The 55,143-nt window shown below is 63.4% G+C and carries 55 protein-coding genes and 1 pseudogene (2 of these 56 only partly in view); 28 read left to right on the top strand and 28 right to left on the bottom strand.

All coding sequences use genetic code 11. The features are described from left to right. From NKI05_RS01360 to NKI05_RS01345, 4 genes are all read right to left on the bottom strand, one after another. Positions 1–983, bottom strand: the 5' portion of a protein-coding gene (locus NKI05_RS01360; protein ID WP_023669990.1) for a hypothetical protein. Its footprint begins 106 nt before the window's first position; 983 of the gene's 1,089 nt are visible here — the first part of the coding sequence; the start codon lies at positions 981–983; its stop codon lies off the left edge, out of view. 321 nt (positions 984–1,304) lie between these two features. Continuing rightward, the gene (locus NKI05_RS01355) at positions 1,305–1,688 is read right to left on the bottom strand and encodes a c-type cytochrome (RefSeq protein WP_023669991.1); all 384 of its coding nucleotides are present in this window, start codon (positions 1,686–1,688) and stop codon (positions 1,305–1,307) included. Positions 1,689–1,772: 84 nt separating this feature from the next. Next, positions 1,773–2,951: a glycosyltransferase gene (locus tag NKI05_RS01350; RefSeq protein WP_023691608.1), complete on the bottom strand. Its 1,179-nt coding sequence runs from the start codon at positions 2,949–2,951 to the stop codon at positions 1,773–1,775. Between the two features lie 14 nt (positions 2,952–2,965). Then, entirely contained in the window at positions 2,966–3,577 is a 612-nt protein-coding gene (locus NKI05_RS01345) for a thymidine kinase (RefSeq protein ID WP_023686158.1), read from the bottom strand. 237 nt (positions 3,578–3,814) lie between these two features. Here NKI05_RS01345 and NKI05_RS01340 point away from each other — a divergent pair, with 237 nt between their 5' ends. The 3 genes from NKI05_RS01340 to choV all read left to right on the top strand — a co-directional run bounded on the left by NKI05_RS01340 (position 3,815) and on the right by choV (position 6,919). Then, a complete protein-coding gene (locus tag NKI05_RS01340) occupies positions 3,815–4,750 on the top strand; it encodes a choline ABC transporter substrate-binding protein (protein ID WP_023686157.1) in 936 nt (311 codons plus the stop codon). Between the two features lie 136 nt (positions 4,751–4,886). Next, on the top strand, positions 4,887–5,741 hold the full coding sequence (gene choW, locus NKI05_RS01335; protein ID WP_023669995.1) for a choline ABC transporter permease subunit: 855 nt from the start codon (positions 4,887–4,889) through the stop codon (positions 5,739–5,741). Then, complete coding sequence (choV, locus tag NKI05_RS01330; RefSeq protein ID WP_023814979.1) at positions 5,738–6,919, top strand: choline ABC transporter ATP-binding protein; 1,182 nt, start codon at positions 5,738–5,740, stop codon at positions 6,917–6,919. Before choW ends, choV begins: the two co-directional genes overlap by 4 nt. Positions 6,920–7,016: 97 nt before the next feature. Here choV and NKI05_RS01325 read toward each other — a convergent pair whose 3' ends face one another. Further along, positions 7,017–9,047: a transcriptional regulator gene (locus NKI05_RS01325; RefSeq protein WP_050594070.1), complete on the bottom strand. Its 2,031-nt coding sequence runs from the start codon at positions 9,045–9,047 to the stop codon at positions 7,017–7,019. Between the two features lie 202 nt (positions 9,048–9,249). Here NKI05_RS01325 and NKI05_RS01320 point away from each other — a divergent pair, with 202 nt between their 5' ends. Further along, positions 9,250–10,335 carry a PLP-dependent cysteine synthase family protein gene (locus NKI05_RS01320; protein WP_023686154.1) on the top strand — a complete coding sequence of 362 codons (1,086 nt, stop codon included), beginning with the start codon at positions 9,250–9,252 and terminating at the stop codon, positions 10,333–10,335. A 19-nt stretch (positions 10,336–10,354) separates the two neighbouring features. After that, positions 10,355–11,830: a pyridoxal phosphate-dependent decarboxylase family protein gene (locus NKI05_RS01315; RefSeq protein ID WP_023814981.1), complete on the top strand. Its 1,476-nt coding sequence runs from the start codon at positions 10,355–10,357 to the stop codon at positions 11,828–11,830. Between the two features lie 27 nt (positions 11,831–11,857). Here the strand turns inward: NKI05_RS01315 and NKI05_RS01310 are convergent, their stop codons facing one another. The 3 genes from NKI05_RS01310 to NKI05_RS01300 form a co-directional block, all read right to left on the bottom strand. Next, complete coding sequence (locus tag NKI05_RS01310) at positions 11,858–12,262, bottom strand: YciI family protein (RefSeq protein WP_023751262.1); 405 nt, start codon at positions 12,260–12,262, stop codon at positions 11,858–11,860. A gap of 93 nt (positions 12,263–12,355) precedes the next feature. Next, the gene (locus NKI05_RS01305; RefSeq protein WP_023751261.1) at positions 12,356–13,765 is read right to left on the bottom strand and encodes an ATP-binding protein; all 1,410 of its coding nucleotides are present in this window, start codon (positions 13,763–13,765) and stop codon (positions 12,356–12,358) included. After that, positions 13,762–14,478, bottom strand: a complete 717-nt coding sequence (locus NKI05_RS01300) for a response regulator (protein ID WP_023670002.1) — start codon at positions 14,476–14,478, stop codon at positions 13,762–13,764. The genes NKI05_RS01305 and NKI05_RS01300 overlap by 4 nt, the downstream gene beginning before the upstream one ends. A 258-nt stretch (positions 14,479–14,736) precedes the next feature. Here NKI05_RS01300 and NKI05_RS01295 point away from each other — a divergent pair, with 258 nt between their 5' ends. The 4 genes from NKI05_RS01295 to clpS all read left to right on the top strand — a co-directional run bounded on the left by NKI05_RS01295 (position 14,737) and on the right by clpS (position 16,249). After that, entirely contained in the window at positions 14,737–15,039 is a 303-nt protein-coding gene (locus NKI05_RS01295) for a hypothetical protein (protein WP_023683677.1), read from the top strand. Between the two features lie 39 nt (positions 15,040–15,078). Further along, positions 15,079–15,309, top strand: coding sequence for a hypothetical protein (locus NKI05_RS01290; RefSeq protein ID WP_023670004.1), 231 nt, complete (start codon positions 15,079–15,081; stop codon positions 15,307–15,309). 153 nt (positions 15,310–15,462) lie between these two features. Further along, positions 15,463–15,810 (top strand): hypothetical protein, encoded by a 348-nt coding sequence (locus NKI05_RS01285; RefSeq protein WP_023713954.1) that lies wholly within the window; start codon positions 15,463–15,465, stop codon positions 15,808–15,810. Positions 15,811–15,943: 133 nt separating this feature from the next. Further along, positions 15,944–16,249, top strand: coding sequence for an ATP-dependent Clp protease adapter ClpS (clpS, locus tag NKI05_RS01280; RefSeq protein ID WP_023670006.1), 306 nt, complete (start codon positions 15,944–15,946; stop codon positions 16,247–16,249). Between the two features lie 44 nt (positions 16,250–16,293). Here clpS and NKI05_RS01275 read toward each other — a convergent pair whose 3' ends face one another. Genes NKI05_RS01275 through NKI05_RS01260 form a run of 4 tightly spaced genes read right to left on the bottom strand, consistent with a single transcriptional unit; the run spans position 16,294 to position 23,123 of the window. Beyond that, entirely contained in the window at positions 16,294–18,378 is a 2,085-nt protein-coding gene (locus NKI05_RS01275) for a membrane protein (protein WP_023814983.1), read from the bottom strand. A gap of 4 nt (positions 18,379–18,382) precedes the next feature. Next, entirely contained in the window at positions 18,383–21,208 is a 2,826-nt protein-coding gene (locus NKI05_RS01270) for a DUF4159 domain-containing protein (RefSeq protein ID WP_023734978.1), read from the bottom strand. Beyond that, positions 21,205–22,119, bottom strand: coding sequence for a DUF58 domain-containing protein (locus NKI05_RS01265; RefSeq protein ID WP_023701554.1), 915 nt, complete (start codon positions 22,117–22,119; stop codon positions 21,205–21,207). The genes NKI05_RS01270 and NKI05_RS01265 overlap by 4 nt, the downstream gene beginning before the upstream one ends. Then, on the bottom strand, positions 22,119–23,123 hold the full coding sequence (locus NKI05_RS01260; protein WP_023670009.1) for an AAA family ATPase: 1,005 nt from the start codon (positions 23,121–23,123) through the stop codon (positions 22,119–22,121). Before NKI05_RS01260 ends, NKI05_RS01265 begins: the two co-directional genes overlap by 1 nt. 144 nt (positions 23,124–23,267) lie before the next feature. Here NKI05_RS01260 and NKI05_RS01255 point away from each other — a divergent pair, with 144 nt between their 5' ends. From NKI05_RS01255 to NKI05_RS01245, 3 genes are read left to right on the top strand one after another with little or no spacing between them, the layout of a single operon-like run. Continuing rightward, positions 23,268–23,897, top strand: coding sequence for a DUF1285 domain-containing protein (locus tag NKI05_RS01255; RefSeq protein ID WP_023670010.1), 630 nt, complete (start codon positions 23,268–23,270; stop codon positions 23,895–23,897). Further along, positions 23,897–24,529 (top strand): CoA pyrophosphatase, encoded by a 633-nt coding sequence (locus tag NKI05_RS01250; protein WP_023724971.1) that lies wholly within the window; start codon positions 23,897–23,899, stop codon positions 24,527–24,529. The genes NKI05_RS01255 and NKI05_RS01250 overlap by 1 nt, the downstream gene beginning before the upstream one ends. Further along, positions 24,526–25,797 (top strand): CCA tRNA nucleotidyltransferase, encoded by a 1,272-nt coding sequence (locus NKI05_RS01245; protein ID WP_031203840.1) that lies wholly within the window; start codon positions 24,526–24,528, stop codon positions 25,795–25,797. Before NKI05_RS01250 ends, NKI05_RS01245 begins: the two co-directional genes overlap by 4 nt. A 6-nt stretch (positions 25,798–25,803) precedes the next feature. On the opposite strand, the gene NKI05_RS01240 is transcribed toward NKI05_RS01245, so the two are convergent. From NKI05_RS01240 to hemF, 3 genes are all read right to left on the bottom strand, one after another. Continuing rightward, positions 25,804–25,989 (bottom strand): DUF1059 domain-containing protein, encoded by a 186-nt coding sequence (locus tag NKI05_RS01240; RefSeq protein WP_023670013.1) that lies wholly within the window; start codon positions 25,987–25,989, stop codon positions 25,804–25,806. A 230-nt stretch (positions 25,990–26,219) separates the two neighbouring features. Continuing rightward, positions 26,220–26,480, bottom strand: a complete 261-nt coding sequence (locus tag NKI05_RS01235; protein WP_023705918.1) for a DUF1344 domain-containing protein — start codon at positions 26,478–26,480, stop codon at positions 26,220–26,222. Positions 26,481–26,718: 238 nt separating this feature from the next. Beyond that, positions 26,719–27,633 (bottom strand): oxygen-dependent coproporphyrinogen oxidase, encoded by a 915-nt coding sequence (gene hemF, locus NKI05_RS01230; RefSeq protein ID WP_023814985.1) that lies wholly within the window; start codon positions 27,631–27,633, stop codon positions 26,719–26,721. Between the two features lie 274 nt (positions 27,634–27,907). Here hemF and NKI05_RS01225 point away from each other — a divergent pair, with 274 nt between their 5' ends. Beyond that, positions 27,908–28,165 (top strand): hypothetical protein, encoded by a 258-nt coding sequence (locus tag NKI05_RS01225; RefSeq protein WP_023683688.1) that lies wholly within the window; start codon positions 27,908–27,910, stop codon positions 28,163–28,165. Here NKI05_RS01225 and soxR read toward each other — a convergent pair. Both soxR and NKI05_RS01215 read right to left on the bottom strand, forming a co-directional pair. Further along, a complete protein-coding gene (soxR, locus tag NKI05_RS01220) occupies positions 28,162–28,608 on the bottom strand; it encodes a redox-sensitive transcriptional activator SoxR (RefSeq protein WP_023683689.1) in 447 nt (148 codons plus the stop codon). The two genes, NKI05_RS01225 and soxR, sit on opposite strands and share 4 nt — an antisense overlap. A gap of 142 nt (positions 28,609–28,750) precedes the next feature. Next, the gene (locus NKI05_RS01215) at positions 28,751–29,209 is read right to left on the bottom strand and encodes a tRNA (cytidine(34)-2'-O)-methyltransferase (protein ID WP_023814986.1); all 459 of its coding nucleotides are present in this window, start codon (positions 29,207–29,209) and stop codon (positions 28,751–28,753) included. 445 nt (positions 29,210–29,654) lie between these two features. Between NKI05_RS01215 and NKI05_RS01210 the strand changes: the two genes are divergently transcribed. From NKI05_RS01210 to NKI05_RS01190, 5 genes are read left to right on the top strand one after another with little or no spacing between them, the layout of a single operon-like run. After that, entirely contained in the window at positions 29,655–30,062 is a 408-nt protein-coding gene (locus NKI05_RS01210) for a hypothetical protein (protein WP_023744285.1), read from the top strand. A gap of 27 nt (positions 30,063–30,089) precedes the next feature. Continuing rightward, positions 30,090–31,985 carry an ABC transporter ATP-binding protein gene (locus NKI05_RS01205; RefSeq protein WP_023686140.1) on the top strand — a complete coding sequence of 632 codons (1,896 nt, stop codon included), beginning with the start codon at positions 30,090–30,092 and terminating at the stop codon, positions 31,983–31,985. Between the two features lie 10 nt (positions 31,986–31,995). Then, the gene (locus NKI05_RS01200) at positions 31,996–33,879 is read left to right on the top strand and encodes an ABC transporter ATP-binding protein (RefSeq protein ID WP_023814987.1); all 1,884 of its coding nucleotides are present in this window, start codon (positions 31,996–31,998) and stop codon (positions 33,877–33,879) included. A 3-nt stretch (positions 33,880–33,882) separates the two neighbouring features. Then, positions 33,883–34,359, top strand: a complete 477-nt coding sequence (locus NKI05_RS01195; protein ID WP_352792146.1) for a GNAT family N-acetyltransferase — start codon at positions 33,883–33,885, stop codon at positions 34,357–34,359. 1 nt (position 34,360) lies between these two features. Continuing rightward, complete coding sequence (locus NKI05_RS01190; RefSeq protein WP_023683695.1) at positions 34,361–34,669, top strand: DUF6665 family protein; 309 nt, start codon at positions 34,361–34,363, stop codon at positions 34,667–34,669. A gap of 20 nt (positions 34,670–34,689) precedes the next feature. Here the strand turns inward: NKI05_RS01190 and NKI05_RS01185 are convergent. Next, positions 34,690–35,029: pseudogene (locus tag NKI05_RS01185) on the bottom strand (cupin domain-containing protein). Between the two features lie 314 nt (positions 35,030–35,343). On the opposite strand from NKI05_RS01185, the gene petA reads away from it, so the two are divergent. The 5 genes from petA (at position 35,344) to NKI05_RS01160 (ending at position 40,047) form a co-directional block, all read left to right on the top strand. Next, on the top strand, positions 35,344–35,904 hold the full coding sequence (gene petA, locus NKI05_RS01180) for a ubiquinol-cytochrome c reductase iron-sulfur subunit (protein WP_023670027.1): 561 nt from the start codon (positions 35,344–35,346) through the stop codon (positions 35,902–35,904). A gap of 16 nt (positions 35,905–35,920) precedes the next feature. Then, a complete protein-coding gene (locus NKI05_RS01175) occupies positions 35,921–37,264 on the top strand; it encodes a cytochrome b (protein WP_352792145.1) in 1,344 nt (447 codons plus the stop codon). Positions 37,265–37,287: 23 nt separating this feature from the next. Continuing rightward, on the top strand, positions 37,288–38,160 hold the full coding sequence (locus NKI05_RS01170; RefSeq protein WP_023670029.1) for a cytochrome c1: 873 nt from the start codon (positions 37,288–37,290) through the stop codon (positions 38,158–38,160). A gap of 186 nt (positions 38,161–38,346) precedes the next feature. Further along, on the top strand, positions 38,347–39,492 hold the full coding sequence (locus NKI05_RS01165; RefSeq protein WP_023814990.1) for an alpha-hydroxy acid oxidase: 1,146 nt from the start codon (positions 38,347–38,349) through the stop codon (positions 39,490–39,492). Between the two features lie 9 nt (positions 39,493–39,501). Next, complete coding sequence (locus tag NKI05_RS01160) at positions 39,502–40,047, top strand: adenine phosphoribosyltransferase (protein WP_013529989.1); 546 nt, start codon at positions 39,502–39,504, stop codon at positions 40,045–40,047. Positions 40,048–40,168: 121 nt separating this feature from the next. On the opposite strand, the gene NKI05_RS01155 is transcribed toward NKI05_RS01160, so the two are convergent. From NKI05_RS01155 to NKI05_RS01125, 7 genes are all read right to left on the bottom strand, one after another. Beyond that, on the bottom strand, positions 40,169–40,633 hold the full coding sequence (locus NKI05_RS01155) for a MaoC family dehydratase (RefSeq protein WP_023814991.1): 465 nt from the start codon (positions 40,631–40,633) through the stop codon (positions 40,169–40,171). Beyond that, positions 40,630–41,091 (bottom strand): MaoC family dehydratase, encoded by a 462-nt coding sequence (locus NKI05_RS01150; protein WP_023670033.1) that lies wholly within the window; start codon positions 41,089–41,091, stop codon positions 40,630–40,632. The genes NKI05_RS01155 and NKI05_RS01150 overlap by 4 nt, the downstream gene beginning before the upstream one ends. A gap of 78 nt (positions 41,092–41,169) precedes the next feature. After that, positions 41,170–42,144, bottom strand: coding sequence for a magnesium/cobalt transporter CorA (gene corA / locus NKI05_RS01145; protein ID WP_023814992.1), 975 nt, complete (start codon positions 42,142–42,144; stop codon positions 41,170–41,172). Positions 42,145–42,344: 200 nt separating this feature from the next. Beyond that, a complete protein-coding gene (gene ychF, locus NKI05_RS01140; RefSeq protein WP_352792144.1) occupies positions 42,345–43,448 on the bottom strand; it encodes a redox-regulated ATPase YchF in 1,104 nt (367 codons plus the stop codon). A 95-nt stretch (positions 43,449–43,543) separates the two neighbouring features. After that, positions 43,544–44,284 (bottom strand): aminoacyl-tRNA hydrolase, encoded by a 741-nt coding sequence (gene pth, locus NKI05_RS01135; RefSeq protein WP_023711142.1) that lies wholly within the window; start codon positions 44,282–44,284, stop codon positions 43,544–43,546. A 21-nt stretch (positions 44,285–44,305) separates the two neighbouring features. After that, entirely contained in the window at positions 44,306–44,950 is a 645-nt protein-coding gene (locus NKI05_RS01130) for a 50S ribosomal protein L25/general stress protein Ctc (RefSeq protein ID WP_023686131.1), read from the bottom strand. 265 nt (positions 44,951–45,215) lie between these two features. After that, positions 45,216–46,502 (bottom strand): ROK family transcriptional regulator, encoded by a 1,287-nt coding sequence (locus tag NKI05_RS01125; protein ID WP_023814993.1) that lies wholly within the window; start codon positions 46,500–46,502, stop codon positions 45,216–45,218. A gap of 187 nt (positions 46,503–46,689) precedes the next feature. Here NKI05_RS01125 and NKI05_RS01120 point away from each other — a divergent pair, with 187 nt between their 5' ends. From NKI05_RS01120 to NKI05_RS01105, 4 genes are all read left to right on the top strand, one after another. Beyond that, the gene (locus NKI05_RS01120; protein WP_023814994.1) at positions 46,690–49,251 is read left to right on the top strand and encodes an ATP-binding cassette domain-containing protein; all 2,562 of its coding nucleotides are present in this window, start codon (positions 46,690–46,692) and stop codon (positions 49,249–49,251) included. After that, entirely contained in the window at positions 49,248–50,237 is a 990-nt protein-coding gene (locus NKI05_RS01115) for an ABC transporter permease (protein ID WP_023814995.1), read from the top strand. The genes NKI05_RS01120 and NKI05_RS01115 overlap by 4 nt, the downstream gene beginning before the upstream one ends. Positions 50,238–50,283: 46 nt before the next feature. Continuing rightward, positions 50,284–51,285, top strand: a complete 1,002-nt coding sequence (locus NKI05_RS01110; protein ID WP_023695802.1) for a rhamnose ABC transporter substrate-binding protein — start codon at positions 50,284–50,286, stop codon at positions 51,283–51,285. 79 nt (positions 51,286–51,364) lie between these two features. Continuing rightward, positions 51,365–52,126: a glutamine amidotransferase gene (locus tag NKI05_RS01105; protein WP_023695801.1), complete on the top strand. Its 762-nt coding sequence runs from the start codon at positions 51,365–51,367 to the stop codon at positions 52,124–52,126. 22 nt (positions 52,127–52,148) lie between these two features. Here NKI05_RS01105 and NKI05_RS01100 read toward each other — a convergent pair whose 3' ends face one another. After that, positions 52,149–52,580, bottom strand: coding sequence for a MarR family winged helix-turn-helix transcriptional regulator (locus NKI05_RS01100; RefSeq protein ID WP_023705903.1), 432 nt, complete (start codon positions 52,578–52,580; stop codon positions 52,149–52,151). Between the two features lie 151 nt (positions 52,581–52,731). Here NKI05_RS01100 and NKI05_RS01095 point away from each other — a divergent pair, with 151 nt between their 5' ends. Continuing rightward, entirely contained in the window at positions 52,732–53,574 is an 843-nt protein-coding gene (locus tag NKI05_RS01095; protein WP_155929564.1) for an alpha/beta fold hydrolase, read from the top strand. A gap of 80 nt (positions 53,575–53,654) precedes the next feature. Here the strand turns inward: NKI05_RS01095 and NKI05_RS01090 are convergent, their stop codons facing one another. Together NKI05_RS01090 and NKI05_RS01085 are read right to left on the bottom strand one after the other, a co-directional pair. After that, the gene (locus NKI05_RS01090; protein WP_023705901.1) at positions 53,655–54,569 is read right to left on the bottom strand and encodes an alpha/beta fold hydrolase; all 915 of its coding nucleotides are present in this window, start codon (positions 54,567–54,569) and stop codon (positions 53,655–53,657) included. A gap of 141 nt (positions 54,570–54,710) precedes the next feature. Further along, positions 54,711–55,143 carry the final stretch of an MFS transporter gene (locus tag NKI05_RS01085; RefSeq protein ID WP_023670046.1) on the bottom strand. It continues 812 nt past the right edge of the window, so 433 of the gene's 1,245 nt are visible here — the last part of the coding sequence; its start codon lies beyond the right edge, outside the window; the stop codon is at positions 54,711–54,713.

Here is a 55,143-nt window from a genome sequence, read left to right as displayed (position 1 = left end):
GCGACCATGTTCTTCTCGTGCATTTCGAGGAGATCGCCGATGTGCTTTTGCGAGGCGGCGCCAATGCCGGCCATGGTCTCTTCGGCGGTGTTGTCAACCTGGCTGCCCAGCGTGTTGATCTTGTGGGCGACATCCTGCTGGGCGGCGGTCTTCAAGGAATCTTCCAGTGCCTTGTAGAGCACGATGCGCTGCTCGGTATCGATGGTCAGCTTGTTGATCAGCGTCGACTGCGCTGCGATCTGATTGTTGAGCGAATCGACGAAGGTCTGGAACATCGAGGTGTAGCGTTCCAGCGTCTGGCTTTCGGCCAGAAGCTCCTGCTCCTTGGCCTGCTTTTCATTGTATTCGGTCGCCAGTTTCGAGCGCTCGCCCTCAAGCTGCGTGCGCTCCTTCTGACTGGTAGAAGCGGCGATCTTGTTTTCGATGTCGAGCAGCAGCGGATTGACCTCCTCGATGCGCTTCTGCACCGCCTCGAGGTTGGTCATGGTGACCTTGCGGCGCTCGATCACCTGCGACAGGCTGTTTTCCGAGGTCTTGTAGCGCTGGTCGAGGACCTCTTTCTGCGCTTTCAGGATGCCGACGATGGTGTCGGACTTGACCAGAAGCTCCTGCAGATTGCCGGCCAGCGACATGTTGCGGACGCGGTCGGTGCGCATGCGCTGCTTGCGTTGCGCCGAGAAGACGCCGACGAAGCTTTCCCAGCCGGTGTAGTTCTTCATGCTCTCGAATTCGGTGCCGAAGACGTTGGTGGCGTCTTCCAGGCCGATGATCAGGTCGGCAATGTTGCCTTCCATCACCTTCTGCTGCTTCAGCACGTCCTCGATGCGGGCATTCTCGATGTCGAAATTGGCGTCGCCGATCTTCTTGTCGGCGGTGGCCAGCGTATCAAGCACCGTGCCCGACTGCTCGATCTTGGAGCGCATGTCCTGCACGACCTGCCTGGTCTTGGCAATTTCGGCATCGAAATTCTGCAATGTCGCCATAGGGGCCTCCCGCTTCGGCTTCCGGTCGCTGGCTGCGAACAGCGGCGAATATATGTGGGGTATCAGGGGATTGAAAGACGCAAGACAAGACCCGCCCCGAAAACAAAAAAATGCCTGGTCGTCTTGAAAGGCAATGAAGGCGGGGTCATGGCGTGATTAACCAGCCGGCCAAGTATTGTTCAATTGTCATTGAACTTTGACGGCTGCGAAGAAGTCGATCTCGGACAGTGTGGGTGTGCTGAATTCGACAGAGGGCTCAATGAGTTGCAAGTGCGAGACAGCTGGCGGAAGCCGTCGCCATCACGCTACGCATCGCGCTGTTCAAGGCTTCGGATCGGCCTTCAGATAGGCGATGACGTTGGCGATGTCCTCGTCGCTGCTCAGGCCGGAGAAGCCCATCCTGTTGCCGGGTACTTTCAGCTTGGGAGCGCCGAGATAGGCTTTGAGGTTGGCTTCGTCCCAAACGAGGCCGGCCGCGCCGGCGTCCTTCATGGCCTGCGAATAGTTGAAGTTCTGGGCGGTGCCGGCGGTGCGGCCGACGATACCGAGGAGATGCGGGCCGACCTTGTCGCGGTCGCTTGCCGCCTCGTGACAGGCCATGCAGCGGTAGAACACTTTCTTGCCAAGTGCTGCATCGCCGTCGGCCAGCGCGGCGAGGATACCGGCCAAGTAAATGACAAGGCCTGATGAAATGGCTCGAAGCATGGCGGTTCCCGGCTGGCTCTGGCTGAGGGCAAAATAGGCTGCAGGCCTTAACAAACGCCGTATGCCGGTGGATAGCAGCCGGGCTCAATCCGTGCGCGGGATCGCCGCGACCGCCTGCTTGACCTGCTTTTCAATCGCCGCCGACGAATGATTGTCGCGCACGAAAGCGCGGCCGATCTCCGCCATCTCGGCGGCCGCTTGCGGGCGTGTCGCGAGATCGATGATTTTCAATGCCAACTTGCCGGCATCGTCGCTGGACAGGAAATGCCTGCCCGCCTGCAGGCCAAGCCCTTCGACGGCCTTTTCGGTGGCGGCGACGACAAGGCCCGCCGCCATCGCCTCCAGCACCTTGATGCGGGTTCCGCCGCCGAAGCGCAGCGGGATCGGCGCATAGCCGGCACGCCCAAGCAATTCCGGCAGATGCGGTGGGTTCTCGATCAACCGCAGACCATGCCTGGTGCATAGACCGCGCACGACATCGCGCGGGTTTCTGCCGGCGACGGTGATCGACCAGGGCCGGCCGGAGGCGGCGAGGCGCGGCGCCATCGCGCGGCCGATCTGCTTGACGGCGTCGATGTTTGGGAAGTAGCCGAGATGCCCGATGAAGCACAGGCTGAGCTCACTGAAGCGCTCGGCAGCAATCGGCAGGGAAAGCACGCTCTCGTCTGGAATGGGGTTGGCGACGAACCTGACGTCGTTGACGGGGCCGAGAGCGGACAGAAGCGCTTCGTCGGCCCGCGAACAAACCCAGACCTGGTCGGCCAGGGCAGCCGCACACCTGTCGGCTTCGCGCGCCTCTGCCTTCCTTCGCCTGTTTTGGCGCCAGTCTCGAATTTGCTGCCACAGCGTCAGGCCGGCGATCCGGTCGGACACCGTCCGGGAATCAATGTTGTGCTGGTCAAGGACGGTGCGCGCGCGATGCTTCGGCGCCAGCGTCAGCAGCTGCGAAAGCACGATCTCCTCGATCACCACGAGATCGGGCGCGAATTCCCTCCAGATGGCGTCGGCTTCGGCCAGCTCGTCGTCCGGCATCATATGCACGGTCGGGTGCGGGCTGCGCCTGCCCCAGGGCGCCCTGCCGCGCGCTGCCTCGATGATCCGGTGACGGATGTTCGGCGGTGTGGAGGGTGCCGGGGCGCCAGTCAGGCTTACCGTCAGGACCTCGCCCATCGATGCCAGGGCGCGTGCATTGGCGGCGTTCCGGATCTCTCCGCCGGAGACCGGCGGAAACGGGCAATCAACTGTGAACTGCAGAATTTTCATGTTGTCCCGGCCGTTCAGCCTCTGGTGAAGCCAATGAAATCGTCGGGCGCGGCGCGGCCCATTTCCTCTTCCCAGTGGCGGCGGCAGAGCGAGATATAGACGTCCTTGCCAATCGCCACCTGTTCGCCTTGTCTGGCCACCTTGCCGTCAGCGCCGAGACGCACGACCATCGTCGCCTTGCGGCCGCAGCGGCAGATGGTGCGCACTTCGCGCAGATCGTCTGCGATGGCCAGAAGCGCTCGCGAACCGGAAAACAGATTGCCCTGGAAATCGGTGCGCAGGCCGTAGCACATCACCGGGATGTTCAGCCGGTCGGCGATACGGGCGAGCTGCCAGACCTGCTCTTCCTCGAGAAATTGCGCCTCGTCGACAAAGATGCAATGCACCGTCGTATGTTCGTGATGCTCGGCGACGCGAGCGTAGAGATCGTCGCCGTCGCGGAACATCTCGGCCTCCGTCTCCAGGCCGATGCGCGACGAGATCAGCCCGGTATCGCCCTTTCCGTAGTGGCCGGCGACGAACAGCATCGTCGTCATACCGCGTTCGCGATAATTGTAGGACGCCTGCAGCAGCATTGTCGTTTTGCCGGCATTCATCGTCGCATAGTGGAAGTAGAGCTTGGCCATGCCGTCCTTTTAAGCCGAGTTGGCGCGGCGCGGGGAGAGGGCACCGCTGCATTTCATGGGAAAAGCCGTCTGCAATCGAAAAAGCGGCGGGCGTGTCGCTGTTTGGCCAGTCCGCGCCGTTGATCGTGATTGTCTTAGCGCTTGAAACCACACCAGAATGGTGTTTGGCTGACGAAACAAGGCGGGCAGAGAAACCGTAACTACGCTTCGCCAAAGAATCACAATGGGAGACTGCCAATGTCGCGTATGAACACCTTCGTCGCCGGCCTCGGCCTGGCGACTTTTCTGTCCACGAGCGCTGCACTTGCCGGCGATCCGGAGAGCTGCAAGGCGGTGCGCCTTTCCGATGTCGGCTGGACCGACATCCAGGCAACCACCGGCGTCGCTTCGGTGCTGCTCACCGCGCTCGGCTACGAGCCGCAGACGATCCAGCTATCGGTACCGGTGACCATGGCGTCGCTGAAAAACAAGGATCTCGACGTCTTCCTCGGCAATTGGATGCCGTCGATGACCAACGACATCAAGGACTACACCGCCGATGGTTCGGTCGAGACGATCGGCACCAACCTGACCGGCGCCGGCTACGGCATCGTCGTACCGACCTATGTCGCGGAGGCCGGCGTCAAGTCGCTGACCGACATCGGCAAGTTCAAGGACAAGTTCAACGGCAAGATTTACGGCATCGAGGCGGGCAATGACGGCAACCGCATCATCCTCGACATGATCAAGAACCCGAAGGACAATCTCGAAGGCTTCGAGCTGGTCGAGTCCTCGGAAGCCGGCATGCTGACGCAGGCCGAGCAGTCGATCAAGAACAATGAGTGGATCGCGTTCCTCGGCTGGACGCCGCATCCGGTGATGGGCGCCATGAAGCTCACCTATCTCGACGGCATGGGCGACAGCGGCTTCGGCGCCGCCACCGTCTACACCAATGTGCGCAAGGGCTACACCACCGAATGCCCGAATGCCGGCAAGTTCATCGCCAACCTGAAGTTCAACCTGGACATGGAAGGCGAGATGATGGACGCGATCCTGAAGGGCGGCGACGCCAACACGGTCGCAGCCGACTGGCTGAAGAAGCACCCTGACGCGGTTGCGCCGTGGATTGCCGGCGTCACCACCTTCGATGGCGGCGATGCGGCAGCGGCGGTCAAGACCGCGCTCGGAAGCTGAGCCGACTAATTCGGCCAAGCCGAACCTGGAAGGGCAGCCAATCTAGAAAAGGCTGCCCTTTTTCATATCCTGTGAGAAGATGACCTAATGAAAGCGGAGGCCGGAAGCAGGCGGTCTCTCGCATGAGAGGGGCGATATGGATCCGATTTCGAAATTCATGGTCGATCACAAGATACCGATCGGCGCCTGGGGAAAGGCGTTCTTCGGTTTCCTCACCGACAATTTCGACACCGTGTTCAGGGCCTTCTCGAATGGCCTCAATTTCCTGCTCGACGGGCTGGTTGGCATCCTTTTGATGGTGCCGCCGGTGCTGCTGGCGCTGATCATCGCCATCATCGCCTGGCTGCTGCAGCGCTCTCGGCCGCTGGCCATAGGCGTCTTTCTCGGCCTGATCTTCATCATCAACCAGAATCTCTGGAAGCAGACGGTGCAGACGCTGGTGCTGGTCGTGGCCGCCGCCGCCATGGCGATGGCCATCGGCGTGCCGCTCGGCATCTGGGCCGCGCACAAGCCGAAGGTCTACCGCATCATGCTGCCGGTGCTCGACCTGATGCAAACGCTGCCGACCTTCGTCTACCTGATCCCGGTTCTGACCCTGTTCGGTCTCGGCAACGCGCCCGGCCTCATCGTCACCATCATCTTTGTCATCCCGACCGCGGTCCGGCTCACCCATCTCGGCGTCGTCTCGGTGCCGAAGTCGATCATCGAGGCCGGCGAGGCGTTCGGCGCCACCAAGCAGCAGCTGCTGTGGAAGGTCGAGCTGCCCTCGGCCTTGCCGACCATCATGGCCGGGCTGACGCAATCGATCATGCTGTCGCTGTCGATGGTGGTGTTTGCAGCACTGATCGGCGCCGGCGGCCTCGGCACTGAAATCAACCGCGCGCTCGGCTCGCGCCGCATCGATCTCGGGCTCGAGGCGGGCCTGGCGATTGTCGTACTCGCCATCGTGCTCGACCGGATGACGCGTATCGGCGTTGGAGGCAAGAAATGACCGTCGCCGTCGATTTCAAAAATGTCGATATCGTCTTCGGCTCCGACCAGGCGGGTTCGCTGGCTCTGATCGACGGCGGCGCCACGCGCGCCGAAATCCTTGAAAAGACCGGCAATGTGCTGGGTTGCGCCGGCGCCGGCCTGACCGTGCATGAGGGCGAAATCTCGGTGCTGATGGGCCTGTCCGGCTCCGGCAAGTCGACGCTGCTGCGGGCGGTCAACCGGCTCAACGTGGTGTCGCGCGGCCAGGTGCTGGTCAAGGACGGCGACAATATCGTCGATGTCGTGACCTGCGATCAGGCGACGCTGCGGCGGCTGCGGCAGAAGCAGGTGGCGATGGTGTTCCAGCAGTTCGGCCTGCTGCCTTGGCGTACGGTGGAGGAGAATGTCGGCCTCGGCCTCGAACTCGCCGGCGTGCCGGAGCAAGAGCGCAAGGAGCGCGTGCAACGCCAGCTGAAACTGGTCAATCTCGACCAGTGGTCGAAGAAATACGCGCATGAGCTGTCCGGCGGCATGCAGCAGCGCGTCGGCCTGGCCCGTGCCTTCGCCACCGAGGCGCCGATCCTGCTGATGGACGAGCCGTTCTCGGCGCTCGATCCGCTGATCCGCACCAAGCTGCAGGACGAATTGCTGCAGCTGCAGGCGGAGCTGAAGAAGACCATCATCTTCGTCAGCCATGATCTGGAAGAGGCGCTGAAGATCGGCACCCACATCACCATCATGGAGGGCGGTCGCATCGTGCAGACCGGGGCGCCGGAAGACATCGTGCTCAAGCCCGCCAATGACTATGTCCGCGACTTCATCGCCAATGTGAATCCGTTGTCGGTGCTGACCGCCTGGAACGTCATGCGCGACAGCCGCGACCTCGAGCACGGCGATAATGGCTGGGTGTGGCTCGACCGGCGCAAGACGACGCGCTTCAAGATCGACGAGCACGGGCTGGTGGCGGCGGCGGAACGCGACGGCAAACCGGCGGTATGGGTTTCGTGCGCCGATGTCGAGGCGCAGCCGGAGGAGACGGCGCAAGTGTTCTGGGCCAATCCCGGGACCTCGCTGAAGACGGTGATGCTGGCCATGCACCGCTCGCAGACGGCACCCGTGGCGCTGTTCGACGACCAGTCGCGCTTTGTCGGCGCGATCGGGATACGCGATGTGCTGAGCGCGGTGTTGCGGCGCTAGATCATGATGAGATTTGGTTGAAATCTCATCATGATCTAACCATTTGTTGGAGCATGATCTTTTCCAAAAACCGGTACCCACTTTTTGGGATCATGCTCTAAGCCAGCCCGATACGCGTGGCGCCGAGCTTGAACAGGGCTGTGGCATCCCGGTCGAAGCGGAAGGTGTCGATGAAGTCGTCGGCTCGGTAATCCGGAAGCGTCTTGCGGATGGCGGCGGCGAAGTTTTTCGCCTCGTCCAGCCGCCCAGCCAACGCCAGGCAGTGAGCGGCGATCGACAGGATGATGACATGGGCGTTGGGGCGGGCGGCCGCCTTCAGCGCCCATTCGGCCGCCTCGTCGAACTGGCCGAGGCGGACATGGGCCATGGCGCGCGCGCCCAGCATGCCGAACAGCATCGGGTCGAACGGCGACAGATGGCGCGAATGATCCGACGATCCGATCGCCGCGTGCGGGTCGCCCGACTGCGAATGCACGAACGACAGCGCATAGTGGCCAAGCGCGAAGTTCGGGCTGAGGTCGACGGCTCTTTGCAGTTCGAGCACGGACGCGTCACCCTCGCCGCGCAGCCACAGCGCCCGGCCCATCGCCCAGTGCGCGGCGGGATTGTGATCGTCGACCAACAGGCTTTGGCCGGCTGCCTCAAAGGCAAGCGCGCTGTCCTGGTCGCGGTCGCCCCAGCGCTGGAAGGCGCTCTGCCAATGGGTGAAGGAGAGGCCGGCATAGGCGCGGGTGAAGGTCGGATCCTGCCTGACAGCAATGTCGAAGAAATGCCGCGCGAGGTCGTTCTCGCTGCGGGTGAAGCGATACATGTGCCAGAGGCCGCGATGGTAGGCCTCCCAGGCGTTAAGTGAATTGGGCGCTTTCAGCATGGCGCGGTTGCGCTCGACGGTCTCGATCTCGGATGAGACCGAGGCCACGATGCTGTTGCCGATATCGTCAAGCACGGCGAAAAGATCGTCGGGCTTGCGCTCGAAGGTCTCGGCCCAGACGATCCTGGCTGTGCGGACCTCGACGAGCTCGACGGTGATGATCAGGCGGCCGGTCAGGCTGCGCACCGTGCCGGTGGCGACATAGTCGACATTCAGCCTTCGGCCGGCATCTTCCGGCGCGATGTTCCTTTCCGCCAGCGCAAAGACCGAGCCCCGGGCGATGACAAAGAAGTCCCTGAGCTTGGCGAGGCGGGTGATGATGTCGTGGGTCAAGCCATCGGCCAGCCCGCCACGAACGCCGCTACCGGCGTCTTCGGCAAATGGCATCACGGCCAGCGCAGCCTTGTGCGGCGTCGCGGCTTCGGTGGCGGCAAGCGCGATCGGACTGTGGCCCGCCATCGGCGCAACCGCAGGCTGTGCCGGCAAAGTGGCGCAGTGACGTTCCGCGCGAATGGCAAGCCACGCCTGGCGCACGGGGCCGAAATCCAGCTCTTCCGATTGGAAGAGCGATGCTGCTGCGGCAAGATGGTCCTCGCAGGCACGGAACTGGCCGCGCCGCGCCAGCCTCACCAGGAGTGCGACATGGGCGCTGCTGTCGAACGGGGTCAATTCCAGCCATTTTTCGAGATGGGCGGAGACGTCTTCGGAATCGGCCGGCAGCGTCTTGACCAGATGTTCCAGTATAGCAGCTTGGCAGGAACCGAAACGGCGGCGCTGCGCGGTCAGCCAGCTGTTGAAGAGAGGGCTGCGGTCGATCTCCAGCCCTTCGAGGAAGTCGCCGACGAACAGGTCGGAGAGCAACTGCAGTCGCGTCGGCTCGAGCGTTTCGATGCCTGCGGCAGCCGCCGCCGCGACATCCAGAACGTCGACTGAGATGCCGTCGAGATCGAGCGCGATCGTATCGCCCGATGTTTCGATCCTGCGGCGGCCCGGTTCGTCGAGCGCGGCCCGCAGCTTGCTCAGGCACCAGCGCAGCTCACCCCTGGGATCATTTGGAACATCCCACAGCAACTCGCAGAGCTTGCCACGTCCGACCGGATGGGGCGCCAGCGCCAGATAGGCCAGCAGCGCGCGCAGCTTGCGCGATGCCGGCAAGACCACCGGGACGCCGTCGCGCGCAATTGTCGGCGGCCCAAACAGGCGCACGACAACACCTTGATGGCTGCTCGCCAGGCTCGATTCCACGCCAGATACCACGCCTGCTCCCACGCTGACCTGCCGGCCCCTGCTTTACCACCGAGCACGACAAAGTGCACCCGGCTCGCAAAATTTGTGCGCCGAATGTGGTGTTTACCACACTGCCGCACGTCAAGGACCTGTAGTGCGGCAAGGTGTCGAAATCTCGCCGCCCAAACCGCCGGTGTGTAACCGGCCCGTGAGCAAGAACCAGGAGTCTACCATGTTGCATCAGCAGAAAATCAGAACCACGGCCGGCCGCGGCCGCCTGTTCGACAGCATTCTCGACACCATCGGCGACACGCCGGTCATCCGCGTCAATAATCTCGGACCGGCGCACGCCACCATCTACGTCAAGGCCGAGTTCTTCAATCCGGCGGCGTCGGTGAAGGACCGGCTGGCGCTCAACATCATCGAGGAAGGTGAACGCACCGGCGCGCTCAAGCCTGGACAGACCATTGTCGAGGCGACCAGCGGCAACACCGGCATCGGTCTTGCCATGGTCTGTGCGCAGAAGGGCTACAAGCTGGTGGTGACGATGGCCGACAGTTTCTCGGTCGAGCGCCGCAAGCTGATGCGGATGCTGGGCGCCAAGGTGGTGCTGACGCCGCGCGCCGAGAAAGGCTTCGGCATGTACAAGAAGGCGGTGGAACTGGCCGAAGCCAATGGCTGGTTCCTGGCCCGCCAGTTCGAGACCAAGGCCAACGCCGACATTCATGAAGCTACCACGGGACGCGAGATCGTCAACGATTTCGCCGGCTCGCGGCTCGACTATTTCGTCACCGGCTACGGCACCGGCGGCACCGTCGCCGGCGTGGCGCGGGTGCTGCGCCGCGAGCGGCCTGAGACCCGGATCGTGCTCACCGAACCGGCCAACGCGCAGCTTGTCGGCAGCGGCAAGCGGCAGATGCGTGGCGCCGGCGGAGCGCCGGCCGCCAGCCATCCGGCTTTCGAACCGCACCCGATCCAGGGCTGGACGCCGGATTTCATCCCGCACGTCCTGCAGGAGGCCATCGATGGCAACTTCTATGACGAGGTGATGCCGATCGCCGGGCCGGAGGGCATGAAATGGGCCAAGGCGCTGGCGCAGCAGGAAGGCATCTTCACCGGCATTTCCGGCGGTTCGGCTTTTGCCGTGGCGCGCCAGATCGCCGGCACAGCGCCGGCCGGATCGGTGATCCTGTGCATGCTTCCCGATACCGGTGAACGCTACATGACCACGCCTTTGTTCGACGGCATCGAGGCCGAGATGAATGCGGAAGAGCTTGCTCTCTCGCGCTCGACGCCCGGTTGCCAGTTCCCGGCATGATGACGCGGGAGCAAATTGCATGGACGCGATGCCTGGACACTCGGCTACCAGTACCGAGGAAACGCTTGACCCCTCGGACTGGGCCGATGTGCAAAGCCTGTCGCATCGGATCGTTGACGATGCCGTCGCTTACCTGCGCGATGTCAGGCAACGGCCGGTGTGGCAGGAGATGCCTGGAGATGTGAGGGATTTCTTCACCGCCTCGCTGCCGCAATCGCCGACCGCGCTTGCCGACATCTATGGCGATGTCGTGGACAAGGTGATGCCCTATCCGATGGGCAACATCCATCCGCGCTTCTGGTCCTGGTATATGGGGTCGAGCAATTTTACCGGCGCGATCGGCGATTTCCTGGCGGCAATCCAGGGCTCCAATCTCGGCGGCGGCAACCATGCCGCCGCCCTGATGGACGGCCAGGTGGTCGACTGGTGCAAGCAGATGATGGGCATGCCGGCTTCGGCCAGCGGCACGCTGGTCAGCGGCGGCTCGATTGCCAACATCATCGGGCTCACCGTGGCGCGCAACACCAAGGCCGGCATCGGCGTGCGCGAGCACGGCGTTGGAGCAATCGAAAAGCCTTTGCGTTTCTATGGCTCGGACCAGGTCCATTCCTGTCACCGCAAGGGGATGGAAGCGCTCGGTCTCGGCAACAAGGCGCTGCGCCGCATTGCCAGCGACGCCGGCCTGCGCATCGACATTGAAGGTTTGAGGACTGCGATATCGGAAGATCGCGCGGCCGGGTTCAAGCCGGCCTGCATCATCGGCAACGCCGGCACTGTCAACACCGGCGCCATCGACGATCTGCAGGCGCTGGCCAAGCTGGCGCATGAGGAGGACCTCTGGTTCCATGTCGACGGCTGCATCGGCGCGCTGATCGCGATCGCGCCTGAGAATGCACATCGCGTCGCCGGCATCGAATGGGCCGATTCCATCGCGCTCGATCCGCACAAATGGCTGCATGCGCCTTTCGAGGCAGGCTGCGCGCTGGTGCGGGATGCCTCGGCGCATCGCAAGACCTTCGCGGTGACGCCGGAATATCTGGAGTCGACACCGCGCGGCCTCGCCTCCGGCCAATGGCTGCACGATTACGGCCTGCAGACGTCACGCGGCTTCAAGGCACTCAAAGTGTGGATGGCATTGCGAGAACACGGCGTCGAAAAATTCGGCCGCCTGATCGACCAGAACATTGCGCAGGGGCAGTATCTCTCAGGGCTGATCGCGGCCGAACCAGCGCTCGAACTGACGGCGCCGACCAGCATCAACATCGTCTGCTTCCGCTATCGCGCGGATGGTCTCGATGGCGAGCGCGCGAAAGCGCTCAACACCGAGATCATGCTGAGGCTTCAGGAAGACGGAACCGCCGCCATTTCCGATACCACGGTGCAAGGCCGGCATTGCCTCAGGGTGGCGATCAACAACCACCGGACCCGGCGCGAGGATCTCGACCTTCTCGTCGCCGAAACGGTCCGCCTGGGCAACGAGATCGCTTCTGCCTGACCGGCCATGGGGTAGAGCAAGCGGCTCTCAGCCGCTGGCGGCCTCCTGGAAATCGCCCTTCGTCACGGGGAACGCCAGGCCGGGAAGGTAAAATGTGATCGGCCGGATCTCGTACACTGCCGAGGGGTTCACGCGGCGCAAGTCGCGCGCGGCTGCAATCGCCGCCTCCTGCGTGGCGCAGTCGAGGACATAAAGACCCAGCAATTGTTCCTTGGTCTCGGCAAACGGCCCGTCGATGACGATGCCTTCGCCCGGACCGCGCAGCGTGACGGCCTCGGCGGTCGCGCCCAGTCTTGCCGCCGGCCCAAGCTTGCCTTCGCGGGTCAATCTGGCATTGACCTCGAGCAGGTCGTGCATCAGCGCCGCGTCCTGCTGCGGCGTCAGGGACTGGATGGTCTGTTCGACGTGATAGGCCAGGATGGCGTAAAGCATGCGGCGATCTCCTCCTGTTCGAGCGGCCGCACTATTGCAAGGTTGGGTTGGTTGATCCACCCCCGGTGCCCATCGAGACGCTAGTCTGCTGCCTTATGCCGCCAGCGGCAGGCTGAGCTCCGTCAGCAGGCCGCCGCGAGGATGGTTGGACAGGTTGACATCGCCGCCGGCGGCACGCGCAATGTTGCGGGCAATGGTCAGGCCTAGCCCGAGACCGCCGGTCTGGCGGTTGCGCGATTGCTCCAGCCGCACGAAGGAACCGAACACCTGGTCGAGCTGCGCCTGCGGTATGCCCGGCCCCTCGTCGCGGATAACCAGCGTGACCGCGCCGTCCGACTGCCGCAGGCTGACATGGGCTTTCTTGCCGTAGGTCACGGCATTCTGGACCAGATTGTTGACGCAGCGCTTGAGCGCCACCGGCCGCGCCATGCAGATCATGCCACGCGGCCTGGCGCCGTCATGGTCGAACGTGACGTCCTCGAAACTGTCGGCGATCGATTCCACCAGCGACCAGAAATCGATCCGCTCGCTCTTCTCCTCGGTGACTTCGAAGGTGGCGAAGTCGATGACGGAGCTGGCGATGCTCTCGATGTCGGCGAGGTCGTGGGCGAGCGCCTCGCGCGCCGTCGATCTGCGCAACAGCTCGAGGCGCAGCCGCATGCGGGTCAGCGGCGTGCGCAGATCGTGGGCGAGCGCGGCGGCCAGATGTTCGCGGTCCTCGACATAGTCGCGCAGCCGGACCTGCATGGCGTTCACGGCTTTGGCCGCGGCGCGGATTTCGCGGCTGCCGGTCTCGGCGATCGGCGGGCTCTTCAGGTCCGTGCCGATCCGGTTGACCGCCGTTTCCATCATCCGATAGGGCGCCGTCAGCCGGCGCAGCGACCAGATCGACATGATCACCACCAGGGCCGCGATCAGCGAATAGAGCGGCAGGCTGTCGAAGCTCAATATCGGTCCGACCGGCGTGTTGGGCTCGGTGAAATTCAGCCATTGGCCGTCGGCGAAGCGGACAGATGCCGTCAGCTTGTCGCTCTGGGCGAAGCTGGCCGCCAGCGATAACAGGTCACGCTCCACCGCGCCGACATCCTTGGTCACGGCCACACCGCCAGGCGCGTTGGCTGCCTGGGTTGCCGGATCGCGCCGGACGCGGGCGTCGGTGATGCCGAATTTCGACAGCCGCCCGACCAGGATGTCCTCGAGTTCGGCCAGTTCGTCGTCGCCGGCGATCGACGAGGTGACCGCGGGCGTGTCCGAAACGGTGAGCGCATAGGTGGCGTTGAACAGACCGGAGGCCGTCAGCTTGCGCTGCTCCGGCGTGTCGTCATGCATCAGCTGCACCAGCGAATAGGCGCGGTCGTTAAGCCGGTAGAGATCGACCTCGTCATTGGCGACGGCACGATCGCGCGAGACGATGTAGAGCGTGGCGACCTGGCTGATCAGCAGGCCGGCAATGACGATGAGCAAAACCCAGACCGGCAGGGTTTGCGGCAGGAAACGTCTCATTCGGAGGTGGTCTCGGGCAGGAACTGGTAGCCGCCGCTGCGCACAGTCAGGATCAGTTTCGGCGTCTTGGGGTCGTCTTCCATCTTGCGCCTGAGACGGCTGACCAGGATGTCGATGCTGCGGTCGAAGGAATAGTCGCTGTCACCGCCGGAAAGCTCGATGAGCTGGTCACGGGTGAGGACGCGCTGCGCGCTTTTGACGAAGGTCTGCAACAGGTTGAACTCCGCCATCGTCAGTTCGACCCTGACGTCGCCCGGCGCCATCAGCCGGCGGCGCGAGCAGTCCATCGTCCAGCCGGCAAAATGATAGATCTGCTTGGTGGTGGCCCGCTTCGGCTCGGCAGCACCATTGCGCCTCAAAACGGCGCGGATACGGGCCAGCAGCTCGCGCGGATCGAAGGGTTTGGGCACATAATCGTCGGCGCCCATTTCCAGGCCGACGACGCGGTCGGTGGTCTCGGTGACCGCCGTCAGCATGATGATCGGCGTCGAGTAGCTGGCGCGCAGGTCGCGGCAGAGCTCCAGCCCGCTCTTTCCCGGCAGCATCACATCAAGCACGATCAGGTCTACCTGCGTGCGGCGCAGTATGTCTTCCATCTCGACGCCGTCGGCGGCAACCGTGGTGCGCAGGCCGCGCTTCTGGAAGAATTCCTGAAGCAGGTCGCGAATGCCCTTGTCGTCGTCGACGATCAGTATGTGCGCATCGGATTTCACGGCGATCCTGTCATTGCTGGCGGCCGGTCGGCGGCTGCCTTCTGAGTCTGCTTCTGTGGCGTCACCCACACGATAGAATTCTGGCCACATGTTGGCCAGCGGCGATGATCGCCCGCAAAGCCGATTTGCCAGAAACAATTCAGAAACAAAATTCTATAGTCCGGAAAAACTCCCGAAAAAAATCAAGGGCATAAAGGGTGCCGTGGCGGTCAGGACATCGGCTGCGACGCGAAGTCTCCGGAGTAACGGACATCACCAATGCACAGGTTCACGATCAGCTTGATGGGTGCGCTGCTCAGCATTCCGCTCGTCACAGCCGCGGTCGGAGCCACAACCGCAAAGGTGACGCCGATCACAAGGAGCGAGCGCTGCATCGATCTCAATCGCCAGGTAGACGAAGCCCTTGAAACCCATGCCGCGGCAACGCAGGTCACCGCGGCGAAAGCACTGCAAAGAAAGGGAAACCGGTTCTGCGCCAACAAGAAACAGGCACAGGGTATCCGGATGCTCGCGAACGCTTTGAAGCTGCTTGGAGTGACACCGATCGACCCGGTTCAGTGACACTCGAAACACGACCCGCACAAAGAAGGAAATGAAGCCATGAAAAAGTCCATCCTCTCCGCCACCGGTCTCGCCGTCGCTCTCGCTTTCGCAATGCCGGCTCTGGGCAATGCCGCTGCCACCACGACCGCTGCTCCGGCTGCTTCCACGACCACCGCTCCGGCGACCACGACCGCCAAGCCCCCGGTGAAGAAGGTCGTCGCCAAGAAGCCCGTCAAGAAGCACAAGAAGGCGAAGAAGGTCGTCAAGACGGACGCCCCGAAGGCCTGATCCAGACAGCCAACAGGCTTGTCTGTAACAAGGCCGCTCCAGCACCCCCCCGGCTGGAGCGGCCTTGTCGTGTGAGCATGATTACCCGTTGATGGGTGCCGGCCACCCAGGACTTTAACCCGTTTGCAATGCCGGTCCGGTAGGATAGCCCGCATGAAGAAGCGGCTTTCATCCATTCTGCGCTCGATGGCCATCGGCGGCCTTGTGGCCTCGGCAATGGTCAGGGTGCTGATCCAGTTCACCGCCAGCCCGGTGCCCGATCCGGTGAGCGGGCGCACAGAGCCGTCGCTGTTTGCACCGGCAATCTCCAGCAGCTGGCAATACATCACACCATGGCAAAGCCTGCTGCTTACCGTGATCACCGGCGCGGCGCTGGCCTGCTTCTTCGGCTGGCTCGCGGTCGCCTGGGTCGAATACAAGGCGGCCGGATCAAGGCCGGATGCGGCATCCAGCGCACGGCAATTCCAGGCTCGTCGCGTCGCCAATCGCCAGGGCCGTTGAACCGCAGCATACACTTCCTAAATTTGTGAACGGCAGCACTTCCGGGAAGCCGGTTTGGCGCGCCGATCAAAATGGACGACGGCTTTCCCCCATGACAAAGTGAGAGCGACCCCTCGCGCGATACCGGTTCCCGATGCCTGAAATCAGTTCCAAACCCCGCACCAAGACCAAGCCGCGGACCGAGCGGCCGAAGCTCTACAAGGTCATCCTCATCAATGACGATTTTACGCCGCGCGAATTCGTGGTGACGGTGCTGAAGGGCGAGTTCAAGCTCAGCGAAGACCAGGCTAACCGGGTGATGATCACCGCGCACCGGCTCGGCGTTTGCGTCGTTGCCGTCTTCACCAGGGATGTCGCCGAGACCAAGGCGACACGGGCCGTCGACGCGGCCAAGGCCAAGGGGTACCCGCTGCTGTTTACGACGGAGCCGGAGGAGTAGGTTGAGCGTCTTTCTCCCCGTATAGTGACGGGGAGAAGGGATCCTTACCTTCCCTCTCTGTACCACATCGCGCCCATGGCCAGCAGCAGCAGGCAAAGGCCGAGGAAGCCGCCGAACAGGGGTACGCGCGAGACGGCTTTGAGCACGCTGTCGTCGGTGCTGCGCAGGCCGATCCAGTCTGCGCCCGAGGCCGCACCGGAGGCGCGGACCGGGACGATGGAGGGCAGGGTGACGCTGCCGGTGAGCTGGCCAAGGGTGGAGGAGGCCGCCAGCCGGCGCACGCTGCCGCCGGTGGCCTCAGTCGGAGCCTTCAACCGGTCCTCGGTAGAGACGACGTCGGAGAATTCCGGCGCGTTGACCGGGCCGACATGGGCGAGTGCGGTCAGGTCACCATTGCCGATCTGGTAGAGGCCGATCTCCTTGGTCTCGATGCTGCCCAGGAAAACGCCGGGTTCGGACTTCTCCAGCTTGACGATCAGCGCCTTGCCCGAAGGGGTGATCACCTGCGCCGGGCCGGGATCGTCGCTCATCGTCTGGCGGCGGATTTCCAGCATCATGCCGCGGCCGTCGGCGGTCAGCCGCTCTTCCTCGAGTTCAGGTTCCTTCATCAGCCAGTGGGCGATGCGGCGGTAAAGCTGGACATGCGGCCCGCCACCCTCGAAGCCGCGCGCCCATAGCCAGCCCTGATCGGACAGAAGCATGCCGACGCGGCCTTCGCCCTTATGATCGAGCAGAAGCAGCGGGCGGTTGTCGGCGCCCTTCATCACCACTTCGCCTTCGGGGTTCTGCACGCCGATGGTGCGGAACCAGCGGCTCCAGCGCGGCGGCTCGGTCGCCGAGCCGTCGAGGCCGCGCGTCACCGGATGGCGCTGGCCGAGATCGGTGAGGCGCGGATAGAAGGCCTTGTCGATGACTTCGCCGGTCGGCATTGCCGGCAGCGACGACATTAGCGGGGTGCGGGCGATCGAGGAGTCGCCGGCATATTCCGGCCCGGCGGCGATCAGCAGCGCGCCGCCCTTTTCGACGTATTCGGAGATGTAGTCGTAATAGAGGATCGGCAGCACGTCGCGGTGCTGGTAGCGGTCGAAGATGATGAGATCGAAATCCTTGATCTTCTCGACGAACAACTCGCGGGTCGGGAAGGCGATCAGCGACAGTTCGTTGATCGGCGTGCCGTCCTGCTTTTCCGGCGGCCGCAGAATGGTGAAATGGACGAGATCGACCGAGGCGTCGGATTTCAGCAGATTGCGCCACGTGCGCTCGCCGGCATGCGGTTCGCCGGAAACCAAAAGCACGCGCAAGTTCTCGCGGATGCCGTCGATCAGCGCGATGGCGCGGTTGTTGGCGTCGGTCAGTTCGCCCGGCTCGCGGTCAATAGAGAGTTCGACGATGTTGCGGCCGGCGCCGGGGATGGTCACCTGCAGCGGCATCGCCTGGCCGATGGTCGCTTCTTCGACCGCGACCTGCTCTCCATTGACCGAGACGCGGACATCGACCGGGCCGGTTTCGCCGTCGGTGGCGATGACGCGGTAGGTCATGTCGAGCGGCTTGCCGACGAGGCCGAAGCGTGGCGCGTTCTCGAAGCGGATGCGGCGGTCCTTCTCGTGCTCGTTGCCGGTGATCAGCGCGTGCAGCGGCGCATTGAAGTCGGGGGCGGCCGGTGCGTCATGCACCTCGCCATCGGTGATCATGATGGCGCCACCGATGCGCGAGGGCGGCACGTCGCGGAAAGCGCCTTCAAGCGCTGCAAAAAGCTTGGTCTCGGTGCGCTCGTCGGCGGCTTCCGACTTGCCGGCCTCGACGACGCGGACGTCGAACTGCTTGAAGCGGCCAAGGCGCTGCTGCAAACCGGCAAGCGCTTCGTCGGTCTGTTTGGTCCGGTCGCCGATATCCTGGCTCTGGCTGCGGTCGACGATGACGGCAACGACGCTCTTCAGCGCCTCGCGCTCCTCATCGAGGAAGACCGGATTGAGGAGTGCTGCGCCCAGCGCAATCAGCGCCGCGAAGCGGAAGATCGCGCCGCGCTGGCGAAACCACAAGCCGACAGCCGCCAGCACCAGCAGCGGTGCGAGCACCAAAGCCAGCAAGGGCCAGGACAGCAGCGGTTCGAAGGAAATCGACCAGTTCATAGGCTTACTGCCCCAGCCGTTCGAGCAGGATCGGCACGTGCACCTGGTCGGATTTGTAGTTGCCGGTCAGCATGTACATCATGATGTTGACGCCGGCGCGCAGCGCATAGATGCGCTGCATCGGATCCGATGGCACGGTCGGCAAAAGCGGGTCACCATTCTCGTCGACGGCCCAGGCGCCGGCAAAATCATTGGCGGTGATCAGGATCGGCGAGACGCCGTCGCCGACGCGTACCGGCCGATTCTCGGCATTGCTGGCCTCGAGCGAGGCTTCCACCCAGAGCGGGCTGCCGGAGAAGCGGCCGGGAAATTCGGGCAGGATGAAGAAGGATTTGGTCAGCACATGGTCGGCGGGCACCGGCTCCAGCGGCGGCACGTTGAGATTGCCGAGAATGTCGCGCAACCGTTCCGTCGCCGGGCTCGCCGAATCCGCACCGATGCCGTTGGCGAACTGGTCGCGCGTGTCGAACAGCACCGTGCCGCCCTGCTGCATATAGGCGTCGATGCGGGCGATCGCGGCTTGACTCGGCATCGGCGCGGAGGGATCGATCGGCCAGTAGATCAGCGGATAGAAGGAAAGCTCGTCCTTCGAGATATCGACGCCCGCCGGCGCGCCCGGCTCGAGCGCGGTCTTCTCGATCAGGAAGCGGGTCAAGCCTTCGAGCCCTGCGCGGCTGATCGAATCGTCACCGGGCACACCGGTCAGCACATAGGCGATGCGGGTCTTGGCAATGTCCTCGATAGCGGCGGCATCGCCGGGCTTGGCGTCGTCGGCGCGGGCGAGGTCGGCATGGCCAAACAGCATGCCGAGGCCAAGCAGCAGCGCAGCCGTCGTTGCCGCGGCCGATCGGGCGCGGCGCGGTCGGCGCGACATCAGCCCGCCCATCCAGAACACCGCCAGCGTGTCGAGCAGCATAAGCACAAGTGCCGCTGTGACCAGCGATCCCTTGAGGTCGCGCGATTCATCGAAAGCGTACTGGATATTGGTCACCGGCACTGTGAATTGCGGGCGCACCAGCGGCGCGAAGGCGGTGGCCGGGTCGAGCAGATTGTGGGCGAAAACGCCGGTTTCCGAGCCATAGAGGCCGGGCGGGTTCTCGAACGTCACCGGCAGCGAGCCGGCGCCAGGGACCAGCGGTCGTGCGTCCGGCGTCGGCGGCACCAAAGTGCCGTCGGCGGCTATCATGCGATAAGGCGCCAGCGACGTAGCAGCGGCTTCGGCGTTGGCAACCGCCGCACCCTGGTTGCGCGACAGCTGCACGATGCGCCGCAGCATCTCGACGAAGCTGCCGGAGATCGGCAGCGTCGACCATGTCGCTTCCGGGGTGATATGGAACAGCACCAGCGTGCCCTTGCCCTTCTTCAACCCGGTCACCAGCGGGGTGCCATCGGCAAGGGTTGCCCAGGTGCGCTCGACGATGTCCGGCGTCGGTTCGGCCAACACCTGCCGGCTCACCGTGACTTCGGCCGGCGGTGCGAGGTCGGCGAACGGGCCGTTCTTCGGGAATTCGGTCACCGCTTGCGGCGTCGTCCATGACAGCGCGCCGCCAAGCGAGCGCTCGCCGGTGCGCAGCCTGACCGGCAACAGATCATCGTCATTGCCGGCGGCGGCCAGCCGCGAACCGGCAAAGCGCACCAGCGTGCCGCCATTGTCGACCCAGTCGACCAGCCGCTGATGGACCTGCGGCGGAATGGTACCGATATCGGCCATGACGATCATCGCCGGCTTCTGGTCGAGAAGCTGCGGGATGGCGTCGGCGAGATCGACGCTCGACGGTTCGACCAGATCGGCGAAAGGCTGCAGCGCGCGCCTGATGTAATAGAGCGGCGACAGAAGCGGCTGCGCCTGGTCGGCCTCGGCCTGCGATAAAAGTCCGACGCGGCGGCGCTTGGAGCTTTCGTCGAGCACGCGCACCGCACCTGCCTGGCGTTCGCCGTCGAGCGCGATCGAGGCGAAGTCGTTGCGCAGTTCGAACGGCACCGCCATCGTGCCGGTGGCAGTAGTCTCACCCGGCGCGAAGGTCAGCGTCGCGTCGGCGATGCGGCGGCCCTTATCGTCGAAGGCGCCGGCGGTGACTTGTGCCGGCGCCGGATCGCCGGGCGCGCGGATGGCGGTCAGGGCGAAGCCGTCGACCTGATTTTCGGCGCCAGTGAGCCCAGTCAGCGCCAGCCGGTCGGAATTGGCCCAGACGACACGGGCGGCGTTTTTCGACAGCAGTGTGTTGAAGGCGGCCTCGTCGCCCTTTGCCGCAAGGCCGTCGGCGAGAACGGCAACGCTGGCGCCGGGCAAGGTTTCCAGCACGCCGGCGACGCGGGCATAGACAGCGGGTCGGTCGGTCGGGATCGGCCTCGGCTTGGCGGCGCGCAGCCGGTCGAGGGCAGCCGCCGCATCGAAGGGGCCGATCTCGGCGTTCGGCTTTTCGGCGGTGAAGGCGATGACGACCGGTACGCCGTTCGAACCGGCATCGGCGATCAGCCGCTGGGCGGTGGCGACGCGCTTGCCCCAGTCGGCGGCACTCGCCCAGTCATTGTCGATGACGAGCGCCAGGGCGGCGCCCTCGGCCGGCAATTTTTCGCGCGGATTGAAAACGGGTTCGGCTAATGCCGCGACGACAAGGGCTGCCATCAACAGCCGCAGCAGCGTCAGCCACCACGGGCTCTGCTGCGGCGTTTCCTCGCGCTTCAGCACGCGAGCGAGGATCTTCAGCGGCGGAAACATTTCGGACTGCGGCTTGGGCGGTGTGAGCCTGAGCAGCCACCAGATCACCGGCAGCGCCAGCAGGCCCCACAACACCATGGGAGCGCCAAAGGAGAGCGGCAGCCAGCTCATGCGCCGGCCCTTCCCACGAATGCGCCATCGGCGGTCATCGCCATGTGGATGCGCACCAGCGCCTCGGAAGCGAGGCGGTCGGTGTGGTTGACGGTATAGCTCCAGCCGAGGCGCTTGCACCAGCTGGCCAGCTCCTGGCGGCGGGCGGTGTAGAGCAGGCGATATTCGTCGCCGAGCATTTCGGCGCGGCCGGCGGTCAGCTTGTCGCCGGTCTCGGGATCGGTGAATTCGGTGCGGCCGGCATAGGGAAAGGTCTCCTCCGCCGGATCGGCAACCTCGATCAGATGCGCACGCACGCCATGCCGCGCCAGCACATCGAGCCATTCCATGGTCTCCTCGACCGGGTCGAGGAAATCGCTGACGACGACGATGTCGCAGAAGCGGCGGATGGCGGACAGGTCAGGCTTTGCCGGCGGGTCGGCGGCGTGCATCAATTGCGCCGCGATGCGCTCGGCGCCGTTGCGGGCGGTGAACGGATCGGTCAGGCCGGGCCAGGCGATGCGCTCGCCGCTGCGAGATAGTAATTCGGCCATGGCCAGTGCCAGCACCAGCGCGCGCGATTCCTTGGAAACGCTGGCGCCAGTCGATTTGTAGAGCATGGAGGGCGATGGGTCGGCCCAAAGCCACACCGTGTGGGCTGCTTCCCATTCGCGGTCGCGCACATAGGTGTGGTCGTCCCGGGCCGAACGGCGCCAGTCGATGCGCGAGGAATCGCCTTCGACATAGGGGCGGAACTGCCAGAAATTCTCGCCGATGCCGCGCTTGCGGCGGCCATGCCAGCCGGCAATTACCGTATTGACGATACGGCGTGCCTCGACCAGCAGGTCCGGCACCAGCGAAGCCCGCAACCGGCCCCTGGCGAGCGCGTCGCGCGTCGCTGCCGGTGCCTGGACTTCGCCGATACGCGCCATCAGATTCCTTTGGCCAGTTTCGCTACCACGTCGCGCACGGTCGTGCCCTCGGCGCGGGCGGCAAAGGTCAGCGCCATGCGGTGCTGCAGCACCGGTTCGGCCAGCGCGCGGATGTCGTCCACCGACGGCGCCAGCCGCCCGTCATAAAGCGCGCGCGCACGGGCGCACAGCGTCAGCGCCTGGCTGGCGCGCGGGCCGGGACCCCAGGCGACATGCTTGTCGGTCTCGGCATTGCCCTGGCCGGGACGCGCCGAACGCACCAGTTTGAGGATGGCGTCGACGACGCTTTCGGGCACCGGCATACGGCGGATCAGCGTCTGGATTTCCCTCAGCCGCGCCGGCTGCAGGACGTTTTGCGCCTTGGCGTCCTCGATGCCGGTGGTTTCGAGCAGAATGCGCCGCTCGGCCTCGATTTCGGGATAAAGGATGTCGACCTGCATCAGGAAGCGGTCGAGCTGCGCTTCGGGCAGGGGATAGGTGCCTTCCTGCTCCAGCGGGTTTTGCGTCGCCAGTACATGGAAGGGTGCGGGCAGGTCGTGGCGAATGCCGGCGATGGTGACGTGATATTCCTGCATCGCCTGCAGCAGCGCCGACTGGGTGCGCGGCGAGGCGCGGTTGATCTCGTCGGCCATCAGCAATTGCGCGAAGATCGGGCCGGAGATGAAGCGGAAGGAGCGCTTGCCGGCCTCGTCCTGTTCCATCACCTCTGAGCCGAGAATGTCCGACGGCATCAGGTCGGGTGTGAACTGGATGCGGCGCGAATCGAGGCCGAGCACGACACCGAGCGTTTCGACCAGCTTGGTCTTGGCAAGGCCGGGCACGCCGACCAGCAGCGCATGGCCGCCGGCAAGCAGCGCCACCAGCGTGCGCTCGACCACCACTTCCTGGCCGAAAATGACGCGGCCGACGCCGTCGCGCACCCTGGAAATATCGGCCAGCGCCGTCTCGGCCTGGGCGATCATGTCCTTTTCGCTGATTGGGCTTTCCTTGACCATTACGCTCATGCCGCATCGATCCTTGTGCTGGAAGTACCGGCTTGCACTGTAGTGCCTTAGAATGCCGCGATTCGGCTTCGCCTGGCGCCTACGAATGAATTTAAATCACAGACTTAGGCTGACAAGCGGAACAACAGTGACTATTTCGTGACCATGACGGAACGCTCCGAACATCGCGAACACAGCCTTGCTGCCGCAACCGAGGCGCGCGGTCTCGAAGCGTTGATCTCGCGTGCGGCTCGCGCCGGCAAGGGCGCGGCGCCGGTGGAGCGCTGGAATCCCGACTTTTGCGGCGATCTCGACATGGAGATCAAACAAGACGGAACGTGGTTCTATCTCGGCACGCCGATCGGCCGCATGCCGCTGGTGCAGCTGTTTTCCAGCGTGCTGCGCAAGGACGAGGATGGCAGGACCTATCTGGTGACGCCGGTCGAACGGGTCGGCATCCGCGTCGTGGACGCGCCTTTCATCGCGGTTGAAATGGATGTTTCCGGCGCCGGCGCCGAGCAGACCATCACTTTCCGCACCAATGTCGGCGATGTCGTCGAGGCCGGACCTGGCCATCCGCTGCGCTTCGTCGACGAGAACGAGACCGGCGGCCTGAAGCCCTATGTGCTGGTGCGCGGGAGGCTGGAAGCGCTGGTGGCGCGGCCGGTGATGTACGAACTGGTCGAGCATGGCGAGGAGATCGATATCGGCGGCAAGACGATGTTTGCCGTGCGCTCGAAAGGCGAAATCTATCCGATCATGCCGGCGGAAAAACTGAAGCGGCTGAGCGCATGATGGATCAGGTGAGGCCGCCGCCGTTTTCCACAGCGGATTTTCGCGCGCGGGTCGCGGCGCAAGCTGAAGCCCATGCCGGCGACGATTATGGCGATCATCGCTTCAACCCCGGCCATCCACGGTTGACGCAGCTCAAAGCGCTGCGCGACGCCGCAGTGCTGATCCCGGTCGTCGATCATGGACGCGATGCGACCGTGCTTTTGACCAAGCGGGCGGAAAAACTGCGCAGCCATTCGGGGCAGGTGGCTTTTCCCGGCGGCACCATTGATCCCACCGATGCGACCCCGGAAGCAGCGGCCTTGCGCGAAACCTTCGAGGAGATCGGGCTCGGCCAGGACCGCATCGAGATCATCGGCCGCATGCCCGATTATGTCGCCGGCAGCGGCTATCGCATCGCGCCGGTGCTGGCGATCGTCGAGCCCGGTTTTACGCTGTCGCTCAATTCCGACGAGGTCGACGCCGCCTTCGAAGTGCCGCTTTCGTTCCTGATGGATCCGGCCAACCACACCAGGGACAGCCGCATGTGGAACGACCTGGAATGGTTCTTCTACGATATGCCCTATGGCGGCCAGCGCATCTGGGGCGTCACTGCCGGCATCATCCGCACGCTCTATGAAAGGCTCTATGCTTGAGTGATCCGATATCGCTGGCGGGCAGAGCCGACTGGCTGGGTGAAAAGCATCTCCAGCGGCTGCTTGCCGTGCTGGCGCAGGGCGGCGAGGAAGCCCGCATCGCGGGCGGCGCGGTGCGCAATGCGCTGATTGGGCAGCCGGTCGCCGATATCGACGTTGCTACCACTTGCCTGCCCGAGGAAACCGTTCGCCGCGCCGAGGCGGCGGGCTTCAAGGCAGTGCCGACCGGCATCGAGCACGGCACGATCACGGTGATTGCCGGCGGCGCGCCCTATGAGGTCACCACGCTGCGCGCCGACATCGAGACCGATGGCCGCCGCGCCAAAGTGTCGTTCGGCCGCGACTGGAAGGCCGACGCCGAACGGCGCGATTTCACCATCAACGCGCTCTATGCGGAGGCTGACGGGACGGTGGTCGACCTGGTCGGCGGCGTCGGCGATATCGAGGCACGAAGGCTGCGCTTCATTGGCGATGCCGAGCAGCGGATCCGCGAAGACTATCTGCGCATCCTGCGTTTCTTCCGCTTTTTCGCCTGGTATGGCGAGGGTCGGCCCGATGCCGAGGGATTGAAGGCCTGCGCCCGGCTCAAGGACGGTCTCGCCCATCTCTCGGCCGAACGCATCTGGTCCGAGCTGAAGAAGTTGTTATCGGCCCCAGATCCGTCGCGCGCCTTGCTGTGGATGCGCCAGGCCGGCGTGCTCACCAGCGCCCTGCCGGAAAGCGAGAAATGGGGCATCGATGCCATTCATGGGCTGACCAAGACAGAAAAGGATCTGGGCTGGGCGCCGGACCCGCTGCTCAGGCTGGAGGCGATCGTGCCGCCCGATGCGGCGAGGATGAAGACACTGGCCGAGCGGCTGAAACTTTCGACCACTGAGGCGGAGCGCCTGCGCCACTGGGCGCTGACGGCTGCCGTCGAGCCCAAGACAAGCGAAGCGGAACTGGCCAAGAAACTCTATTCCGGCGAGCGCCAGGGTTTTCTCGATCGCCTGCGGCTGTCGCTGGCGTCGGCGCGAGCGCGGGCTCTCGAGGACAATGACGCGCTGGTTCAGGCCGGCGGGTTTTCGCGCCTGCTCGCTTTTGCGCTGAAATGGGAAAAACCGGTGTTCCCAGTCAAGGGCGGCGATCTGACGGCGCTTGGCGCGTCGCCGGGGCCAATACTCGGTGCGATCCTGAAAAACCTGGAAAAGGAATGGATCGGGTCCGGCTTTGCGCTCGATCGCGACGCGCTGCTGGAGCGCGCCGCGGAAGCCTTGAAGGCCAGATAGGACTGCTCAGGCCGCGTCGCGAACTTTCTCGATGCGCGAGCGGATCGCCTCGATCATCGTCTCGCGAATGACCGTTTCGCCATGTGTCTCGCGCATATGGTCGACGGCGCGGCGCATGACCTCGGCTTCCTCACCGGCACGCGTGTGCCACTCACAGCCGGGAACCAGCGAGCCGCAATGGAATTCCTTCATGGGATTTTCTCCTTTCCTCCTTGGAGCCTGTGCCTCTCATGGGCACACGAAGCTCCGCCATCTCTGTTCCGCGCCCTGTCACAGCAGTCGGTTTCGGGGGCACGCACGGGGGAGCTAGCATAACACGGTTCGACCATTTTGGTTGCCGTGGTGCGAAAAAGGCGGAGCAGCGCTGCTCCGCCCCTCTTGTCAGGCTAAGCCAAAGGCGAGACCGTTCGGTCTTGTCCCGGTCACTTCACGATCTTGACGGACTCGGCAACCTTGTTCTTGCCGCTCATGTCCCAGGAAACGCGGACCTTTTCGCCGGCCTTCAGGCCAGGATCCTTGAAGGTCTTGGGCAGCGTAAAGGTCGATCCATCGTCCAGAACGAGGCTCATGGCCGTGCCATCATAGGTCTTGACCGTGCCCGTGGTGTGCTTGACCGCGGCAGAGGCAATCGAGCCGGAAGCGAGAAGGGCAGCGGCGGCTGCCGAAACAATGAGCTTTCGCATGTAATACTCCTGGAAATGCGGGCATCCGTTTGGAAAATGCTCCGCCTTGTTCAGGGCCGTCCGGTAGCGTCGTGTCGCGGTTCGGGACTGAACCGCCGGCGCTTCCCGGCCCGAAACGACAAATAGTCTTTTTATTTCAATTGCCTATTAGACGAAAAAGATAATGGCGATGCCACATTGGCTGCCCAGATTCGGCGAATGGGACGTCAATGCGGCTCACGTTGCGCTCACCGATAGTTTACGGCCACCTGACCTCCGGCGGCAGGCTGGACAGGATCGAGGCGACATTGCCCCCGGTCTTCAGGCCGAAAATGGTGCCGCGATCGTGAAGCAAGTTGAATTCTACGTAACGGCCGCGGCGAATGAGCTGCTCGTCGCGGTCGTCGTCGGTCCAGTTCTCGTTGAAATGGGCGCGAACCAGGTGTCCGTAGACGACAAGGAAAGAACGCCCTACATCCTGGACGAAGTTCAAATCGGCATTCCAGCCGCCTTTCTCCTCCCCCGAATGCAGCCAGTCGAAAAAGATGCCGCCGACGCCGCGCGGCTCGTGGCGATGCGGCAGATAGAAATACTCGTCGCACCAGGCCTTGAATTTGGGGTGGTCGGCGATCGCAGCGTTCTTCTCGCAGGCGAACTGCATGGCTCGATGGAAGGCGATGGTATCGGGGTCGTCTTCGGTGCGATGGCGATCAAGCACCGGTGTCAGATCAGCGCCGCCGCCGAACCAGTGGCGCGACGTCACGACCATGCGGGTGTTCATGTGCACGGCCGGCACGTTGGGGTTCCATGGGTGCGCGATCAGCGAAATGCCCGATGCCCAGAAGCTCGGATCCTCCTCCGCGCCGGGCATCTGCTTCCTGAATTCGGGCGAGAACTCGCCATAGACAGTCGAGGTGTGGACGCCGACCTTCTCGAAGACGCGGCCCCGCATCATCGACATGGTGCCGCCGCCGCCCTTTCCATTGTCGCGTTCCCACGGCGTCTTCTCGAAGCGGCCGGGCGACCATTCGGCCAGTGGTCCCTGCAGTTCCTGTTCGATCTGCTCGAAGGTTGTGCAAACGCGCTCACGCAGGGTCTCGAACCAGAGCCTGGCCTTCATCTTCTTCTGTTCGATGTCGGCTGGCAGGCCTGCCGGTATTTCTGGTCGTTCCAAAATGCTGTCTCCGGTCGCAGCCGACAAAGGACCTAGTGGAGTGAATTTGACATTTGCAGACAGCGTGGCGCAGGGCACGACGCAAATGTCAAATTCGAAAACTCTACTAGAAACATAAACTTGCTAGTGGTCCTTGTGATTCCAACATTCGCAACGGCGCCTGGGGATTAGGGAGGCGAATGTTGGAATCGGACCACTAGCCTTTTCCGGGCGCGATCCCTAATCTCTTAGGGGCAAGGGTCAAGTGTCATCTGTTCGGCCCAGGAGTTCTTTCATGCGCACGCCGGCAAGACCGCCGCTGCATGGCCTGAAGAAAAGGCTCGATCGTTCACGCGCCGAGCGCGAGCGCATGCCGCGTGACGGGTTTTTGCGGGAGACCTTTGTCTTGCCGCGCCCCGATGCGCGGCTCAAAGCCAAGGAATGGTTCGAACGCTTTCCCAAGCAGGCCTACTGGACCGAGATCGAAAGCTGGTTCGAACGGCCGGGCGATGTCATAGAATTCACGATACGGCGGCTGCCGGCGGCGGATTAGGATCCCACCAGCAGTCGCCTTGCGCCCGGCCCTTGCGCACTCAAGCGATCTTCCCTGTTTCGCAGCGGGCATTTGTCGATCGACATGCAGCCGCAGCCGATGCAGTCGGTCAGGCCGTCGCGCAGCTTCTTTAGCTGAGTGATCTTGCGATCGAGGTCGTCGCGCCAGCCGGTCGACAACAGGTTCCAGTCCTCGCGCGTCGGGGTGCGGCCTTCTGGGAGCGATTCAAGTGCGGCGCCGATCTCGGCCAGCGAAATGCCGACCTCCTGGGCGATCCGGATGATCGCCACCCGCCGCAGCACGTCGCGGCCATAGCGCCGCTGGTTGCCCGACGTGCGGTGGCTGCGGATCAGCCCGCGCGCCTCGTAGAAATGCAGCGCCGACACCGCCACGCCGCTGCGCATCGCCACCTGGCCGACCGTCAATTCCTTTACCGGAGCCATCTCGATTTTCCGCTTGACCTCAACTTAAGTTGAGCTTGTAGCCGGGAAACGTCGATAGGGCAATTGAGGAGAAGGCGATGTGCGCCTGGGTGAGAATGATGCAAGACGCAACGGTGGCGATGACGACAACGCGCTGAAGGGTCTAGCCGAGCTGCCGGATGGCTTCACCGGCGACCATGGCGACCGACAGCGCGACGTTGATGCTGCGCGTGCCCGGCTGCATCGGGATCGTCAGCCGCGCATCCGCCGCCTGATGGACAGGATCCGGCACGCCGGCGGATTCGCGGCCGAACAGCAGGATGTCGCCTTGGGCGAAGCTGAAGCCCGCATAGGGGGTCGCGGCTTTGGTGGTGAGCAGCACCAGCCGGCAGGCTTCGCCCTTGCGCCAATCCTCGAAGGCGTTCCAGTCGACATGGCGGGTCAGGGCAGCCATTTCGAGGTAGTCCATCCCGGCGCGCTTGAGCGCTTTGTCGGAGAGCGGAAACCCGGCTGGTTCGATGATGTCGACGCCAAGGCCGAGGCAGGCGGCGAAGCGCAGGATAGTTCCGGTGTTGCCGGCGATGTCAGGCTGGTAGAGGGCGATGCGGAGACGGTGGTTCATTTCCGCGTCTTTCTAATAAGTGGCAGATCGGCCACAGCGGGTGGCTGGTTTTGGAAATTGCTGGACCTGCGGGTGGCCATTTTCTGCGAAGTCGATTATACCGCACGCATTGTCAACCCGAACCGATGGAGGGGTATTTCATGATGACCATGCACATCCAGCGCCCCTCCCGTGGGCTTACCTGCCTTCCGGCGGTTTCGGTACGACGATTTACCTGATTTCTTAGATCTGATCGCACCGATTCCCGCCGAACCCAATTTTCGGCTCTCGAAGGAATCCTGCGATGTTTTTCAACCGGTTAAAGGGGCCAAGCGCCCCAGCTGAGCATGTCGCGACCGAGGCCTATCCTCGTGTTCCGACGGATGCAATCCGTGCCTCCGGCCGAATGCCGGCGCATGACATTGCTTCGCCTTTTTATGTCTATTTTCACACGGAGGACGGACCGATGTTCGATCCCTATAAGATACCTGGTTCAAGAAGCCTGCACGAACGCAAGACGGCGACCTGGGCGTTGCTGGTCGGCGAGACCTATTCGTCGGCGGTTCATGCCGAGACGCGCCGGCGTCCGCATCGCGGCATGTTGCCGGATGTCGATTTCTCGCGTGCGGTTCCCGACCACAGCCGGCCGTCGCTGGTGCGCCGGATCATCCGGCTGATCCGGCCGGGCGCGAAAAACCGGACTGCTGGCGGCGTGCCGTCAGCTCAGTCGAAGGCTTCTGTCGGTGAAAAGCCCGCAAGTCCCTATATTGCGCGAAGCAGGACCGATGGCCCGGGTGATTCCGGGCCGTCGGTCCCCGCCGACGTACGGTCTGGGGACGCGGAGCGCCCCGGGGATTTTTCCCGCGCCGCATGAGCGGACAAAAGTTTTGTGAGCATCACTATGTTTAGCTGGTTTGAAAGAAGGCTCGATCCGTTCCCCGCAGCGGAACCGGTCGAGCCGCCGAAGACGCTGGTTGCCTTCTGCGTGCATTATACCCGCGGCGCCTGGCCATACATCATCCTCGACGCGGTGCTGGTGACGGCGATTGCCATCGCGGAAGTGTGGATGTTCGGCTTCATGGGCCACATCGTCGACTGGCTGTCCGGGCAGAACCGCGAAACCTTCCTGCAGACCGAGAGCTGGAAGCTCGCCGGCATGGCCTTCGTCGTGCTGTTCGCGCTGCCAGGTACAGTATGGCTGCATTCTTTGCTCAACCAGCAGACGCTGATGGGCAACTACCCCATGCGCATCCGATGGCAGGTGCATCGTTATCTCTTGAAGCAGTCGATGAGCTTCTACCAGGACGAATTCGCCGGCCGCATCGCCACCAAGCTGATGCAGACGGCACTCGCCGTGCGCGAATGCGTCATCAAGGTGATCGAGGTGCTCAATTACGTAATCGTCTATTTCCTCGGCATGCTGTTCATCGTCGGCTCGGCCGACTTGCGGCTGGCGGCACCTCTCGGCGTCTGGCTGCTCGGCTATATCGGGTTGTTGCGCTATATCATCCCGAAGCTGGGCAAGGTCGGGGAGGCGCAGGCCAATGCGCGCTCGACTATGACCGGCCGCGTGGTTGACAGCTACACCAACATCCAGACGGTCAAGTTGTTTTCCCATGCACGGCGCGAAGCAACGTTCGCCAGAGAAGGCATGGCAGGCTTCCTCGACACGGTCTACCGGTCGATGCGGCTGGTGACGGTGCTTTACGGCCTGCTCTATATCCTCAACGCGCTGCTCCTGTTTTCGGTGACGGCGACGGCGCTGTGGCTGTGGCTCGGCCAGGCGGTGACGATCGGCGCCGTCGCCGTGGTCATCGGCCTCGTGCTCCGTATGTGGGGCATGTCGCAGTGGATCATGTGGGAAATGTCGAGCCTGTTCGAAAACATCGGCACGGTGCAAGACGGCATCGCCTCGATCTCGCTGCCGCGCCTGGTCGAAGACCGGCCGGGGGCGAAGGACATTGCCGTCACCAAGGGCGAGATCCGCTTCGACGACATTCGTTTCCACTATGGCAAGCAGAAGGGCGTCATCGAGAACCTGTCGCTGACGGTGAAGCCCGGCGAGAAAGTCGGCATTGTCGGGCGCTCGGGCGCGGGCAAGTCGACGCTGGTCAATCTCCTGTTGCGGTTCTACGACCTCGAGAACGGCCGGATCCTGATCGACGGCCAGGAGATCGCTTCGGTGACGCAGGATTCGCTGCGCGCGCAGATCGGCATGGTGACGCAGGACACTTCGCTGCTGCATCGTTCTGTGCGCGACAATATCCTTTACGGGCGGCCCGATGCGACGGAGGAAATGGTTATCGAGGCAGCCGGGCGGGCCGAGGCGCTGGAGTTTATCGGCAGGCTTTCGGATCACACCGGACGTAAAGGGCTCGACGCTCATGTCGGCGACCGCGGCGTCAAATTGTCCGGCGGCCAGCGGCAACGCATCGCCATTGCTCGCGTTATGTTGAAGGACGCACCGATACTTATCCTTGACGAAGCGACGTCGGCGCTGGATTCCGAAGCCGAGGCCGCCATCCAGGAGAATCTCTACAAGCTCATGCAAGGCAAGACCGTCATCGCCATTGCGCACCGGCTGTCGACCATCGCGGCGATGGACAGGCTCGTCGTCCTCGACAAGGGCCGTGTCATCGAGGAGGGGTCGCACGAGGAACTCGTCGCCAGCGGCGGGCTCTACGCGCAGCTCTGGCAGCGCCAGTCGGGCGGGTTCCTGCTCGACGACGGTCCGGTCGATGCCGCCAATGACGCTGTTGCCAACGACATCGGCGTGAAGGGTGAAGCCGCAGAGTGATGACGTCAGCATGATGACAGCCGTCTATCGCTGGTTCGAGAACTGGGTCTATCCGTTCAGGGAGCCGGCGGACCTTCGGCCGCAGTCAAGCGTCGGCGGCTTCCTCTGGCACTATGTCGGCCAGGCGAAGTTCGCCTTCTTCGCCATGCTTGTCATCGGCGGCATCGCGCCGCTGATCGAGGCCGGGCTTTTCTACTTCGTCGGGCGGCTGGTCGATATTCTCGACCAGCTTCCTGGCGAGCGCAGCTGGCACGCGCTGTGGACCGCCGCCGGGCCTGAGCTTGTTTTCATGATCGCAGTGGTGCTGGTCATCCGCACCGTCGTCGTCGGCCTGTCGGCGCTGGTCAACGAACAGACGATTACGCCGGGCTTCTACAATCTGGTGCGCTGGCAGGCGCACCGGCACGTATCGCGCCAGTCCTACACTTTCTTCCAGAACGATTTCGCCGGCCGTATCGCGACAAAAGTCTGGCAGGCGGGGCAGGCGACCGGCGACCTGATGGAGAGCTTCATCGAGGTCATCTGGTTCATGCTCATCTATACGGTGACGACCTTGGCGCTGGTCGCCGGGCTGGATCTGCGCCTGGCCGTGCTGGTGGTGATCTGGATCCTCGCGTTCGCCTGGCTGGCCAAGCTCTATCTGCCCTCGATCCGCAGGCATGCCGAGGCCACGGCTGAAGCTGGCTCGATGATCAATGGGCGCATCATCGATTCCTATTCCAACGTGCAGACGCTGAAGCTATTCTCGGCCGACGGCGACGACCGCTACATCAAGAACGGCTTCGACATCTATCTCGATGCACTACGGCCCTTCACCCGCCGGCTGACCGGCGTGCGCATGGCGCTGACGACGCTGTCGGGCATCATGATCACCGCGATTGGCTGCTTTGCCGTCTATCTCTGGGTCGAAGGGTCGATCACCGTCGGCGCCGTCGCGTTCACGCTGTCGCTGGTCTTGCGGCTCAACATGCTGCTCGGGCGCGTGATGATGCAGCTCAACGGCATATTGCGAAATCTCGGCGTCCTGGAAAACTCCAAGGCGCTGATCTCGCAGCCGCTTGGCCTTGTCGATGCGCCGGATGCGAAAGAGCTTGTCGTCGCCGGCGGCCGCATCGAGGTGAAGAATGTCGAGTTCCACTACGGCAAGGGTTTTGGCGTGCTGAATGGCATCGACCTTGTGGTCAAGCCTGGCGAGAAGGTCGGGCTGGTCGGGCCGTCCGGTGCGGGCAAGACGACCTTAGCCAATCTCATCCTGCGCCTCTACGACCTCGAGAGCGGGAAAATCCTGATCGACGGGCAAGACGTCGCCGAGGTGACGCAGAACTCGCTGCGCGCCAATATCGGCGTGGTCAGCCAGGACACGGCGCTGTTCCACCGCTCGCTACGCGACAACATCAAGCTCGGCATGCCGGATGCAACTGACGCCGAGGTGATCGCGGCGGCGAAGAAGGCCGAGGCGCACGTGTTCATATTGGGCCTGCGCGACAACCGGGACCGTACCGGCTACGAGGCTTTTGTCGGCGAGCGCGGCGTGAAACTGTCGGGCGGCCAGCGCCAGCGCGTCGCGATCGCCCGCGTCTTCCTCAAGGATGCGCCGATCCTGATCCTCGACGAGGCGACCTCGGCGCTCGATTCCGACATCGAGGCGGCGATCCAGGAGAATCTGGCCAGGCTGATGGAGAACAAGACGGTCATCGCCATAGCGCACCGGCTGTCGACCATCGCCGCGCTCGACCGTCTTGTGGTGCTGGACGGAGGCCGCATCGTCGAACAGGGCACGCATGACGAGCTGGTGGCGCTCGACGGGCTCTATGCGCGGCTGTGGAAGCGGCAGTCCGGCGGCTTCCTCTACCACGAGGAAAGCGTGCTGGAAGAGACACGGCCGGCGGAGTAGGGCATGGCAGTGTCGCCTGATGTCGGCTACGTCCTCAAGCGGCTGCGGCCAACCGCGCCGGCCTTCGACGCGCTGAAGGAGGAGAGCCGGCTGGAGGGCTACTGGATGCTGGTGCGGCTGGCGGATGGCTGGGCAGGCGGCTGCAACAAGTTCCTGAAACGAGGCGAGGCGCTGTTTGGCGCATGGGATGGCCGAGAACTCGCTGGTGTGTGCGGGTTGAACATCGATCCCTATTTCGAAGGCAGGGACCACGGCCGGGTCAGGCACCTGTTCGTCAGCGCGCGTCATCGCCGCAGCGGCGTTGGCCGCATGCTGGTCGAGACCGTCATTGACAGGGCACGTCAGCATTTTGCCGTGCTGAACACCCGCGCGCCACAAGGAGCCTTTGGGTTCTATGAACGGCTTGGCTTCCAGCCGGTGGTGGGCGAAGAATTCGTCACGCACCGCATGATGCTCTCTCAAGACAGAAAAGGAGGCTGAGATGTCACTGCGTCCGCCATCCCTAGGCGCCTCGGCTGCCGAAGCCGCGTTCGACGCCCTCGGCCATGAGATACTGGCTGAAAAGGCCGCAGCGCTCGGCCGTGCCGGCCAACGGGTCGAGGAAACGCTGGCCAAGCTCCGTCAGAACAACGACGACGAGGAGCAGCGACCGCGGCTGCTCAAGGAGGCTGCCGCAGCGGTGCACGCCTATTTCATCCAGCGTGAACTCTGCGGCCTGCGCCGGCATGAGTCGGTCATCCGCGAATACGATATCCCAAGGGCCGTGCTGGTCAGGCTCGGTGCAAGCTAGAGGTCACCAGCCGGCAACAATCATTCCAGCCATTCGGTGATGAAGCTGCCGTTTGATGTCGGTCGTTTCGAGCGGGCCTGGGCCGAGATTGGTGAATTTGTGCGGCGTATCAGGCGGCACGATCAGGATCTGGCCGGCCGTGGCCTCGATCTGCTGGTCGCCGATCGTGAACAGGCCGGTGCCTTGCCGGATGATGAAGATTTCACAATAGGGATGCGTGTGCAGGCGCGGGCCGCCGCCAATCTCTTCCTGATAGTTGAAAATCAGGCAGGAGTTGGAGTCGTAGGCGCCGCATTGCAGTTCGCCCTGCCAGCGGCCGGGCGTCCTGGTCCAGGTCTCGCGGTCGATAATATGTGCCATGCCGGCGAGACTAGATCACGGCAACCTGTCCTGTCGAGACAGGCGGGGAGCCTCGGATTTGCTTATATTTCCCTGTTGTTTAGCCGCCTTTGCCGACCTTTGGGCATCTGGCCAACTGACGCGCTGTTCTGTCCCCGCGACAATCTGCCCTTGTGGCTTCAGCCCGCTGGACAAAAACGGGCTTCACGCATAAACCGAAATCCAAATGCCGGAGGAATTCGCTAGCTTGTTCGCCATGCGCTGTCGGGCCGGCGCGATGGAGCGGGGACAAAGCTCGGCCGCCGGCTCGGAAGAGGCGAAAGGATCAGGCACCCGTGAGCGCAACCGACACCCAGGATCCCAACCGTCGTGATTTTCTCTACGTCGCCACCGGCATGGCCGCAGTGGTTGGCGCAGGCGCCGTTGCCTGGCCCTTCATCGACCAGATGCGCCCCGATGCCTCGACGCTGGCGCTGGCCTCGGTCGAGGTCGACGTCGCCTCGCTGACGCCTGGCATGTCGCTGATCGTCAAATGGCGCGGCAAGCCGGTCGTGGTGCGCAATCGCACCGAGCAGGAGATGAAGGACGGCGAAGCCGTGAACCTTGCCGATCTCAAGGATCCTATTGCCCGCAACGCCAATCTGCCCGCCGATGCGCCGGCGACCGATGCCAACCGCACCACGCCCGGCAAGGAAGCCTGGATGGTGATGGTGCAGGTCTGCACGCATCTGGGGTGCATTCCGCTTGGCCAGGAAGGCGATTTCGGCGGCTGGTTCTGCCCGTGCCACGGTTCGGTGTACGATACCGCCGGCCGCATCCGCAAAGGCCCGGCGCCGGAAAACATGGCCGTGCCGGTATTCAAGTTCATTTCCGATACCAAAATCCTTATCGGTTGAGGCAGGGGATAATTCGATGAGCGAGGGACACTCGACCTATACGCCCAAGACCGGTATCGAACGCTGGTTCGACGCCCGCATGCCGCTGCCGCGCATGGTCTATGACAGCTTCATCGCCTATCCGGTGCCGCGCAACCTTAACTATGCGTGGACCTTCGGCGGCATCCTCACGATCATGCTGGTGGCGCAGATCCTGACCGGTATCGTGCTGGCCATGCACTATACCGCCGACACCAACCTCGCCTTCAATTCGGTCGAGAAGATCATGCGCGACGTCAATTCGGGCTGGCTGTTGCGCTACATGCATTCCAACGGCGCCTCGTTCTTCTTCGTCGCCGTCTACATCCACATCTTCCGCGGGCTTTATTACGGCTCCTACAAGGCGCCGCGCGAGCTGCTGTGGATCCTCGGCTGCATCATCTATCTGCTGATGATGGCGACCGGCTTCATGGGCTATGTGCTGCCCTGGGGTCAGATGAGCTTCTGGGGCGCCACCGTCATCACCGGCTTCTTCAGCGCCATTCCGCTGGTCGGCAACTGGATCCAGGAAGTGCTGCTCGGCGGTTTCGCCGTCGACAACCCGACGCTCAACCGCTTCTTTGCGCTGCACTATTTGCTGCCGTTCATGATCGCCGGCGTCGTCGTGCTGCACGTCTGGGCGCTGCACGTGGTCGGCCAGTCGAACCCGACCGGCATCGAGGTGAAATCGAAGACCGACACCGTTGCCTTTACGCCCTATGCGACCATCAAGGATGCATTCGGCATGATCGTGTTCCTGTTCTTCTTCGCCTATTTCGTCTTCTACCTGCCGAACTTTCTCGGCCATCCGGACAATTACATGATCGCCAACCCGCTGAAGACGCCGGCCCACATCGTGCCGGAATGGTACTTCCTGCCGTTCTACGCGATCCTGCGCGCGATCACCTTCAACATCGGGCCGATCAACTCCAAGCTCGGTGGCGTGCTGTGCATGTTCGGCGCCATCGTCATGCTGTTCCTGGTGCCGTGGCTCGACACCTCCAAGGTGCGCTCGGCGGTCTACCGGCCCTGGTACAAGCTGTTCTTCTGGCTGTTCGTCGCAGACGCTGTCCTGCTTGGCTGGCTTGGCTCGCAGCCGGCGGAAGGCGGCGGTCTGTTGACCCTCCTGATAGGTGAGGTCTCGGGCAACTACGTTGGCTACGCTCAAGCGGCGACACTGTTCTACTTCGCCTTCTTCCTCGTCATCCTGCCGGTGCTTGGCCTGATCGAGACGCCACGCAGACTGCCGAATTCGATCACCGAGGCGGTGCTGGAGAAGAACAAGGGTGCCGGAGGGGGACATCCGTCCGGTGCGACCGCGGCGCCGGAAACCAAAGGCTGAGTGAGAATCTAAGGGGATTTGGCATGAAAAAGATTCTCACCTCGCTCGCCCTGCTAGGCGTGTTTGCCGCTGGCATCGGAGCCGTCGGCAGTGTGGCGATCGCCGCTGAAGAGGCGCACAACGCGGCGGCACCGACGCATTTCCCGATCCACGAGCCGAAGGAGATGGACTGGACTTTTGCCGGTCCGTTCGGCACCTACGACAAGGCGCAGCTGCAGCGTGGCCTGAAGGTCTACAAGGAAGTCTGCTCGGCCTGCCACTCGATGAATTTGGTGGCGTTCCGCACGCTGGAGGACCTCGGCTATTCGGAAGCGCAGATCAAGTCGCTGTCGGCCGAGTACACCATCCATGATGGACCCAACGATGCCGGCGACATGTTCGATCGGCCGGGCAAGCCGTCAGACCATTTCCCGGCGCCGTTCGCCAATGAGGAGGCGGCTGCCGCTTCCAACGGCGGCGCTGCGCCACCGGATATGTCGCTGCTGGCCAAGGCGCGCGGCGTCGAGCGCGGCTTCCCGCGCTTCGTCTTCGACATCTTCACGCAATATGCGCAGGGCGGCCCGGACTACATCCATTCGCTGCTGACCGGCTACGACGAGACGCCACCTGCCGGCATGGTGATCCCCGAAGGCACCCACTACAATCCATACTTCATGTCCGGCGTGTCGCTGAAGATGCCCAAGCCGCTCTCCGACGGCCAGGTGACCTACGATGACGGTTCGCCGCAGACGATCGACCAGTATTCGCGCGACGTCTCGGCGTTCCTGATGTGGGCGGCCGAGCCGCATATGGAAGACCGCAAGAAGACCGGCTTCCGCGTGCTGGTGTTTCTGCTTCTGTTCGGGGCGCTGATGTATCTGACCAAGCGCAAGGTGTGGGAAGGCGTGGCGCACTAAGCCGCATCTTATTCCTCGGAAATGGAAAGGGCGTCTTCGGACGCCCTTTTTGCTTGCCAAACCGGACATGGTTCGCATCTTGGCGCAGCAGCCGTCCAGTAAGAAGTCCGTTGGCACGCCGCCATGCGATTGGTATTGCACGCGCGCCCGGCGGATCGCCGGCTAAAGGGGCATTTGGGATCGATGATGCGGCTACGCGACTGTCACAACTTTTCCGATTTCCGGCGCATGGCCCAGCAGCGGTTGCCGGGGCCAATCTTCAACTACATCGATGGCGCGGCCGACGATGAGGTCACCTACCGCCGCAACACCGAGAGCTTCGAGCGCTGCGACCTCGTTCCCAACGTGCTGCGCGGGGTAAGCGAGATCGACATGTCGGTGACGGTGATGGGCCAGAAGCTGGCCATGCCCGTCTATTGCTCGCCGACCGCCTTGCAGCGGCTGTTCCATCATCAAGGCGAGCGCGCGGTGGCCAAGGCTTCGGCCAAATTCGGCACGATGTTCGGCGTGTCCTCGCTCGGCACTGTCAGTCTTGAGGAAGCGCGCAAGATCAGCAGCAGCCCGCAGGTCTACCAGTTCTATTTCCACCGGGATCGCGGCCTCAACCGGGCGATGATGCAGCGGGCGAAAGCGGTTGGAGTCGAAGTGATGATGCTGACCGTCGACAGCATCACCGGAGGCAACCGCGAGCGCGACAAGCGCACCGGCTTTGCCATCCCCTTCAAGCTCAACCTTGCCGGCATGCTGCAGTTCGCGCTGAAGCCGGGCTGGGCGATCAACTATTTCACCCATGAGGGGTTCAAGCTGCCGCAGCTCGACGAGCATGTCGACATGGGCGGCGGCACGATGTCGATCAGCCGCTACTTCACCGAGATGCTCGATCCGTCGATGACCTGGGACGATGTTGCCGAGATGGTCAGACTGTGGGGAGGTCCGTTCTGTCTCAAGGGCGTCATGTCCGTGGAGGATGCCAAGCGCGCCGTCGAGATCGGCTGCAGCGGCATTGTGCTGTCCAACCATGGCGGCCGGCAGCTGGACGGCTCGCGGGCGGCGTTCGACCAACTGGCCGAGGTCGTCGATGCCGTCGGCGACAGAATAGACGTCATCATGGATGGCGGCGTGCAGCGCGGCACCCATGTGCTGAAGGCGCTGTCGCTCGGCGCCAAGGCTGTTGGCGTCGGCCGCTACTATCTGTTCCCCTTGGCGGCGGCCGGACAGCCGGGCGTCGAGCGGGCGCTGGAGCAGATGCGGGTCGAGATCGAGCGCGGCATGAAGCTGATGGGCTGCAGTTCGATCGAACAATTGTCGCGCAACAACCTCCGTTTCAGGTAATCTCGACCCATGAAATCCTCGCTCGAAGACACGCTGCTCGCCGCGATCCGCACCATTCCGGACTACCCCAAGCCCGGCATCCTGTTTCGCGACATCACCACTTTGCTCGGCAATGCGCGCGCCTTCCGCCGCGCCATCGACGAGCTGGTGCATCCCTATGCCGGGCAGAAGATCGACAAGATCGCCGGCATCGAGGCACGCGGCTTCATCCTCGGCGGTGCGGTCGCGCACCAGCTTTCGGCCGGTTTCGTGCCGATCCGGAAGAAGGGCAAGCTGCCTTACGAGACGGTACGCGTCGCCTACAGCCTGGAGTACGGGCTGGACGAGATGGAGATGCACAAGGACGGCGTTGCGCCGGGCGAGAAGGTGATCCTGGTTGACGACCTGATCGCGACCGGCGGCACGGCGGAGGCGGCGGTCAAGCTGCTAAGGCAGATCGGCGCCGATATTCTTGCCGCGTGCTTCGTCATCGACCTGCCGGATCTCGGCGGACGGGCGAAGCTCGAAGCGCTGGGCGTGCCGGTGCGGACGTTGATCGGGTTTGAGGGGCATTAGGGAGTAGGGAGTAGGGAGTAGGGAGTAGGGAGTAGGGAGTAGGGAGTTGGGAGGAAGCTCCGCATTCCGTGCAAGGCGCAGCACCCACTGCTGCCTAATCCCTACTGCCTAAACCCTAGCCCTACCCAGCCTTCACCAGCACGGCGCTGTCGAACTCCAGCACCTTGTCGCCTGCCGAATCGGAACCTTCCGAGCGCAGCGCCAGCAGGCGCCAGCCGGGGCGGGTGGCAAGCGGGCGGTGGGACAGGGCCGTGCGCATGAAGGTGACGGTTTCTCCGGCATAGACCGGCTTTGGCCATTTCAGGTTCCTGAAGCCGGGGGAGGGGCCGAATTCTGGTACCGGGCCGGGTCCGGTCCATTGAGAAGCGTCCATAGGATTTTTGAGATTGAGCTTCATCCAGGTGGCCGCGGTGTGCCAGCCTGAGGCGCAGAGGCGGCCGAACACGCTTTTCTTCGCCGCCTCCTCGTCGACATGAAAGACCTGTGGATCGTATTTGCAGGCGAACGCCTTGATCGCCTCGGTTTCGAATGTGTGCGAACCGAGGTTGATGGTATCGCCGATGCGGAAGAACGCGTCGAGGCTCATGCGCCGGCCTCGCGGGTCAAGAACATGACAGTGTTCTCAAGTTCGAAGACGCTTTCACCGCGCTGGTTGAACAGTTCGCTGCGCAAGGTGACGAGGCCGAGCTGAGGCCTGGATTTCGACAGGCGCCTGGCAAGCACGCTGGTGCTGCCGGCCAGTGTGTCGCCGGCCAGCACCGGCTTCTTCCATTTGACCTGGTCGATGCCGGGCGCGCCTTGCGCGGTCGAGTCGAGCAGGAAGGCGTCGCACAGCATGCGCATGAAGATCGCGCAGGTGTGCCAGCCGGAGGCGGCCAAGCCGCCAAGGATGCTGGCCTTGCCAGCGGCTTCGTCGAGATGCATCGGCTGCGGGTCGAATTCGGTGGCGAATTCGATGATTTCGGCCGCACTCACTTGCTTGGCGCCGAGGTCGATCGACGCGCCCTCGGTGAAATCCTCGTAGGCCCAGCTTTTTGCGGTCATGATCTTAATCCGGTTGTACGATCACCGGGCATCCGGATGCCGTCCGGGCGGCGTTTGGTCAAGCGAATTCTATTGGGCCTACAACCAGCCGCGGCGGCGGAAATACCAGAACGGCAGGATCGCCGACAGGATCATCAGGGCGATGGCGAAGGGATAGCCGAGCTCCCATTTCAGCTCCGGGATGACGTCGAAATTCATGCCGTAGATCGAAGCCACCAGCGTCGGCGGCAGGAAGATGACGGCGGCGACCGAGAAGATCTTGATTATGGCGTTCTGCTCGATCGAGATCATGCCGAGCGTCGCGTCGAGCAGGAACGAGATCTTCTGCGACAGGAAGGTGGCGTGGTCGGCGAGCGACAGGACGTCGCGCGATACTGTCTTGATGCGGGCGCGGACGTCCTTGCTCATCTTGATCTGGGTCGCGACGTGGGCAAGGAAGCCGGTGAGGCGCTGCAGCGAGATCAGGCTGTCGCGGATCGAGGAGGCAATGTCCTCCTTGCGGCCGATGGCCTTGAGCAGTTCCTGGAAGTCGCGATTGCGCTTGTTCACCTTGGTCGACCGCGCTTCGAAGATATCGCGCGAGATCGTCTCGATGTCACGGCCGGCGCGTTCGAGAATATCGGCTAGGCGATCGACGATCGCCTCCAGCAGGCCGATCAGGATGGTGTTGCCGGTGGTGCAGCCTGTCGCCACCTTCTCGGCGCGCAGGGGAAAGGTCTTGAACGCCTTCGGCTCATGATAGCGGATGGTGACCAGTCTCGGGCCGGCAAGCACAAAGGTAACCGGTGACATCAAGGGATCATCGATTTCGGTCTGCGCCGGCAAGGTGGCGGTCATGAAGTAGGCGCCGTCCTCGATGTAGAGGCGGCTCGAAATCTCGATCTCCTCCATCTCCTCGCGCGTCGGGATGGCAACACCGAGCCAAGTCTCGATCGTTGTTTCTTCTTCCTTGGTCGGGTTGAGAAGGTCGGCCCAGACGACCTGATCGCCATTGGCCACGAGATCGTCGGCGAGGCGCAGGCGATCATTGTCGACGACGAAGGCCTTGATCATCGCCGGTCTCCGTTGGTTGAGCCCAAGGTTTCGTTTAATAGCGATGGGTCTTGCACGCGCCGCCGTTCCCACGGGGACGGCCAAGTCGCATGCAAACGGCCATAGACCCGGTGCCAAGGGCAGTCAAGCGAAGCGGCATGCCGGCTCCTCCACTTGACGAAGCCGTGATCGGCCGCCGTCAGCGCGCCAGCCGCGGCGCCTCAGGTGTTGAACTTGAACAGCAGGACGTCACCATCCTGGACGACATATTCCTTGCCTTCGTCGCGCGCCTTGCCGGCTTCCTTGGCCGCCACTTCGCCGCCCAGCGTGATGTAGTCGTTGTAGGCGATGGTCTGGGCGCGGATGAAGCCGCGCTCGAAATCGGTGTGGATGACGCCGGCGGCCTGCGGGGCCTTGTCGCCCTTGTGGATCGTCCAGGCGCGCGTCTCCTTCGGCCCGGCGGTGAAATAGGTGATGAGATGCAACAGATCGTAGCCGGCGCGGATGACCTTGTTGAGGCCAGGCTCGTCCAGCCCGAGCGAGGACAGGAACTCCATCTCTTCCTCGTCGGAGAGCTGGGCGACTTCGGCCTCGATCGCGGCCGAGATCACCACGGTGCCGGCGCCTTGCGCGGTCGCCATCTTTTCCACGGCTTTGGTGTGCTCGTTGCCGGTGGCGGCGTCGGCTTCGGCGACGTTGCATACATAGAGCACGGGGTGCGAGGTCAAGAGGTTCAGTCCCTGCAGGATGCGCAGGTCTTCCGCTGAAATGCCGTTGAGCAGGATGCGGGTCGGCTTGCCGGCCTGGAGGAGCTCGAGTGCGGCCTCCATCATCGGCAGCACGGTGGTTGCTTCCTTGTCCTTGCTGCCAGCGCGCTTGCGGATCTGCACGATGCGGCGCTCGAGGCTGTCGAGGTCGGCGAGCATCAGCTCGGTCTCGACCGTATCGGCGTCGGCGACAGGGTCGAGCTTGCCCTCGACATGGGTGATGTCGTCATCCTCGAAACAGCGCAGCACATGCACGATGGCGTCGACCTCACGGATGTTGGCGAGGAACTGGTTACCCAGCCCTTCGCCCTTGGAGGCGCCGCGCACCAGGCCGGCGATGTCGACGAAGGAGATGCGGGTCGGGATGATCTCCTTAGACTTGGCGATTGCGGCGATCTTCTGCAGCCGCGGATCAGGCACCGCCACCTCGCCGGTGTTCGGTTCGATGGTGCAGAACGGATAGTTGGCGGCCTGCGCCGCCGCCGTCCTGGTCAACGCGTTGAAAAGCGTCGACTTGCCGACGTTGGGCAAGCCAACGATGCCGCATTTGAAACCCATGTGTCCGGTCCTATCGGGAAACTAGAAATTTGATGAGGGCTATGGGCGATAGGGGTGAGCAACGTCAAGCCCCGCAGTCCCGATCCTATCGACGCTCAGTCCTTCTTGCCGAACAGTTTCTTCAGCATGGCGGCCATAGGGCCGCTTTCCGGCAGCTTGGCCGGCGCCTGCTGTGGCCGTGCCTGGCGGATGTGGCTTTGAGCCTTTGGACCTTCAGCCTTCGGCGCCTTGGGCGGCGGCCGGTCGTCGTCGCTGGTCGGCACCAGCTTGTCACGCAGGGCCAGAGTAATGCGGTTCATGAAGGAACTGTCGTCGCCCTTGGCCAGCAGCCCGGCATCGTCGGCGATGGTGTCGAGCAGCACGTCCAGCCACTCGCGATCGGCCTTGGCGAAGTCGCCGAGAACATGGGACTGCACCATTTCCCGGACGCCGGGGTGTCCGACGCCGATGCGCACGCGTCGAAAATTCTTGCCGACATGCTGGTCGAGCGAGCGGATGCCGTTGTGGCCGCCGGCGCCGCCGCCGACTTTGACCCGCAATTTGCCGGCCGGCAGGTCGATCTCGTCGTAAAAGACGGTCAGCGCCTCGGGGCCGAGCTTGTAGAAGCGCAGGGCTTCGCCGACCGGCTGTCCCGACAGGTTCATGAAGGTCTGCGGCTTGATCAGAAGAATCTTTTCGCCGGCAATCGTGCCTTCGGCGATCAGGCCCTGGAACTTCTTCGACCAGGGCGAAAACGAATGGCGGCGGGCAATTGCGTCCGCCGCCATGAAGCCGACATTGTGCCGGTTATCAGCGTATTTCGCGCCCGGATTGCCGAGGCCTGCAAAAACAAGCATCGTCTGCTCCGGGCTCGAAAATTACTTCTCTTCGGCAGCAGGAGCCGCCGCTTCGGGGGCTGCCGCTTCCGCCGTCTCTTCCGTCTCCGGCTTCATCGCCGAGGAGCCGGCAATGGTCGCGATGGTGAAGTCGCGGTCGGAGATCACCGGCTTGACGCCGGCCGGCAGGGTTACCGCCGAGATGTGGATCGAATCGCCAATGTCGGCGCCGGTGAGATCGACGGTGATGAATTCCGGGATCGCATTGGCCGGGCAGTGGAACTCGACTTCATGACGCACGATGTTGAGCACGCCGCCGCGCTTGATGCCGGGCGACTTGTCTTCATTGATGAAGTGGACAGGCACGTCGACGTTGACCTCGGTGTCCTTGCCGATGCGCAGGAAGTCGACATGGACCGGGAAATCCTTGACCGGGTCGAGCTGGAAATCCTTGGGCAGAACCTGGATTTTCTTGCCGTCGACATCGATCGTGGCGATCGTGGTCAAAAACCCGCCGCCATGGATTTTGTAGAAGACGTCCTTGTAGTTCAGCGCAATCGCCAGGGGAGGCTGTCTGTCGCCGTAGATAACTGCAGGCACTTTACCGTTGCGGCGAACTGCACGGGCGGACCCCTTACCGACCTGTTCGCGCGCTTCGGCCTTGAGCTCGTAAGTATCGTGGCTCATGGCATTTCCTTTCGCGTTTTATGGAGCGTTTGCGGTGGCAGTGTGCCTGGACCGTAAACGTCGAAAGCCGCCAGGCCTGGATGTCCGAATGCCAGAAACCGCATACGCGGAGCTTTGTTCGGGATCACAAGGGAAGGCAGCCTTCCGCCGCGTTGCCTCCAAGGGTGTCTACGCGGGTGGCGGCTCTATAGCGGAAGGCGGGCAGGCGTGCAAGCCATGGCGGGCAAGGGCGGCCGATGCCTGCGTTGGGCGCGCCGCATTGCGCTCAGGCCGGCAGGTCGGTGGGCGGATTTGATCCGTTTCCCTTGGCGCCACCGAGCGTGGACAGAGCGCTCAGCAGTTTCGTCCGGTCCTTGCCGATCATGAGCACGCCGCTGTCGGGCGCCAGCAGCGCCGAGAACGGAAGCATGGCAGCGCCGATCGAGGAGGCCTCAGGGCCGAATTGCCCCGACACGATCTCCGGCGCCACGATGCCGATTGCGCTGGCCTGGTTGAACTGGGTCTGCACCCTTGCCAGCAGTTCGAGATGGATCGGCCTGGGCAGGATCGAGTCGAGAACGATGGCCTCGATGTCGATGATGGAGGTGATGGCGATGATCGCCTCGACCAGCGCGCTCGCACAATCGTCGATCCATTCGAACAGCGGCACGCGCGCTTCGGGTGGCAACGGATCGAGTTCCCGCACACGATTGATCACCACGCCGCGCGACCTCAGGTGATTGACCAGCACATAGATCGAGGCGCGATGCAGCAGGCTCTGGTAGCGCGCAGGCTTCGCCGCCACCGAATCGAGGCTTGAGGGCGAGACCGGCAAGGGTCCGAGGGCAGCGCTGTTGCCATGCGGCCCGGTGTGGACCCTGCCGCCTTGCACCAGGCCGCCGCCGACAAAAGTGTCGATCGAGATGTGCATGAAATCGCGAAAGCGGGCGCCGGCGCCCTGGACAAGTTCGGCCAGCGCCGCCGACGTGGCGTCGTTTTCCACGAACACCGGCGTCTTCGCCGGAGTGGCAAAGCATGTCGTCAGGTCGATCGCCTCCCAGCGGCTGCCGAGATCGTCGGGAAAGCCGAGTTCCTCGCTCCAGCCGCCGAGGAAATAGGGTGAGGCAATGCCGACGCCGACGATGCTGGCATCGCCAAGCCCATCCACCAGCTTTTCGAAGGTGGCCAGCGCCATGTTGCCGGCCTTCAGCACCAAATCAGGATCGGGGAAGCGGTATTCGTGCGACTCTCTTGCGCGGATTTCACCGGCGAAGTCGACCAGAACGGCTTCAAGCGCACGCCGGCCGATCTTGATGCCGACGCTGTAGATGCGCTCCGGCGTCAGCCGGTACAGCGTGGAGGGCGAACCGCGCTGCCCGAACCTTTTTCCCACTTGCTTTACGAATCCGGAAGATTCCAGGCCGTCGACGATGGCAGCGACGGCCGCCGGCGTCAGGCTTGCCGCGCGCGCCAGATCGGACTTGGAGGCTTCCTTGAGGCGACGGATGGCGTCGAGCACGAAACGCTCGTTGTAGTGGCGAACTTTGACAGAATTGCTGCCTTTCCCTGACAAAACCCACGTCTCCTCAAATGTCGCCGTTCTTACCGCAAGAGGCCGAAACCACCTTCGGCCGAAGCATCCTGCGATGCCTGTGCGAGAGGCGACAGTGCGCGTCGGAACCATGGAAGTCAATTTTGCCGTTGCGCCTTTGCGCTATTTAATATAGCAAATTGAAAAAATAACTAGTCAAGGAGGAGACGTGCTGCACTCGGGCACACAAAGCGAAGCCGACGCTGCGGTGGTGCGGGCTGTTCCTGTTGCCCTGGTTCAGGCGACGAAGGCTTTCGGCGGCACGATTGCGCTCAAGGACGCCTCCTTCGAATTGCGCTCCGGCGAGGTGCTGGCGCTGCTTGGCGAAAACGGCGCCGGCAAGAGCACCTGCGTGAAGCTTCTGGCCGGTGTGCATTCTCCCACCAGCGGTCATGTCGAGGTTGACGGCAAATCAGCCGTCTTCCATTCGCCGCATGACGCGCAGGCGGCCGGCATTGCGGTCATGCACCAGCATCCTGGCCTGTTTCCCGATCTGTCGGTGGCGGAGAACATCTATCTCGGCCACATGCCGCGCGACCGCTTTGGCGGCATCGACAATGCCGCCATGCTGGCCGGCGCCCGCAAGGTGCTGGCTACCGTCGGGCTCGACGTGCCGGCGGCAACGCGGCTGGGAACACTGCGTACCTCTGAACAACAACTGGTCGAGATCGCCCGCGCGCTGTCGCTGGATGCCCGCGTGCTGATCATGGACGAGCCCACGGCGGCGCTGTCACAGCGCGAGGTCGAGCGGCTGTTTTCCGTCGTTGCCGATCTCAGGCTGCATGGCGTGGCGATGATGTTCGTCGGCCACCGCATGGATGAAATCTTCCGCATCGCCGACCGCATCGCCGTGCTGCGTGACGGGCGCCTGATCGGCGTCAAGCCGAAGGCCGAGCTTGGCCGCGCTGCCGCCATCAGCATGATGGTCGGGCGTGAAGTCACCGACCTCTATCCCGAACGGCGCCATGCCTCAGGCGCGCTGGTGCTGGAGGGGAAGGGACTTTCGCGCGCCGGCGGCTTTACCGGCATCGACCTCAAGCTTCACGCAGGTGAGGTGCTCGGCCTTGGCGGTCTGGTCGGCAGCGGACGCACCGAGATTGCGCGCGTGCTGTTCGGTATCGACCGGCCCGACGCCGGCGAAATCCTGATCGACGGCAAGCCCGTGCAGTTCGCCTCGGCGCGCGACGCCATGGATGCGCGCATCGCCTATGTGTCGGAAGATCGCATGGGCCAGAGCCTGGTGATGGATTTCTCCATCCTCGACAATGCGGTGCTACCTGTTCTCGACAAGGCCGCACAACGCGGTCTCTACGGCACCGACCGCGCCATCGGTCTGGTGGCGGACTGGCTGAAGCGCATGAAGCTGCGCTTTTCCGGCTATGGGCAGCCGGTGAAAGAGTTATCCGGCGGCAACCAGCAGAAGGTGGTGCTGGCCAAATGGCTGCGCACCGAGCCGCGCGTGCTCATCCTCGACGAGCCGACGCAAGGCATCGATGTCGGTACCAAGGCGGAAGTGCATGCAATGATCGTTGACCTTGCCGCGCAAGGCATGGCGATCCTGCTGATCTCGTCAGAGATGCCCGAGCTGATCGGCATGTGCGACCGCATTATCGTGCTGCGCGAAGGCCGCCAGACTGCTGAGTTTTCGCGCGGACAAGCCACGCAGGAAAAGGTACTGGAAGCGGCGACCAGGACCGATGAACGTGCCGGCCAGGCAGCGCAGATAGAACGCGCCGCCGAGGAGGAAAAGGCAAAAGGACCGTTCGATTTTCTGAAGCGGCGGGAATTCGGCCTGCTTGCGGCGATGCTCGCCGTCGCCATTCCGGTCACCATCATCAACCCGCGCATGGTGAGCGCGGCGAACCTCACCGCTGTGTCGATGGACGCGGCCTTGCTGATTGTCGCCGCACTGGCGCAGATGCTGGTGCTGATCACCCGCAACATCGACCTGTCGATCGCAGCTGTGATCGGCCTCTCCGCCTATATGGCGGCCAGCATGGTTCAGGCCTATCCCGGATTGGACATCGGCATCGGCCTGATCACCGCCTGCGCGGTCGGCGGCTTTGCCGGACTGCTCAACGGCCTTGTCGTTACCAGGGGAAAGATCCCGGCCATCGTCGTTACGCTGGCTTCGATGTCGATCTTCCGCGGCTTCAACTCGATCTGGGCGGCGGGCGACCAGGTCAGCGCCGACGAAGTCACGCAAGCCTGGCTCGACATGACCGGGCTGAAGATCGCCGGCGTGCCGCTGATCGTCGTCATCGCCATTCTCATCCTGTGCGCCGGCTATGTGCTGCTCTATCGCACCGCAACCGGACGCGAGCTGTTTGCCACCGGCTCCAACCCGGACGGCGCACGGCTGATCGGCATTCCGGTCGACCGGCGCATCCTGCTGGCCTTCGGCATGGCCGGCTTGCTCGGCGGCCTGTGCGGGGCGCTGTGGGCATCGCGCTATGCCACCATCGATGCCCGCGTCGCGCTCGGCTTCGAGCTCACCGTGATCGCCTCCGCCGTGGTCGGCGGCGTCGCCATCCGTGGCGGTTCGGGCACGCTGCTCGGCATCATTCTCGGCGCGCTCACGCTCTTGGTCATCAAGAACGGGCTGACGCTGGTGCGTGTCGACCCGCTCTGGTTGCAGGGCGTCTATGGCCTGGTGATCCTGGTTGCCATCGGCATCGACACCTTCATCGTGCGGCGTGCCGAACAGGCAAGACAGGCGAGGGCGAGATGAGAAAGTTTATCCGCTCGATCGACTTCTGGGATCTGCTGCTGGCGACCGCCTGCCTCGCCGTCTTTATCTATGCGGCGGTCTTCGTGCCGAATTTCGTTTCCGGCTTTAACCTTTCTCAACTGGCGGCGAGCGCCTCGGAAAAGGCGTTGCTGATCCTGCCGATGACGCTGCTCATCATCACCCGCGAGATCGATCTGTCGATCGCCTCTGTGCTGGCGCTGACATCCGTGGTGTTTGGCCTGCTCGTCCAGGGCGGCGTGCCGACGCTGGCGGCCATTCCGCTGACGCTGGTCTTCGGCGGCCTGCTCGGCGCCTTCAATGGCTATCTGGTTTCAGGGCTGGGGCTGCAGTCGCTGGTGGTGACGCTCGGCACCATGGCGCTCTATCGGGGCATTGGCTACATCCTGCTCGGCACCGGTTCGGTCAACATATTGCCGCCGGCGGTCGTCGATTTCGGCATCAACAATCTGCCGGGCACACAAATCCCGTGGACCATCGTGCCGTTCCTGCTGCTGGCGCCGATCTTCGCGGTGGTGCTGCAGAAGACGCCGACCGGCAAGCGCATCTATGCGCTCGGCGGCAGCCCCGAAGTGGCGCGTTATTCCGGCATCGATACGCGCAAAATGGTGCTGAAGCTGTTCGTCGTTTCGGGCATGGTCGCGGCCATCGCCGGCATCGTCTATACCGCGCGCCTCTCCAACGCCCGCGCCAACAATGCGCTCGGCATGGAGCTCGATGTCATCACCATCGTGCTGCTCGGCGGCGTCAGCGTCTTCGGTGGTAAGGGGCGGCTCACGGGGGTCATGCTGGCGCTGCTGTTGATCGCCATCATCCGAAATGTGCTGGCGCTCAACCAGATCGGCGGCGACGCTCAAGGCATGATCATCGGCCTGCTTCTGATCGGCTCGCTGCTGGTCGGCAATTACTGGCGCTCCCTGGAGGAGCGGCTGTCAAGATCGCGCGTCCTGCGCGAAACCAAGGGGTGATCTCGGGCCCCTTTCTTCAAGCCCGAATTCTGACGGAGGAGACACAATGAAAGCGTTTAGAATAGCCCTGCTCGCATCCGCGGTTCTGCTTGCGCCGGCCTCGCTGGCATACAGCCAGGAATGCGCCAAGGAACCTGTAACGGTCGGCTTCCTGCCCAAGCTCGACACCGATCCCTACTTCAAGGTGGCTTTCGGCGGCGCCGAGGAGGCTGCGAAGGAAATTGGCGGCACCGCCACCCAGGTCGCCCCGTCGCAGGCGACGGCCGAGGCACAGATCGAATTCATCAACAGCCTTGTGTCGCAGAAGGTCGGGGTCATCGCTATCGCCGGCAACGACGCCAATGCGGTTGCGCCTGCGCTGAAGCGCGCCGTTCAGCAAGGCGTCCGGGTGATATCGTACGATTCCGACGTCGCGGCCGATGCGCGCGCGGTGTTCGTGAACCAGGTGAAGGGCGACAGTCTGGCCGAAATGATGCTGGAAAGCGCATTCAACCTCAGCGGCGGCGAAGGCGAGTTCGCCATCCTGTCGTCGACGCCGACGGCGACCAACCAGAACGCCTGGATCGACTTCATGAAGGCGAAGATGGCGGCAGAGCCGAAATACGCCAAGATGAAACTGGTGCAGGTCGCCTATGGCGAGGAGAGCGAGCAGGTCAACCAGCAGCAGGCCTTGGCGCTGGTGCAGGCGTTTCCGGATCTCAAGGTGATCATCGTGCCGGCAGGCATTGGCCTTCCGGCGGCCGCGCGCGCACTCGAGGAAGCCGGTATGATCGGCAAGGTCAAGCTGACCGGCCTTGCGCCGGCCACTTTGATTTCGAAATACATCAAGGATGGCGCTGCCCAGGATATCTGGTGGAATGTCACCGATCTCGGCTACCTGTCCTATCAGGCGGCCCAGGCGCTAGCGCAGTGCAAGATCACCGGCAAGGAAGGTGAGAAGTTCACGGCGGGCAGGCTCGGCGAATACACGATCGGGGCCAGCGGCGAACTGATCCTTGGCCCGGCCAAGATCGTGACGCCGGAAAACCTGGCCGAGTTTAAGTTCTAAGCCTCCCAAGGCCCGGCGGGCGCCGGTTCAAGCCGGCGCCCGCTCGTTCAATTGTCAGTCGAAAAGCGTGAGGGCGACGATGAAACTCTTGCTGGCAGGCGAGACCTTCGCGGCGACGACGTCGGTCGCTGCCGGCGGCGACGTTCTGACAAGTGCGACATGGGTGAATGGCGCGACGGCCTTCAATGCCGCCCTTGCCGCAGAGGGCATAGCGGTGACGCAGATCGGTGGCGATCGCTGTGCGGCCGAATTTCCGTATGACCTCGACGCGCTGGCCGAATACCAGGCGGTGGTGATCTCCGATGTCGGCGCGCTGACCTTGCTGGTCACGCCGGAGGCCCGCGCCGGGCGCATCGGCGTCAACCGCCTCGACGTCCTCAAGGCCTATGTCGAAGGCGGCGGCGGGCTGATGCTGGCCGGCGGCTATATGGGGTTCCAAGGCATGTTCGGCACGGCGCGTTTCCACGACACCCCGGTCGAGGACGTGCTGCCCGTGCGCTGCCTGCCATTCTCGGACGGGCTGGAAGTGCCGCAAGGCCTGCAGCCGTCGATCCTTCAGGCGTCGCATCCGATCCTTGCCGGTGTCGCGGGTCCGTTGCCGCCGATCCTCGGCATGAACAAACTCGATTTTAGGCGCGACGGCTCGTCCCAGCTTCTGGCGACCTGCCATTATCGCGGCACGGACTGGCCGCTGCTTGCGGTTCGTGAGCATGGCCGTGGCCGCACCGTCGCGTGGGCGACCGACATCGGCCCACACTGGCTGTCGCAGGACTTTTTGGGATGGCCGCTCTACGGCAAGCTGATGGGCAACGTCGTGCGCTGGCTGGCCGGCAAGGATTAAGCCTGGCGTGTTTGTAGGGCAGCTAGTCCGGCTTGCTGCTCAACGCTTCGCGCAGCGCTTGGATCCGCCGATTCAAGGCATCGAGATCAGCCATCGTCATGCCCGAGCGTTCGATCAGGGTTTCGTTGAGGCAGTTGCACTGGACGAGCAGCGCGCGGCCGGCAGGCGTCAGGTCGACCTGCACTTGGCGCTCGTCCGTCTGGCTGCGCTGGCGGGTGACGAGACCGGCCTGTTCCATGCGCTTCACCAGCGGCGTGATGGTGCTCGATTCCAAAGCGAGCCTGTGCGCAATCGAGCCGACCGACATCCCGCGGGCTTCGGCAAGTGCGTTCAGCACGAGATATTGCGGATAAGTGATGCCCATCTCGTCCAGCATGGGCTTGTAGGTGCGATTGATTGCTATGCTGGTGGCGTAAAGCGTGAAGCAGAGCTGGTTGTCCAACGGGAGAGGCACGAGGCATTCCTTTAGCCGACTGAGCACATCAATATGTACCACGAAAAATGATATCGCGATACATATTTTCTGTAGACAAGGATTTGGACCTGCGCTAGTCGTATGGTTATCGCGATATTGATTATCGCGGAAGCAATCAATGGAGAGCGAGATGACCAAGCCCGGCAGCAGCACGATCACCACCAAGGATGGCACCGAAATTTTCTACAAGGATTGGGGAACGGGACAACCCATCGTCTTCCATCACGGCTGGCCGCTGAGCAGCGACGACTGGGACGCCCAGATGCTGTTCTTCCTGTCCAAGGGCTACCGCGTCATTGCCCATGACCGGCGCGGCCATGGCCGCTCGACCCAGACCGATACCGGCAACGAGATGGACACCTACGCCGCCGATGTCGCGGAGCTTGCAGCGCATCTCGACCTCAAGAACGCCATCCATGTCGGCCATTCCACCGGTGGCGGCGAAGTGGCCCGTTATGTCGCGAAGTACGGCTCCGGCGGCCGTGTCGCCAAGGCCGCATTGCTCGGCGCGGTGCCGCCGATCATGCTGAAGACGGCGTCCAATCCCGGCGGCCTGCCGATCGAGGTGTTCGACGGTTTCCGCTCCGCCCAGGCAGCCAACCGCGCCCAGTTTTTCCACGACGTCGCGGCCGGCCCGTTCTACGGCTTCAATCGCCCCGGCGCCCAGGTGTCGCAGGCTGTCGTCGAGAATTGGTGGCGCCAGGGCATGATGGGCGGCACCAAGGCGCATTATGATTGCATCAAGGCGTTCTCGGAAACCGACTTCACCGACGATCTGAAGGCCATCGAGGTGCCGGTGCTGGTGATGCATGGCGACGACGACCAGATCGTTCCGATCGCCGACTCCGCGCTGCTGGCTGTCAAGCTGCTCAAAAAGGGCGAGCTCAAGGTCTACAAGGGCTTCCCGCACGGCATGGCGACGACCCATGCCGATGTCATCAATGCCGACCTGCTGGCGTTCTTCAAGGCCTAGAATCGTCCAGGCGGATAGGCAAATGCAGCCGCCGTCAGGCGGGTGCATTTGCTTTCGTCGAAATGTCAGCGGGACAGTGCCTATTTATCGAGAAAACCAGTGATCAGTTTGACGGTGTCGTCGGGGTTTTCCTCCATGATCCAGTGTCCGGAAGCGGGCACGATGCCGCCCGTTACATCGGTCGCAACAAGCCGCAGGAGATCGGCCTGCGTAGTGCCAGCGGATTTTTCACCGCCGACAGCCAGTAGCGGCATGGTCAGTTTGCCGCCGGCGGCAAGCATCGCCTGGTTGTCGATCGCGTCCTGGTCAAACGCCTTGAACTGCTCGAAAGCGTCATGCATCGCATGCGGGCGGGCATAGAGTTTGGCGTAGTGCCTGCGCGTCGCCTCGTCGATCTTCTTGGGGTCAGCCGACAGCTCGTTGTAGAAGCGGTCGAGATAGATGCGCTCGCGCCCCGCGACCAGCCGCTCCATATCAGGGCCGCGGAAGTTGAAGTGCCAAAGCAGCGGGCTTTGCTTGATCTTTTCCCAGTCGCCTATGCCGGGCAGCGGCGCGTCGATGATAACCCATTTGGTGATGCGCTTGGGATACTGAGCGGCGAGCGCATAGCCGACCATGTTGCCGATGTCGTGGGTGACGAGATCTGCCTTGTCGATCTTCAGGGCATCCAACACGCCGGCGATGTCGACGGCCTGGTTCTTCTTGGCGTAGCCCGCTTCCGGGTGGGCCGACAGACCCATGCCGCGCAGGTCCGGCACGATGACGGTGTGGTCCTTTGCGAGGGCGATGGCCGCGGCGCCCCACATGTCTCCGGTATCGGCAAAGCCGTGCAGCAGCACGACGGCGGGACCCTTGCCGCCAACGCGCACATAGAGTTTGGTGCCGTTGGTTTCGACGGACTGCGTCTTGAAACCCGGCGGAAAGGGAACGATGCGTGCCGTCGCCGGCAAGGTAACAAGAAGCACACCCAATACGGCCAATACGATCTTGCGCATGTCATCCCCCAGAGACGTCGAAGGCCCCAAGCCTTCGTTGATGACTATCTCTAGCAGGCTTTTCAACCAGCGCATGGTGAAAGAATCACAGAGGGCGCAGCAATGCCGCGCCCTGCGTCAAATCCGCAAAATCGACCGGTTTTATCTGGCCGCCGCTTGCGCCTTCCTGGCTTCCTTCATGTTGGGCAGGAACACCGTCAGCAGGCCGAGCAGCGGCAGATACGAGCAGATCTGGAAGACGAAATCGATGCCCTTCATGTCGGCGACGACGCCGAGCACGGCGGCTGCAATGCCGCCCATGCCGAAGGCGAAGCCGAAGAAGATCCCGGCGATGGTGCCGACACGTCCCGGCACCAACTCCTGCGCAAACACGACGATGTTGGAGAAGGCCGAGGACAGGATCAGGCCGATCAGCACCGTCAGCACCATCGTCCATTCGAAATTGGCGTAGGGCAGCGCCAGCGTGAACGGCAGCACGCCGACGATCGAGAACCAGATCATCGCCTTCTGGCCGTAGCGGTCGCCGAACGGTCCGCCGAGCAGGATGCCCAGCGCCGAGGCGCCGAGGAACAGG

Origin of the sequence: Mesorhizobium sp. M0771 (assembly GCF_040320155.1) — a bacterium.
Lineage (GTDB): Bacteria > Pseudomonadota > Alphaproteobacteria > Rhizobiales > Rhizobiaceae > Mesorhizobium.
Note: the sequence above shows the minus strand (reverse complement) of the source record. Positions and strands in the feature narration are given on the sequence as shown.

What these genes read in the sequence shown, in the direction of transcription:
- NKI05_RS01355 (WP_023669991.1), bottom strand. Translation starts at nt 1,688, where the DNA reads ATGCTTCGAGCCATTTCATCAGGCCTTGTCATTTACTTGGCCGGTATC.
- NKI05_RS01350 (WP_023691608.1), bottom strand. Translation starts at nt 2,951, where the DNA reads ATGAAAATTCTGCAGTTCACAGTTGATTGCCCGTTTCCGCCGGTCTCC.
- NKI05_RS01345 (WP_023686158.1), bottom strand. Translation starts at nt 3,577, where the DNA reads ATGGCCAAGCTCTACTTCCACTATGCGACGATGAATGCCGGCAAAACG.
- NKI05_RS01340 (WP_023686157.1), top strand. Translation starts at nt 3,815, where the DNA reads ATGTCGCGTATGAACACCTTCGTCGCCGGCCTCGGCCTGGCGACTTTT.
- choW (WP_023669995.1), top strand. Translation starts at nt 4,887, where the DNA reads ATGGATCCGATTTCGAAATTCATGGTCGATCACAAGATACCGATCGGC.
- choV (WP_023814979.1), top strand. Translation starts at nt 5,738, where the DNA reads ATGACCGTCGCCGTCGATTTCAAAAATGTCGATATCGTCTTCGGCTCC.
- NKI05_RS01320 (WP_023686154.1), top strand. Translation starts at nt 9,250, where the DNA reads ATGTTGCATCAGCAGAAAATCAGAACCACGGCCGGCCGCGGCCGCCTG.
- NKI05_RS01315 (WP_023814981.1), top strand. Translation starts at nt 10,355, where the DNA reads ATGGACGCGATGCCTGGACACTCGGCTACCAGTACCGAGGAAACGCTT.
- NKI05_RS01310 (WP_023751262.1), bottom strand. Translation starts at nt 12,262, where the DNA reads ATGCTTTACGCCATCCTGGCCTATCACGTCGAACAGACCATCCAGTCC.
- NKI05_RS01305 (WP_023751261.1), bottom strand. Translation starts at nt 13,765, where the DNA reads ATGAGACGTTTCCTGCCGCAAACCCTGCCGGTCTGGGTTTTGCTCATC.
- NKI05_RS01295 (WP_023683677.1), top strand. Translation starts at nt 14,737, where the DNA reads ATGCACAGGTTCACGATCAGCTTGATGGGTGCGCTGCTCAGCATTCCG.
- NKI05_RS01290 (WP_023670004.1), top strand. Translation starts at nt 15,079, where the DNA reads ATGAAAAAGTCCATCCTCTCCGCCACCGGTCTCGCCGTCGCTCTCGCT.
- NKI05_RS01285 (WP_023713954.1), top strand. Translation starts at nt 15,463, where the DNA reads ATGAAGAAGCGGCTTTCATCCATTCTGCGCTCGATGGCCATCGGCGGC.
- clpS (WP_023670006.1), top strand. Translation starts at nt 15,944, where the DNA reads ATGCCTGAAATCAGTTCCAAACCCCGCACCAAGACCAAGCCGCGGACC.
- NKI05_RS01275 (WP_023814983.1), bottom strand. Translation starts at nt 18,378, where the DNA reads ATGAACTGGTCGATTTCCTTCGAACCGCTGCTGTCCTGGCCCTTGCTG.
- NKI05_RS01270 (WP_023734978.1), bottom strand. Translation starts at nt 21,208, where the DNA reads ATGAGCTGGCTGCCGCTCTCCTTTGGCGCTCCCATGGTGTTGTGGGGC.
- NKI05_RS01265 (WP_023701554.1), bottom strand. Translation starts at nt 22,119, where the DNA reads ATGGCGCGTATCGGCGAAGTCCAGGCACCGGCAGCGACGCGCGACGCG.
- NKI05_RS01260 (WP_023670009.1), bottom strand. Translation starts at nt 23,123, where the DNA reads ATGAGCGTAATGGTCAAGGAAAGCCCAATCAGCGAAAAGGACATGATC.
- NKI05_RS01255 (WP_023670010.1), top strand. Translation starts at nt 23,268, where the DNA reads ATGACGGAACGCTCCGAACATCGCGAACACAGCCTTGCTGCCGCAACC.
- NKI05_RS01250 (WP_023724971.1), top strand. Translation starts at nt 23,897, where the DNA reads ATGGATCAGGTGAGGCCGCCGCCGTTTTCCACAGCGGATTTTCGCGCG.
- NKI05_RS01240 (WP_023670013.1), bottom strand. Translation starts at nt 25,989, where the DNA reads ATGAAGGAATTCCATTGCGGCTCGCTGGTTCCCGGCTGTGAGTGGCAC.
- NKI05_RS01235 (WP_023705918.1), bottom strand. Translation starts at nt 26,480, where the DNA reads ATGCGAAAGCTCATTGTTTCGGCAGCCGCCGCTGCCCTTCTCGCTTCC.
- NKI05_RS01225 (WP_023683688.1), top strand. Translation starts at nt 27,908, where the DNA reads ATGCGCACGCCGGCAAGACCGCCGCTGCATGGCCTGAAGAAAAGGCTC.
- soxR (WP_023683689.1), bottom strand. Translation starts at nt 28,608, where the DNA reads ATGGCTCCGGTAAAGGAATTGACGGTCGGCCAGGTGGCGATGCGCAGC.
- NKI05_RS01215 (WP_023814986.1), bottom strand. Translation starts at nt 29,209, where the DNA reads ATGAACCACCGTCTCCGCATCGCCCTCTACCAGCCTGACATCGCCGGC.
- NKI05_RS01210 (WP_023744285.1), top strand. Translation starts at nt 29,655, where the DNA reads ATGTTCGATCCCTATAAGATACCTGGTTCAAGAAGCCTGCACGAACGC.
- NKI05_RS01205 (WP_023686140.1), top strand. Translation starts at nt 30,090, where the DNA reads ATGTTTAGCTGGTTTGAAAGAAGGCTCGATCCGTTCCCCGCAGCGGAA.
- NKI05_RS01200 (WP_023814987.1), top strand. Translation starts at nt 31,996, where the DNA reads ATGATGACAGCCGTCTATCGCTGGTTCGAGAACTGGGTCTATCCGTTC.
- NKI05_RS01195 (WP_352792146.1), top strand. Translation starts at nt 33,883, where the DNA reads ATGGCAGTGTCGCCTGATGTCGGCTACGTCCTCAAGCGGCTGCGGCCA.
- NKI05_RS01190 (WP_023683695.1), top strand. Translation starts at nt 34,361, where the DNA reads ATGTCACTGCGTCCGCCATCCCTAGGCGCCTCGGCTGCCGAAGCCGCG.
- NKI05_RS01175 (WP_352792145.1), top strand. Translation starts at nt 35,921, where the DNA reads ATGAGCGAGGGACACTCGACCTATACGCCCAAGACCGGTATCGAACGC.
- NKI05_RS01170 (WP_023670029.1), top strand. Translation starts at nt 37,288, where the DNA reads ATGAAAAAGATTCTCACCTCGCTCGCCCTGCTAGGCGTGTTTGCCGCT.
- NKI05_RS01165 (WP_023814990.1), top strand. Translation starts at nt 38,347, where the DNA reads ATGCGGCTACGCGACTGTCACAACTTTTCCGATTTCCGGCGCATGGCC.
- NKI05_RS01160 (WP_013529989.1), top strand. Translation starts at nt 39,502, where the DNA reads ATGAAATCCTCGCTCGAAGACACGCTGCTCGCCGCGATCCGCACCATT.
- NKI05_RS01155 (WP_023814991.1), bottom strand. Translation starts at nt 40,633, where the DNA reads ATGAGCCTCGACGCGTTCTTCCGCATCGGCGATACCATCAACCTCGGT.
- NKI05_RS01150 (WP_023670033.1), bottom strand. Translation starts at nt 41,091, where the DNA reads ATGACCGCAAAAAGCTGGGCCTACGAGGATTTCACCGAGGGCGCGTCG.
- corA (WP_023814992.1), bottom strand. Translation starts at nt 42,144, where the DNA reads ATGATCAAGGCCTTCGTCGTCGACAATGATCGCCTGCGCCTCGCCGAC.
- ychF (WP_352792144.1), bottom strand. Translation starts at nt 43,448, where the DNA reads ATGGGTTTCAAATGCGGCATCGTTGGCTTGCCCAACGTCGGCAAGTCG.
- pth (WP_023711142.1), bottom strand. Translation starts at nt 44,284, where the DNA reads ATGCTTGTTTTTGCAGGCCTCGGCAATCCGGGCGCGAAATACGCTGAT.
- NKI05_RS01130 (WP_023686131.1), bottom strand. Translation starts at nt 44,950, where the DNA reads ATGAGCCACGATACTTACGAGCTCAAGGCCGAAGCGCGCGAACAGGTC.
- NKI05_RS01115 (WP_023814995.1), top strand. Translation starts at nt 49,248, where the DNA reads ATGAGAAAGTTTATCCGCTCGATCGACTTCTGGGATCTGCTGCTGGCG.
- NKI05_RS01110 (WP_023695802.1), top strand. Translation starts at nt 50,284, where the DNA reads ATGAAAGCGTTTAGAATAGCCCTGCTCGCATCCGCGGTTCTGCTTGCG.
- NKI05_RS01105 (WP_023695801.1), top strand. Translation starts at nt 51,365, where the DNA reads ATGAAACTCTTGCTGGCAGGCGAGACCTTCGCGGCGACGACGTCGGTC.
- NKI05_RS01095 (WP_155929564.1), top strand. Translation starts at nt 52,732, where the DNA reads ATGACCAAGCCCGGCAGCAGCACGATCACCACCAAGGATGGCACCGAA.
- NKI05_RS01090 (WP_023705901.1), bottom strand. Translation starts at nt 54,569, where the DNA reads ATGCGCAAGATCGTATTGGCCGTATTGGGTGTGCTTCTTGTTACCTTG.